Origin of the sequence: Streptomyces sp. NPDC001137 (genome assembly GCF_040298885.1) — a bacterium.
GTDB lineage: Bacteria > Actinomycetota > Actinomycetes > Streptomycetales > Streptomycetaceae > Streptomyces.
In genome coordinates, this window is record NZ_JBEPBA010000007.1 from 1 (window position 1) to 56,777 (window position 56,777).

At 70.2% G+C, this 56,777-nt stretch carries 53 protein-coding genes (1 of these 53 running past the window's edge); 20 read left to right on the top strand and 33 right to left on the bottom strand.

The annotated features are described in order from the left end of the window. The first annotated feature begins 253 nt into the window (after positions 1-253). Positions 254-1,474, top strand: coding sequence for a TerD family protein (locus tag ABT254_RS15480; RefSeq protein ID WP_351470148.1), 1,221 nt, complete (start codon positions 254-256; stop codon positions 1,472-1,474). A 49-nt stretch (positions 1,475-1,523) separates the two neighbouring features. Here the strand turns inward: ABT254_RS15480 and ABT254_RS15485 are convergent, their stop codons facing one another. Continuing rightward, complete coding sequence (locus ABT254_RS15485; protein ID WP_351469173.1) at positions 1,524-2,102, bottom strand: TetR/AcrR family transcriptional regulator; 579 nt, start codon at positions 2,100-2,102, stop codon at positions 1,524-1,526. A 162-nt stretch (positions 2,103-2,264) separates the two neighbouring features. Between ABT254_RS15485 and ABT254_RS15490 the strand changes: the two genes are divergently transcribed. Beyond that, positions 2,265-3,713 carry an MFS transporter gene (locus ABT254_RS15490; RefSeq protein WP_351469176.1) on the top strand — a complete coding sequence of 483 codons (1,449 nt, stop codon included), beginning with the start codon at positions 2,265-2,267 and terminating at the stop codon, positions 3,711-3,713. Here the strand turns inward: ABT254_RS15490 and ABT254_RS15495 are convergent. From ABT254_RS15495 to ABT254_RS15515, 5 genes are all read right to left on the bottom strand, one after another. Next, the gene (locus ABT254_RS15495; protein WP_351469179.1) at positions 3,710-4,726 is read right to left on the bottom strand and encodes a 1-aminocyclopropane-1-carboxylate deaminase; all 1,017 of its coding nucleotides are present in this window, start codon (positions 4,724-4,726) and stop codon (positions 3,710-3,712) included. The two genes, ABT254_RS15490 and ABT254_RS15495, sit on opposite strands and share 4 nt — an antisense overlap. Before the next feature lie 20 nt (positions 4,727-4,746). Beyond that, on the bottom strand, positions 4,747-5,394 hold the full coding sequence (locus ABT254_RS15500) for a GntR family transcriptional regulator (protein ID WP_351469182.1): 648 nt from the start codon (positions 5,392-5,394) through the stop codon (positions 4,747-4,749). Positions 5,395-5,478: 84 nt separating this feature from the next. Beyond that, positions 5,479-7,059 (bottom strand): TROVE domain-containing protein, encoded by a 1,581-nt coding sequence (locus tag ABT254_RS15505; protein WP_351469185.1) that lies wholly within the window; start codon positions 7,057-7,059, stop codon positions 5,479-5,481. Positions 7,060-7,438: 379 nt separating this feature from the next. Beyond that, complete coding sequence (locus tag ABT254_RS15510; RefSeq protein WP_351469187.1) at positions 7,439-8,884, bottom strand: alkaline phosphatase PhoX; 1,446 nt, start codon at positions 8,882-8,884, stop codon at positions 7,439-7,441. A 293-nt stretch (positions 8,885-9,177) separates the two neighbouring features. Continuing rightward, complete coding sequence (locus ABT254_RS15515) at positions 9,178-10,626, bottom strand: hypothetical protein (RefSeq protein ID WP_351469190.1); 1,449 nt, start codon at positions 10,624-10,626, stop codon at positions 9,178-9,180. A gap of 278 nt (positions 10,627-10,904) precedes the next feature. Here ABT254_RS15515 and ABT254_RS15520 point away from each other — a divergent pair, with 278 nt between their 5' ends. Then, the gene (locus tag ABT254_RS15520) at positions 10,905-12,731 is read left to right on the top strand and encodes a DUF8508 domain-containing protein (protein ID WP_351469193.1); all 1,827 of its coding nucleotides are present in this window, start codon (positions 10,905-10,907) and stop codon (positions 12,729-12,731) included. Positions 12,732-12,746: 15 nt separating this feature from the next. Here the strand turns inward: ABT254_RS15520 and ABT254_RS15525 are convergent, their stop codons facing one another. From ABT254_RS15525 to ABT254_RS15550, 6 genes are all read right to left on the bottom strand, one after another. Next, complete coding sequence (locus ABT254_RS15525; protein ID WP_351469196.1) at positions 12,747-13,481, bottom strand: SRPBCC family protein; 735 nt, start codon at positions 13,479-13,481, stop codon at positions 12,747-12,749. Positions 13,482-13,494: 13 nt separating this feature from the next. Then, positions 13,495-14,091: an ArsR/SmtB family transcription factor gene (locus ABT254_RS15530; protein ID WP_351469199.1), complete on the bottom strand. Its 597-nt coding sequence runs from the start codon at positions 14,089-14,091 to the stop codon at positions 13,495-13,497. Between the two features lie 89 nt (positions 14,092-14,180). Then, complete coding sequence (locus tag ABT254_RS15535; RefSeq protein ID WP_351469202.1) at positions 14,181-14,705, bottom strand: DUF3618 domain-containing protein; 525 nt, start codon at positions 14,703-14,705, stop codon at positions 14,181-14,183. Beyond that, positions 14,702-15,121 carry a phage holin family protein gene (locus tag ABT254_RS15540; protein WP_351469205.1) on the bottom strand — a complete coding sequence of 140 codons (420 nt, stop codon included), beginning with the start codon at positions 15,119-15,121 and terminating at the stop codon, positions 14,702-14,704. Before ABT254_RS15540 ends, ABT254_RS15535 begins: the two co-directional genes overlap by 4 nt. Positions 15,122-15,193: 72 nt before the next feature. Then, on the bottom strand, positions 15,194-15,889 hold the full coding sequence (locus ABT254_RS15545) for a hypothetical protein (protein WP_351469208.1): 696 nt from the start codon (positions 15,887-15,889) through the stop codon (positions 15,194-15,196). Next, a complete protein-coding gene (locus ABT254_RS15550; protein ID WP_351469211.1) occupies positions 15,886-16,020 on the bottom strand; it encodes a hypothetical protein in 135 nt (44 codons plus the stop codon). The genes ABT254_RS15545 and ABT254_RS15550 overlap by 4 nt, the downstream gene beginning before the upstream one ends. A gap of 177 nt (positions 16,021-16,197) precedes the next feature. Here ABT254_RS15550 and dapA point away from each other — a divergent pair, with 177 nt between their 5' ends. Continuing rightward, positions 16,198-17,094, top strand: a complete 897-nt coding sequence (dapA, locus tag ABT254_RS15555) for a 4-hydroxy-tetrahydrodipicolinate synthase (protein ID WP_351469214.1) — start codon at positions 16,198-16,200, stop codon at positions 17,092-17,094. Here the strand turns inward: dapA and ABT254_RS15560 are convergent, their stop codons facing one another. Continuing rightward, entirely contained in the window at positions 17,095-18,315 is a 1,221-nt protein-coding gene (locus ABT254_RS15560; protein WP_351469217.1) for an SMP-30/gluconolactonase/LRE family protein, read from the bottom strand. After that, positions 18,312-18,881, bottom strand: a complete 570-nt coding sequence (locus ABT254_RS15565; RefSeq protein WP_351469220.1) for a SigE family RNA polymerase sigma factor — start codon at positions 18,879-18,881, stop codon at positions 18,312-18,314. The genes ABT254_RS15560 and ABT254_RS15565 overlap by 4 nt, the downstream gene beginning before the upstream one ends. A 116-nt stretch (positions 18,882-18,997) precedes the next feature. Here ABT254_RS15565 and ABT254_RS15570 point away from each other — a divergent pair, with 116 nt between their 5' ends. Then, positions 18,998-19,501, top strand: a complete 504-nt coding sequence (locus tag ABT254_RS15570) for an HAD domain-containing protein (protein WP_351469223.1) — start codon at positions 18,998-19,000, stop codon at positions 19,499-19,501. A 51-nt stretch (positions 19,502-19,552) separates the two neighbouring features. Here ABT254_RS15570 and dapD read toward each other — a convergent pair whose 3' ends face one another. The 3 genes from dapD to ABT254_RS15585 all read right to left on the bottom strand — a co-directional run bounded on the left by dapD (position 19,553) and on the right by ABT254_RS15585 (position 21,528). After that, positions 19,553-20,542, bottom strand: coding sequence for a 2,3,4,5-tetrahydropyridine-2,6-dicarboxylate N-succinyltransferase (dapD, locus tag ABT254_RS15575; protein WP_351469226.1), 990 nt, complete (start codon positions 20,540-20,542; stop codon positions 19,553-19,555). Between the two features lie 129 nt (positions 20,543-20,671). Then, on the bottom strand, positions 20,672-21,208 hold the full coding sequence (locus ABT254_RS15580) for a TetR/AcrR family transcriptional regulator (protein WP_351469229.1): 537 nt from the start codon (positions 21,206-21,208) through the stop codon (positions 20,672-20,674). Then, positions 21,208-21,528: a DMT family transporter gene (locus tag ABT254_RS15585; RefSeq protein WP_351469231.1), complete on the bottom strand. Its 321-nt coding sequence runs from the start codon at positions 21,526-21,528 to the stop codon at positions 21,208-21,210. The genes ABT254_RS15580 and ABT254_RS15585 overlap by 1 nt, the downstream gene beginning before the upstream one ends. A gap of 224 nt (positions 21,529-21,752) precedes the next feature. On the opposite strand from ABT254_RS15585, the gene ABT254_RS15590 reads away from it, so the two are divergent. The 3 genes from ABT254_RS15590 to ABT254_RS15600 all read left to right on the top strand — a co-directional run bounded on the left by ABT254_RS15590 (position 21,753) and on the right by ABT254_RS15600 (position 25,766). Then, positions 21,753-22,583, top strand: a complete 831-nt coding sequence (locus ABT254_RS15590) for an AbfB domain-containing protein (protein ID WP_351469234.1) — start codon at positions 21,753-21,755, stop codon at positions 22,581-22,583. 97 nt (positions 22,584-22,680) lie between these two features. Next, complete coding sequence (locus ABT254_RS15595; RefSeq protein ID WP_351469237.1) at positions 22,681-25,476, top strand: tetratricopeptide repeat protein; 2,796 nt, start codon at positions 22,681-22,683, stop codon at positions 25,474-25,476. A gap of 164 nt (positions 25,477-25,640) precedes the next feature. Continuing rightward, a complete protein-coding gene (locus ABT254_RS15600; protein WP_351469240.1) occupies positions 25,641-25,766 on the top strand; it encodes a hypothetical protein in 126 nt (41 codons plus the stop codon). 56 nt (positions 25,767-25,822) lie between these two features. On the opposite strand, the gene ABT254_RS15605 is transcribed toward ABT254_RS15600, so the two are convergent. From ABT254_RS15605 to ABT254_RS15640, 8 genes are read right to left on the bottom strand one after another with little or no spacing between them, the layout of a single operon-like run. Continuing rightward, positions 25,823-26,155 (bottom strand): metal-sulfur cluster assembly factor, encoded by a 333-nt coding sequence (locus ABT254_RS15605; RefSeq protein ID WP_131569140.1) that lies wholly within the window; start codon positions 26,153-26,155, stop codon positions 25,823-25,825. Then, positions 26,152-26,619 (bottom strand): Fe-S cluster assembly sulfur transfer protein SufU, encoded by a 468-nt coding sequence (sufU, locus tag ABT254_RS15610; protein WP_351469244.1) that lies wholly within the window; start codon positions 26,617-26,619, stop codon positions 26,152-26,154. Before sufU ends, ABT254_RS15605 begins: the two co-directional genes overlap by 4 nt. Before the next feature lie 18 nt (positions 26,620-26,637). Next, positions 26,638-27,894, bottom strand: coding sequence for a cysteine desulfurase (locus tag ABT254_RS15615; protein WP_351469247.1), 1,257 nt, complete (start codon positions 27,892-27,894; stop codon positions 26,638-26,640). Then, positions 27,891-28,655 carry a Fe-S cluster assembly ATPase SufC gene (gene sufC / locus ABT254_RS15620; protein WP_351469250.1) on the bottom strand — a complete coding sequence of 255 codons (765 nt, stop codon included), beginning with the start codon at positions 28,653-28,655 and terminating at the stop codon, positions 27,891-27,893. The genes ABT254_RS15615 and sufC overlap by 4 nt, the downstream gene beginning before the upstream one ends. Before the next feature lie 7 nt (positions 28,656-28,662). Next, positions 28,663-28,983: a non-heme iron oxygenase ferredoxin subunit gene (locus tag ABT254_RS15625; protein ID WP_058926031.1), complete on the bottom strand. Its 321-nt coding sequence runs from the start codon at positions 28,981-28,983 to the stop codon at positions 28,663-28,665. Next, entirely contained in the window at positions 28,983-30,164 is a 1,182-nt protein-coding gene (gene sufD / locus ABT254_RS15630) for a Fe-S cluster assembly protein SufD (RefSeq protein WP_351469253.1), read from the bottom strand. Before sufD ends, ABT254_RS15625 begins: the two co-directional genes overlap by 1 nt. Positions 30,165-30,223: 59 nt before the next feature. Beyond that, the gene (gene sufB, locus ABT254_RS15635; protein WP_351469255.1) at positions 30,224-31,645 is read right to left on the bottom strand and encodes a Fe-S cluster assembly protein SufB; all 1,422 of its coding nucleotides are present in this window, start codon (positions 31,643-31,645) and stop codon (positions 30,224-30,226) included. Then, positions 31,642-32,394: a helix-turn-helix transcriptional regulator gene (locus tag ABT254_RS15640; RefSeq protein ID WP_351469257.1), complete on the bottom strand. Its 753-nt coding sequence runs from the start codon at positions 32,392-32,394 to the stop codon at positions 31,642-31,644. The genes sufB and ABT254_RS15640 overlap by 4 nt, the downstream gene beginning before the upstream one ends. 172 nt (positions 32,395-32,566) lie before the next feature. Here ABT254_RS15640 and ABT254_RS15645 point away from each other — a divergent pair, with 172 nt between their 5' ends. The 4 genes from ABT254_RS15645 to ABT254_RS15660 all read left to right on the top strand — a co-directional run bounded on the left by ABT254_RS15645 (position 32,567) and on the right by ABT254_RS15660 (position 36,222). Beyond that, positions 32,567-33,427 carry an AAC(3) family N-acetyltransferase gene (locus ABT254_RS15645; RefSeq protein WP_351469260.1) on the top strand — a complete coding sequence of 287 codons (861 nt, stop codon included), beginning with the start codon at positions 32,567-32,569 and terminating at the stop codon, positions 33,425-33,427. 10 nt (positions 33,428-33,437) lie between these two features. Further along, positions 33,438-34,361 (top strand): ABC transporter ATP-binding protein, encoded by a 924-nt coding sequence (locus tag ABT254_RS15650; RefSeq protein ID WP_351469263.1) that lies wholly within the window; start codon positions 33,438-33,440, stop codon positions 34,359-34,361. After that, the gene (locus tag ABT254_RS15655; RefSeq protein ID WP_351469266.1) at positions 34,358-35,143 is read left to right on the top strand and encodes an ABC transporter permease; all 786 of its coding nucleotides are present in this window, start codon (positions 34,358-34,360) and stop codon (positions 35,141-35,143) included. Before ABT254_RS15650 ends, ABT254_RS15655 begins: the two co-directional genes overlap by 4 nt. A 68-nt stretch (positions 35,144-35,211) precedes the next feature. Then, complete coding sequence (locus tag ABT254_RS15660; protein WP_351469268.1) at positions 35,212-36,222, top strand: COX15/CtaA family protein; 1,011 nt, start codon at positions 35,212-35,214, stop codon at positions 36,220-36,222. Positions 36,223-36,337: 115 nt separating this feature from the next. On the opposite strand, the gene ABT254_RS15665 is transcribed toward ABT254_RS15660, so the two are convergent. From ABT254_RS15665 to ABT254_RS15675, 3 genes are all read right to left on the bottom strand, one after another. Continuing rightward, positions 36,338-37,444, bottom strand: coding sequence for an amidohydrolase family protein (locus ABT254_RS15665; protein ID WP_351469270.1), 1,107 nt, complete (start codon positions 37,442-37,444; stop codon positions 36,338-36,340). A gap of 60 nt (positions 37,445-37,504) precedes the next feature. After that, positions 37,505-37,837, bottom strand: a complete 333-nt coding sequence (locus ABT254_RS15670; RefSeq protein WP_181922503.1) for a hypothetical protein — start codon at positions 37,835-37,837, stop codon at positions 37,505-37,507. A gap of 92 nt (positions 37,838-37,929) precedes the next feature. After that, on the bottom strand, positions 37,930-38,883 hold the full coding sequence (locus tag ABT254_RS15675; protein ID WP_351469272.1) for a heme o synthase: 954 nt from the start codon (positions 38,881-38,883) through the stop codon (positions 37,930-37,932). A gap of 356 nt (positions 38,884-39,239) precedes the next feature. Between ABT254_RS15675 and tkt the strand changes: the two genes are divergently transcribed. The 5 genes from tkt to pgl are packed head-to-tail and all read left to right on the top strand — an operon-like array spanning position 39,240 to position 45,883. After that, positions 39,240-41,327: a transketolase gene (gene tkt, locus ABT254_RS15680; RefSeq protein ID WP_351469273.1), complete on the top strand. Its 2,088-nt coding sequence runs from the start codon at positions 39,240-39,242 to the stop codon at positions 41,325-41,327. Positions 41,328-41,360: 33 nt separating this feature from the next. Further along, entirely contained in the window at positions 41,361-42,479 is a 1,119-nt protein-coding gene (gene tal / locus ABT254_RS15685; RefSeq protein WP_351469276.1) for a transaldolase, read from the top strand. A 4-nt stretch (positions 42,480-42,483) separates the two neighbouring features. Further along, positions 42,484-44,007, top strand: coding sequence for a glucose-6-phosphate dehydrogenase (gene zwf, locus ABT254_RS15690; RefSeq protein WP_351469279.1), 1,524 nt, complete (start codon positions 42,484-42,486; stop codon positions 44,005-44,007). After that, positions 44,004-45,104, top strand: a complete 1,101-nt coding sequence (opcA, locus tag ABT254_RS15695) for a glucose-6-phosphate dehydrogenase assembly protein OpcA (protein WP_351469282.1) — start codon at positions 44,004-44,006, stop codon at positions 45,102-45,104. Before zwf ends, opcA begins: the two co-directional genes overlap by 4 nt. Further along, complete coding sequence (gene pgl / locus ABT254_RS15700) at positions 45,101-45,883, top strand: 6-phosphogluconolactonase (protein WP_351469285.1); 783 nt, start codon at positions 45,101-45,103, stop codon at positions 45,881-45,883. The genes opcA and pgl overlap by 4 nt, the downstream gene beginning before the upstream one ends. 221 nt (positions 45,884-46,104) lie before the next feature. On the opposite strand, the gene ABT254_RS15705 is transcribed toward pgl, so the two are convergent. From ABT254_RS15705 to ABT254_RS15725, 5 genes are all read right to left on the bottom strand, one after another. Beyond that, positions 46,105-46,944 (bottom strand): carbohydrate ABC transporter permease, encoded by an 840-nt coding sequence (locus ABT254_RS15705; RefSeq protein WP_351470151.1) that lies wholly within the window; start codon positions 46,942-46,944, stop codon positions 46,105-46,107. A 5-nt stretch (positions 46,945-46,949) separates the two neighbouring features. Continuing rightward, positions 46,950-48,311, bottom strand: coding sequence for an ABC transporter permease (locus tag ABT254_RS15710; RefSeq protein ID WP_351469288.1), 1,362 nt, complete (start codon positions 48,309-48,311; stop codon positions 46,950-46,952). A 6-nt stretch (positions 48,312-48,317) separates the two neighbouring features. Next, positions 48,318-49,646, bottom strand: a complete 1,329-nt coding sequence (locus tag ABT254_RS15715) for an ABC transporter substrate-binding protein (protein WP_351469291.1) — start codon at positions 49,644-49,646, stop codon at positions 48,318-48,320. A 62-nt stretch (positions 49,647-49,708) separates the two neighbouring features. Next, positions 49,709-51,334, bottom strand: coding sequence for a glycoside hydrolase family 13 protein (locus tag ABT254_RS15720; RefSeq protein WP_351469293.1), 1,626 nt, complete (start codon positions 51,332-51,334; stop codon positions 49,709-49,711). Between the two features lie 135 nt (positions 51,335-51,469). Beyond that, positions 51,470-52,741, bottom strand: coding sequence for an ABC transporter substrate-binding protein (locus ABT254_RS15725; RefSeq protein WP_351469296.1), 1,272 nt, complete (start codon positions 52,739-52,741; stop codon positions 51,470-51,472). A 121-nt stretch (positions 52,742-52,862) separates the two neighbouring features. Between ABT254_RS15725 and ABT254_RS15730 the strand changes: the two genes are divergently transcribed. The 3 genes in view from ABT254_RS15730 to ABT254_RS15740 are tightly spaced (at most 39 nt apart) and all read left to right on the top strand, a layout consistent with a single transcriptional unit that may run on beyond the window. Continuing rightward, positions 52,863-53,378, top strand: coding sequence for a PadR family transcriptional regulator (locus tag ABT254_RS15730; protein ID WP_280852185.1), 516 nt, complete (start codon positions 52,863-52,865; stop codon positions 53,376-53,378). Further along, positions 53,375-54,127, top strand: a complete 753-nt coding sequence (locus ABT254_RS15735) for an ABC transporter ATP-binding protein (protein ID WP_351469298.1) — start codon at positions 53,375-53,377, stop codon at positions 54,125-54,127. Before ABT254_RS15730 ends, ABT254_RS15735 begins: the two co-directional genes overlap by 4 nt. Before the next feature lie 39 nt (positions 54,128-54,166). Continuing rightward, positions 54,167-56,777, top strand: partial view of an ABC transporter permease gene (locus tag ABT254_RS15740; RefSeq protein WP_351469301.1) — the 5' portion only. 401 nt of this gene lie beyond the right edge of the window; the window shows 2,611 of its 3,012 coding nt (coding positions 1-2,611); it begins with the start codon at positions 54,167-54,169; the stop codon falls past the right edge of the window.

Genomic DNA, 56,777 nt, shown 5'->3' on the forward strand with positions numbered 1-56,777 from the left:
CCCCGCTCCTCAAACGCCGGAGGGGCTGGATTTTGCCGGGCGGGCTTGATCTTTCAGCCCGTCCGGCGTTTGAGGACGAGGCCGTTCAGGCCGAAAGCGGGGGTCCGGGGGCGGCTGCCCCCAGGGGACGGTGGGGGTCCCCCCCTCTGGGGGAGGGAAGGGGCGGCGGGGGCGAGATCAAAAAAGGTGGCCGATTGCGCGCAGGGTAAGGGAACGGTAAAGCGCCCCCGCTCGTTCACCCGGCATGACAGCTATGACCCCCGGCTCGAACATCCCTCTCTCCACCGCCCGCGTGACGGTGGACGTCGCCGCCCCGGTGCGGCTCGACGTATCGGGCCTGCTGCTCACCGGCGACGGCAAGGTGCGCTCCGACGACGACTTCATCTTCTACAACCAGCCGGTCGGCCCGGGCGTGACCTACCGGTCGGGCGGGGGCACGGCTCCCGACGCGATCACCGTGGACACCGCCGCCGTCCCGCCGGGCATCGAGAAGATCGTGGTCACCGCGAGCCCGGACGCCCAGGGCCAGACCTTCCAGGGCATCGAACCGACAGCCACGATCCGCAACGCGGACGACAACACCGTCCTGGCCACGTTCACACCCCCGCAGCTCGGCACCGAGACGGCACTGGTGGTCGTGGAGATCTATCTGCGGGGCGGCCAGTGGAAGGCCCGCGCGGTCGGTCAGGGCTACGCCAACGGCCTGGCGGGCATCGCCACCGACTTCGGCGTCACGGTCGAGGAACCGGCCGCGGCCGCCCCGCCCCAGCCGGTCGCCCCGCCGACGCCCACGATGCAGCCCCCGGTGACCCCGCCGGCCCCTCCCCTGTCCACCACCCCGCCGCCTCCCCCGGCCACGCCCGCCCCCGCGGCGGGCCCGCCCGCCCCGGGCACCGGAAAGATCAACCTCGACAAGGGCCGGGTCAGCCTCCAGAAGAACCAGACGGTGTCCCTCGTCAAGGGCGGCCGCCCGCTGCTCTCCCAGGTCAAGATGGGCCTCGGCTGGGAGCCCGCCTACGGCGGCAAGGACATCGACCTGGACGCGTCGGTCATCGCGTACGGCCCGCAGCGCAACCACATCGACAGCTGCTACTTCGGCAAGCTGTCCATCCTGAACGGCGCGATCAAGCACTCCGGCGACAACCTCACGGGTGAGGGCGGAGGCGACGACGAGGTCATCGTGGTCGACCTCGGCCGCATCCCGCAGGAGGCCACCGGCCTGGTCTTCACGGTCAACTCCTTCTCCGGCCAGAAGTTCACCGAGGTCGCCAAGGCCTACTGCCGCCTCCTGGACGCGACCACCGACGAGGAACTCGTCCGCTTCGACCTCACCAACGCCGAACCCCAGACGGGCGTGATGATGGCGAAACTGATCCGCCAGTTCTCCGGCGAGTGGGAGATGACAGCGATGGGCGAGTTCGTGAAGGCCCGCACGGTACGGAACATGGTGAAGCCGGCCGCACAGGCGCTGTAGTTCGCCGTACGACGACCATGGGCGCCCCCGGCCAGGGGGCGCCCGGCCTTCACGCCTCGGTTGCGGGACGCAGACCCTCCGTCAGCAGTGACAGGTAGCGGCGGATGTGTGTGCCCTCGCCGTTCGCCAGCTCGGACGCCGTGGCCACACCGTGCGCCAACCGCAGGATCTCGATCGGCTCGACGTCCTGGCGCAGAGCCCCCTCCCGCTTCGCCGCCCCGACCAGCCGTTCCGCCGCCCCCTTCACCGAGTTGCCGCAGGCCGTGACCACGGCATTGCTGCCGTCCGTGACGGCCGAGCCGAGCAGGGTCTTGAGCCCCCTGACCTGGATCATCCCGGCGCTGAGTTCGTTCAGCCACTCCACCAGCGCCTCACCCGGCGGCAGTTCCCGCGCGAAGTCGTCGGCGCGTGCCGCGATCGCCTCGATGGCATCGACGTACACCGCCTCGAGCAGCGCCTGACGCGTCGGGAAATGCCGGTACAGCGTGCCCGACCCGACCCCCGCCCGCTTGGCGATGTCGTCGAGCGACGCGTTCTCCCCATGCTCGGCGAAGGCTTCCGCCGCGACCTTCAGCAGCCGTTCGTAGTTGCGACGCGCGTCCGCTCGCATGGGCTTGACCTGCGCCATTCAGATACTCCTTGCGAACCGGGGACTCTCTCCGTATTTTAGCGAGAGTTAAACGGAGACAGTCCCCGGTTATCTCTGCGGGCCACCCCTGCCTGCCCACGTTCCGTTGCTCAGTGCTGCCCGCGCACATCCCACCCGGGGGACATCGAACGGGAGAACTCCATGGCCGGCCCGTCCAGCACCACCGAAGCACCGCTCACCGCACCACGGCACCCCGCCAGGCTCCGCACCGTCCTCTTCGTCATCGTCACCGTCTACCTGATGGTCGGCGTCGACTCCACCGTCGTCAACGTCGCCCTGCCCGACATCCAGCAGGACCTCGACTACAGCCGCACCGGCCTGTCCTGGGTCCTCAACGCCTACACGCTCGCCTTCGGCGGCCTGCTGCTGCTCGGCGGCCGCGTCGGGGACATCGTCGGCCGCCGCCGCACGCTCGCCACCGGCGTCCTGCTCTTCGCCGGTTCCTCCCTGCTCGGCGGGCTCGCCACCGACAGCGCCTGGCTGCTCGCGGCCCGCGCACTGCAGGGCGCGGGGGCCGCGCTCATCGCCCCGAGCACCCTCGCCCTGATCACCACCAACTTCCCGGAGGGCCCGCGCCGGCACCACGCCCTCGGCATCTACTCCTCCATGGCGGGCATCGGCGCCTCCATCGGCCTGGTCCTGGGCGGCATGCTCACCTCCTGGGCGTCCTGGCGCTGGGCTCTGCTGATCAACGTCCCGATAGGGCTCTCAGTGGCCCTCGCCCTGCCCCGCTTCGTCAGCGAGACCCCGCGCCACGCAGGCCGGTTCGACGCGGCCGGCGCACTGACCGGCACCGCGGGCATGACCTCACTCGTGTACGCCTTCATCCGGGTCTCCGAGGCGGGCTGGAGCGACACCCAGGCGCTGCTCGGCTTCAGTACGGCGGCCGCCCTGCTCGCCGCCTTCACGATCGTCGAGTCTCGCGCCCTCCAGCCGATCATGCCGCTGCGGCTCTTCTCGGACCGCAACCGCGCGGGCGGCTACGCGGGCGTGCTGTTGCTGCCGGCCGGCATGTTCGGCGCGTTCTACTTCCTCACCCTGATCAGTCAACAGGTCCTGGAATACAGCCCGTTGCGCGCCGGATTCGCCTTCCTGCCGATGACCCTGGCGATGTTCACCACCGTCCGCTTCGTGCCGCGGCTGCTGGCCCGGTTCGGCGTCAAGCCGGTCCTGCTCACCGGCATGGGCCTGCTCGTGGCCGCGGCCGCCTGGCTGTGGCGGCTCGAACCCGGCGAAGGCTACCCGTCCGGTCTGCTCGGCCCGCTGCTGCTGATGGGCGTCGGTGTCGGCCTGAGCTTCATGCCGCTCAACGCGACGATCCTCGCCCGTATCGAACCTCGCGAGGCGGGCGCCGCCTCCGGGCTCCTGCAGACCCTGCAGTGGCTGGGCGGCACCCTCGGACTGTCCGTCCTGGTCACAGTGTTCGGCACGGCGACCCGGCATGCCTCGGGCACCCCGGCCGAGATCCTCACCGAGGGGTCGGCGCGCGCGTTCGGCGTCGGCGCGCTGATCGCGCTCGCCGCCCTGCTGGTGTCGGCGTTCGTGATCAGCGGACAGAAGCGGGGAGCCACCCGGCCTGAAGCCGCCTAGAACAGCGCGCTGTACGCGTTGAGAGCAGGCTGCCCGCCCAGATGGGCATACAGCACCGTCGACTCCCGGCCGATCTCCCCGCGCTCGACCAGGTCCACCATCCCGGCCATCGACTTCCCCTCGTACACGGGGTCGGTGACCATCCCCTCGGTGCGGGCCGCGAGGCGCATCGCGGCCAGGGTGGTCTCGTCGGGGATGCCGTAGATCCCCGCGTGGTAGCGCTCGTCCAGCTCGACGTCCGCCACGGTCAACTCCCGCTTGACGCCGATGAGTTGGCCGGTGTTCCGGGCGATACGGGCGATCTGCTCCCGGGTGGCGGCGGGCTTGGCCGAGGCGTCGATGCCGAGTACGCGTCGGGGCCGTCCGCCCGCCTCCTCCAGCGCCGCGAAGCCGGCGACCATGCCGGCCTGGGTCGACCCGGTGACGGAACACACCACCACCGTGTCGAAGAAGACCCCCAACTCCCGCTCCTGCTCGGCGACTTCGTACGCCCAACCGGCGAAGCCGAGGCCGCCGAGCGGGTGGTCGGAGGCCCCGGCCGGAATGGCGTACGGCTTGCCGCCCGACTCCTCGACCTCCCTGAGTGCCTGCTCCCAGCTGTCCTTGAACCCGATACCGAAGCCGGCCCGCACCAGCCGTACGTCCGCCCCCGCGAGCCGGCTGATCAGGATGTTGCCGACCTTGTCGTAGACGGAGTCCGGCCATTCCACCCAGCTCTCCTGCACCAGCACGCACTTGAGCCCGGCGCGGGCGGCGCAGGCGGCGACCTGGCGGGTGTGGTTGGACTGGACGCCACCGATGGACACGAGTGTGTCGCAGCCCTTGGCGAGCGCGTCGGCGACCAGGTACTCCAGCTTGCGGGTCTTGTTGCCGCCGTAGGCGACACCGGAGTTGCAGTCCTCGCGCTTGGCCCAGAGGGAGGCGCCGCCGAGGTGGGCGGTCAGGCGCTCCAGGGGGTGCACCGGCGAAGGGCCGAAGAGCAGCGGGTAACGCTCGTACGAGGAAAGGGACATGGGTCCTCCCGGGGTGGGGATCAGTCGCCGTCGGCGAGGTCGTCGGCGAGGGTGCGCCAGATCTCCGCGGTGACGCGGACCGCCTCGTCCACACCGCCCTCCGCGCAGGCGTCGATCAGCTGCTCGTGCAGGCCGGCCGAACGGCAGGTGCTCTCGCCGAAGCGGCGGTGCTCCAGCCGGCGGATGAGGGGGGTGTAGCGGGCGATGGTGGCGGCGGCCGCCTGGTTGCCGGCGACGCGGACCAGCACGTCGTGGAGCTCGTCGTCGGCGCGCAGGGCACCGTCGACGTCCCCCGAGCCGACGGCCGCGGCGAACCGCTCGTTGGCCGCGCGCATCGCCTGGACGTCCGCGGCGAACAGCCGGGGCACGGCCATCCGCGTGGCCAGCTCGTGCATGGCGCCGACCACGGCGGCGGCGTCCCGCACCTCGGCCGTGACGACCGGGGTGACCCGCGTGTAGCTCTGCGGCTTGCTCTCCAGCAGCCCCTCGTCCACCAGCCGGGAGAAGGCCTGCCGTACCGGCGCCCGGGACAGCCCGAGCCGCTCGGCGAGCTCGGCGTCCCGCACCACGGCACCGGGTTCGAGCTCCCCGGCCACGATGGCGTCGCGGATGGATGCGTAGGCGCGGTCCCTGAGGAGGGTGCGCTCGACGGGTCGTATGGCCTCCACGAACTGAAATGTTAGATGTCAGTCTTGGGTGCGGACAAGGGTGTGGCCCGCACCCCGTAGAGGTGCGGGCCACGACCGTGCGGCTCAGGCCGCCCAGGGCCAGTCGGCGTCCCGAGCGGACTCGAGCAGAGGCACCATCCGGAAAGCCGCGTCCGACAGGCCCCCGAAGGTGTGCCTGTTGCCCTTCCCCGACGGGCCGTGGCCCACCCGGTACCCGGCGAGGTTCCAGGTGTAGACCGGTACGTTCGCCGGGACCTGCTCGGTCGGGTCGCCGTGGCGGCTGTACGTGTACTGCTCGTCGGTGACGATCAGCACCCGGTCCTGGCCCCGGTAGTGCGCGCGGATCGCCGAGGTGGTGTCGGTGCCGCCCAGGTCGCCGAAGCGGCCGAGGATCTTCAGCACCGACTCGCCCTCGTCGAACGACAGCCGCCGGCTGGTGGTGCCGAACTCGACGAGGTCGGCGTCCTGCGCCCGCAGCGCGAGCGCCGTGCCGAAGATCGCCGCCGCGTCGGCCCGGTTGAGCTCCGAGCGGTCCGACAGCGGCGCCCACATCGAGCCGGAGCGGTCGACGAGCACCAGCGTCCGGCCCGGCAGTGCGGGCACATTGGCCAGCGAGTGGCCGAGCGCCTGCTCCAGCGGGTACGACCAGCGCAGCGAGGGCGCGTGCTGGTACGCGGCGAGGTACCGGAAGGGGAACTGCCGCGAGCGCGCGACCTCCGCCGGGTCGCTGATGCGCGCCGCCACCTGGGCCGCGACCTTGTCGGACACGCCGGCCTGGTCGAAGTTCCGCAGGTTCCTCACGAGCGCCATGACGCCCATGGACGGGATCACGGCCTCCCAGGCCGCCTTGTCCATCGGACCCTGCAGCCACCCGGCCAGCGCCTCCCAGGTCATCCCGGCCGCCGCGAGCCGCTCCGCTCCGCGGCGCGAGGTCACCACCGCGCGCCGCTCGGCCACCGGCACCGCCATCAGGTCGCGGTGCGCGGTCAGCACGCGGTTCGACGTCGGCGGCACCGCGGTGTCGGGGTTGTGCCGGCGGTCGAGGGCGTACTGGAACAGCTCCCCCTGCCACGGCTTGTCCGGGTCGGGTGCGGCGTGCACCAGGTTGAGGATGTCGCCGAAGCGGTAGCCCTTGGAGGCGGTGTCGTACTTCAGCAGCGACTTGCCGCTGTAGAGGCGGCGCACGGCGTCGGCGATCCCGCGCTTGACGGGCTTGGGGACGCTGCGGCCGTACGTCGCGGTCCAGTACGCGAGCAGTTCGCCGGGCTCGTCGGGGCGCTGCAGTACGGAGGCGATGACCTGGCGGTTCGAGGGGCCGTCGGTGGCGCCCGCGTCGAGGCGTGCCTTCACGTACTCGGCGGCTCCGACGAGCGCGGCGCTACGGATGTTGCCCTCGCCGCGCAGCCAGCCGAGCAGACCGGCGGTCCAGGTCGGGTCCTCCACGGCGAGGCGCCGGACGAGGCGCGCGAAGCGGTCGTCGCGGTCGGCACCGGACTCGTAGAAGGTCCGCTGCGACACGAAGTTGGCGATCGCGAGCAGAAAAAGCTCGGAGCGCGCGTCCCGCTCACGGCCGCGGCCGCCCTCGTACGAACGGAGCACGCGGCCCGTCGAAGTGACGCGCGAAGTGGGCTGCGCCCGCGCCGCCTTGGTGTTGAATCGTGCCATGGTGAATTCCCCCGAATTCGTTTCCGTTTCGGAGGGAGGCGCAGCAAAAGGAATGCGCACGGAATTGAGATGACCTCTGCCCCCGGACACACACCATGAACTGCGCCTCCCGAGATCAAGTCGGCGGCGGCCTTGTATTCGACCCAAACGAAGTAGCCGCAGCCTGCGCACCGGGAGGTGCAATGAAGTTGTGGTGTCCAGAGTTCAAGGTCGGCGGAACCGACGTAGGTGCTCTAACCCCTGAGCTACACCGGCGCGTTGTACCGGTGGCGGGACTCGAACCCGCGGCCGCCCCATTATCAGTGGAAGTAGGTCCTGCCTTCGCACCTGGACGTTCATCACTGTAAGAGGCGTGCCGCGGGAGGAGCGAGCGAATTAATCAGCCGCGCTTCTGGCGCTTCCAGGGGCCGGTGATCGCCAGCATGATCCCCGGCTCCTGAATGTTGGCGAAGAGCGTGCTGCCGTCGGGTGAGAAGGTGACGCCGGTGAACTCGCTGTACTCGGGCTCCTCTTCGGTGCCGATGTTGAGTTCGTTGCGGGCGATCGGATACGTGCGACCGCTGTCGGTCGCGCCGAACAGGTGCTGCAGGCCCTCGCCGTCCTCGGCGATGACGAGTCCGCCGTACGGGGAGACGGTGATGTTGTCCGGGCCGTCGAAGTTGCCCTCGGCGGACGGGTCGGGGTTGACGCCGAGCAGCACCTTGAGGGTCAGGGTGCGGCGCTTGGGGTCGTAGAACCAGACGGCGCCGTCGTGCTGCACGGGGCTCTCGGCACGGGCGTAGGAGGAGACGATGTAGGTGCCGCCGTCGCCCCACCACATGCCCTCCAGCTTGCGGGCGCGGGTGACCTGGCCGGCGGTGAACTGCTTGCGGACGGAGGTCGTCCGCGCGTCGCGGTCGGGGACGTCCACCCAGTCGACGCCGTACACGGTGCCGATCTTCGTGGCGCGGGAGAGGTCGTCGACGAACTTGCCGCCGGAGTCGAAGCACTTGAAGGCCTGGAGGACACCGGCGTCGTCGGCGAGGGTGCCCAGCTTGCCGCGGCCGTGGCAGAAGCCCTCCGGCGGGGTCCAGCGGTAGAGGAGGCCGTTGGGGTTCGCCGCGTCCTCGGTGAGGTAGAGGTGGCCGCGCTTCGGGTCGACGACGACCGCTTCGTGGGCGTAGCGCCCCAGCGCCTTGATGGGCTTCGGGTCGCGGTTGGCGCGGCGGTCGGAGGGGTCGACCTCGAAGACGTAGCCGTGGTCCTTGGTCATGCCGTTCTGGCCGGCCTTGTCCTCGGTCTCCTCGCAGGTGAGCCAGGTGCCCCAAGGGGTGTTGCCGCCCGCGCAGTTGGTGGAGGTGCCGGCGATGCCGACCCACTCGGCGACGTGGTCGCGGCGCACCTCGACGACCGTGCAGCCGCCGGATGCGGCGGGGTCGTAGACGAGGCCCTCGGTGAGCGGGACGGGGTGCGGCCAGTTGGCGCGCGGGCCCTTCAGCTCGTGGTTGTTGACGAGGAGGGTGGCGCCGCGGGGGCCGGCGAAGGTGGAGGTGCCGTCGTGGTTGGAGGGGGTGAACTCACCGGACTCCAGCTTGGTCCGGCCGCTGTAGGTGATGATGCGGTACTTGAAGCCGGCGGGGAGGGCGAGGATGCCGTCCGGGTCGGGGACCAGCGGTCCGTAGCCGACGCCGCGGTGGGCGTCGGCCGACTCCTCGCCCGCCTCGTCGGTGTCCGTGGACGCCAGGGCGTTCGGGGCGGTGGCCAGGGCGCCGACGCTGCCCGCCAGCGCGACACCGGCACCGGTGATCGCGGATTTTCTGGCGAAGTCCCTACGGGTGAGCGACATGGTGTCTCCTGTGACGGTGGGCGTGCCGTGGAGGGTGGCGGACCTCGGGTCGGCGCCACCGTTTCGCCCGTGCCTGAACGGGAGTTGAACGCCGGACGACACCCACGGGCCCACTTCCATGAATCCGTCCAGTGCGGACCACGGAACTCAAAAAGACCTTGTGCCCGGGTAATGGGTCGGATGAATGACCACAGGGAGGACAGAACGACCCTTTTCCTCTCCTCGGACCGGTCGGCGGCCGACCGCGTCCCGCGGCGGAGCCGCACAGCGACACGGTCCGTGGAGGGCCTGGCTCAACCCCCGTGCTGCGACCGCGCCTTGAAGGCCGCCTTCCGTGCTTCCTTGGCGATCCGCTTGTCCGGGTGCAGGCGCCCCATGGCCTCCAGTACGTCCGCCGTGGCGGGGTGGTCGACCCGCCAGGCCGCCGCGAAGAAGCCGCCGTGCTGGGCGGCCAGGCCCTGTACCAGTGCCCGTAGTTCCTCGGAGTTGCCCTCGGCGGCCAGCTGGGCGGCGACGGTGTCGATGGTGAGCCAGAAGATCATCGCCTCGGACGGGGCCGGCACGTCCGAGGCGCCGTGCTCGGTCAGCCAGACCCGGGCGAGTCCGCCCAGCTCCGGGTCGTCGAGGACTTCGCGCAGTGCGGGTTCGGCCTCGGCGCCGACGAGGGACAGCGCCTGCTGGCAGCGCAGCCGGCGCAGGGGCGCGCCCGCGTCCGCGCCGCGGGCAGCCGCCAGCAACTCCCGTGCGGCGGGGAGGGGTTCGCGGCGGGCCAGCCACTGTTCGGTCTCGGCCTGCGCGGCGGCCTGGGGGAAGGTGGCCGTGCCGTCGAGCAGCGCGTCGGCGCCCTTGTCCACGAGGTCGCCGACCGCGGGCGCGGTGAGCCCGGCCTCCAGCAGCCGTGCCCGCAGCCCGTACAGGCCGAGCGGGGTCAGCCGCACCATGCCGTAGCGCGAGACGTCGGTGTCGTCGCCCCGGGCGGCGGGGTCCGCGGCAGCGTCGTCGGGCTCCGCCATCAGCGCCTCGTCCACCGGCTGGTACTCGACGAGTCCCACCGGCTCCAGCATCCGGAACTGGTCGTCGAGCCGCATCATCGCGTCGGAGACCTGCTCCAGGACGTCGTTGGTGGGCTCCCCCATGTCGCTGGGGACGATCATCGACGCGGCGAGGGCCGGGAGCGGGACGGGTCCGTCGCCGGGGCCGTCCTCGCTGACGGTGAGCAGGTACAGGTTGCCGAGGACGCCGTCGAGGAACTCGGCCTCCGCCTCCGGGTCCCACTCCAGCCGGGAGAAGTCGATCTCGCCGGACTCGTCGAGGGCGCCTTCCAGGTCGTCCAGGTCGGGGACGCCGGCATCGGCGAGCACCGTCTCCAGTGCCTCCTGCCACACGGTCAGCACCTCGTGCGGTGAGCCCTGGGTCAGCAGCGCCAGGTCCTGCCCGGCGGTGACGGTGCCCTCGCCCTCGGGGTCCTCGGGGTCGACGATCTCGACGAGCCCGGTGTCCACGGCGACCCGCCAGGCCTCGCTCGCGAAGGCCGCCGCGTCGTCCCCGCTCAGCCCGAGCAGCTCGGCGGCGGCCGGCAGCTGCTCCTCGACGAGCCCGCCCCCGGCGTCGATCCGGGTGTCCGGACCGGCCCAGCGGGCCAGGCGCGCGGCCCGGGAGAGCAGCGGTGTGGCCAACGCGGCCCGCGCCAGCTCCGCTTCGGGGTGCAGCCGCACCGGCGGCAGGGGGGAGCTGTCTGACATCGGCTGGATCTCCTCGGGCGTGTCGTACCACTCAAACGCTCAGCCTAGACGGATTTCCACCCATGCCGCCCGGTTCATCTCCCGGACCCCGCCCGTACATGGCCGAAACCTTGACAACTGGCGTGAGTACACAGGAGATTGACGCGCGTAGAAATGAAGCGGACATATGTTCACTGTATTTTCTACGCGCGTCGCCACCGCCCCACCGGTCGCGGCCTTGGACCGTCCCACGCACCACCCTCGTCCCGGCGCCCACGCACGTCCCCGGAGGGATCCCGTTGCCGAGCAAGTCTTCCGCGCGTCTCGCCGCGCTCACCGTCGCCGCCGTCTGTTCCGCGGCGTCCGCCGTAGCCCTGACTTCTCCCGCGCATGCCGACACCGTGCGCATCCATGACATCCAGGGCACTACGCGCATTTCTCCGTACGCCGGCCAGAAGGTCACCGACGTGGCCGGAATTGTCACCGGCGTGCGCACCTACGGCTCCTCCAGAGGCTTCTGGATCCAGGATCCGAACCCGGACGACAACCCGGCCACCAGTGAGGGCATATTCGTCTTCACCAGCTCCACCCCGAAGGCCGCCGTCGGTGACTCCGTCACGGTCACCGGCACGGTCTCCGAGTACGTCCCGGGCGGCGCCTCGTCCGGCAACCAGTCGGTCACCGAGATCACCAAGCCGACGATCACCACCGTCTCCACCGGCAACACGGTGCCGGCCCCGACGGTGATCGACGCGAAGTCGGTGCCCGCGCTCTACACCCCGGCGGGCGACACCGCCGCGAACGGCTCGATCAACGGCCTGCCTCTGCAGCCGTCGACGTACGCCCTGGACTACTACGAGTCCCTGGAGGGCATGAACGTCCAGGTCGCCGACGCGCGCGTGGTCACGGCCACCGACCCGTACTCCGAGCTGTGGGTCACGGTGAAGCCGCACGAGCACCGGACCCCCAGCGGCGGCACGCTGTACGGCTCCTACGAGTCGCAGAACACCGGACGCCTGCAGATCCAGTCGCTGGGCGCGACGGCCGACTTCCCGAAGGCGAACGTCGGCGACACGCTGACCGGCACCACGACAGGACCGCTGGACTTCAACCAGTTCGGCGGCTACACCCTGGTCGCGAGCCAGTTGGGCACGCTGAAGAGCGGCGGTCTGCAGCGCGAGACGACGCAGAAGCAGTCGCGCGGCGAGCTGGCGGTCGCGACGTACAACGTCGAGAACCTCGACCCGTCCGACAAGACCTTCGACGCGCACGCCGCCGCGATCGTGAACAACCTGCAGTCGCCCGACATCGTGTCCCTGGAGGAGATCCAGGACAACAACGGTGCGACGGACGACGGCACGGTCGCCGCCGACGTGACGGTGAACAAGCTGATCGACGCGATCGTCGCGGCCGGCGGCCCCCAGTACGACTGGCGCTCGATCAACCCGGTCAACGACCAGGACGGCGGCGAGCCCGGCGGCAACATCCGCCAGGTGTTCCTGTTCAACCCGGACCGGGTGTCCTTCGTCGACCGTGCGGGCGGCGACTCCACCACCGCGGTGGGCGTCACCAAGGTGCACGGCAAGGCGCAGCTGACGGCCTCCCCCGGCCGTATCGACCCGGCGAACGACGCCTGGAAGTCCAGCCGCAAGCCGCTGGCCGGCGAGTTCGTCTTCCGCGGCCGCACGGTCTTCGTGATCGCCAACCATCTGAACTCCAAGGGCGGCGACCAGGGGCTGACCTCGCAGTACCAGCCCCCGACGCGCAGCTCGGAGACCCAGCGCCACGCGCAGGCGACGCTGGTCAACGCGTTCGTCAAGAGCATCCTGGACGTCCAGAAGAACGCGGACGTCATCGCGCTCGGCGACATGAACGACTTCGAGTTCTCCGACACCGCCAAGATCCTGGAGGGTGACGGCGAACTCTGGTCGGCGATCAAGTCGCTGCCGAAGAGCGAGCGTTACACCTACGACTACCAGGGCAACCAGCAGGTCCTCGACCAGATCCTGATCAGCCCGTCGATCCGGAAGTCCTGCGGCTTCGAGTACGACAGCGTGCACGTCAACTCGGAGTTCAACGACCAGATCAGCGACCACGACCCGCAGGTGCTGCGCTTCCGCCCGTAACGGGACCGGCGCCGCTCAGGACTGGCTGAACACGCCGTTCAGCCAGTCCTGCCAGGCGGCCTCGGACTCCTTGATGTCGGCCCCCGGGGTGAAGTCGTGCAGGGAGATGCCGACCCGGTGACCCCAGTGGTTGCGCCCGAAGAAGCGGGTGAGACCGCGGTCCGTGCGCAATCCGATGAAGTACGGGTTGCGGAAGTCGACCACGGCGTCGAACTCCTCGGGCCCGCGGACCGTCACCCGGGTGCCGGCGGCCACGTCCTCGCCGACACCGAGCGCCCGCCCCACGACGGCGAGGGCGTCGGCGGCCTTCGAGGCCTCGGGCCCGTCGAAGGTGGCAAAGGCGGCCGGCCGGGGCGCGAAGTGGACCAGGTACTCGCGCAGGGTGTGCAGATAGAAGTCGGTGTGCTTGGCGGCGCCGTCGTACTGGTTGTCCCAGTCGTCGACGAAGATGCCACTGTGCACATACCGCACCCAGGCCCGGCGCCCCTCGTCGCGGGGCTCGATCGTGTAGTCGAGCTGGTTGAGGGTCTGCTCGGCGATGCCCTCGACGTCCCCGACGCGGTTGGTGTAGCGGTGCGGTGGGTCCCAGGCAGTGACCTCGGACCCGAAGGGCCCCTTGCCGCCGACGCGCGGCTCGGGCGGCTCCATCGGCCACAGGTATCCCCCGGTGCCGGTGGTGATCGCCTCCCACACCTCCTCCGGAGTGGCGTCGACCTCGAACTCGCGCGCGATCTCGAATTCCTTTGACATGGTGGGCTCCTGCCTAGTCCTGCTCGGTTGCCTTGAGGCTGGGATGGACGGCCACGACGATCCGGTGGTCGCGCCCGTCCTCGGCGTCGGGCGCGTCGTACTTGCGGATCAACGCGGTGACGCCCGCCGTCAACTCCTGGACGAACGCGGCCCGTTCGGCGGCCGAGGCGAAGCGCACCTCACCGTCGAGCGCATACGTGGCCAGCCGTTTGCGGGCCTTCGCGGCACCGGTGATGAGCGAGCCGACGTCCCGCACGAGCCGGGCACCGAGCGCCAGCAGCCACCGCGCGGACAGCTGGTCCCGGAAACGGTCCGGGTCCGGCTGTACGGCGGCGAGCGCGAGCGGCGAGATGACGTACGAGGCCGCGGTGGCCTGCATCAGCCGCTCGGTGACATTGCCCTTGCGGCGCTCCCCGGCCAGCTCGACCAGGCCGTGCCGCTCCAGCGCCTTGAGGTGATAGTTCACCTTCTGCCGCGGCAGGCCGACCCGGCCGGCCAGCATCGCAGCCGACGCGGGTCCGGCCGCGAGCTCGGCGAGCAGCCTGGCCCTGACGGGGTCCAGGGAGACGGCGGCGGCCTCGGGGTCCTCGATGACGGTCACATCCAGCATGCGTCCACCGTCCCACCGAAAACTTTTTTTGTCCAGAAGACTGAGGTTTTCGGTGGGACGGTGTCAGGACTAGTGGCAGGACCGTTCTGTCACCGCTTGGGGTACCTCCAGCCCACCACCACGACGAAGGCCAGCGCCGCACCGATGACCAGCGCGGGCCGCGGATGCCGTACCGCCGCCCTGACGACGGGGCCGGCGGGCCAGGGGACGTCGTGTTCCGCCCTGTGCTGGATCGTGTGTCCCGTCCGGGTGGCCCTGTCCTGGGCGGCGTGGCCCGCCGTCAGGGCTCGGTCGTGCACCTGGTGACCGGCCCTCGTCGCCCTGTCCTGCACCTGGTGGCCGGCGTGCGTGGCCCTGTCGTGCACCTTGTGGCCGGTCTGCGCAGCCCGGTCCTGGACCGCATGGCCGGCGTGCGCGGCCGTGCTGCGCAGTTGCACGGTCATGGCGCTCGCCTTGTCCTTCAGGTCGGCCGCCCGGGCCCGGGCGCGTCCCTTCACATCCATCTTCTCCGCCAACTCCTCCACTGTTTCGCCGAGTTGGCTGCGCGTCTGCTCGATCTGCCGCCTCAGCTCATCGGGCCCCTTGGCGCCGGAAGGCCCTGTCCTGTCCGTCATCGGTGCGCCCTTTCCCTGATCTCTTCGACATCGGCCCGGACGCTGACGAGGGTCTCCTCGGGCGTCGGCGGTGCGGCGCGGCGCAGCTGGGCGCGGCCGGTCACGGCCAGCACGGCCGCGATCACGAACAGCACGGCGGTCACGATGAGCGCCGCGGCCCAGACCGACAGCACCAGCGAGAGGGCGGCGACGCCCGTGCCGGCCAGGGCGAGCAGGCCGGCGTAGGCGAACGCGCCCGCGGCGCCGAGCAGTCCGCCGCCGCGCCCGGCGCGCCGGCCCTTGGCGGACAATTCCTCCTTGGCGAGGGCCACTTCCTGTCGTACGAGCCGGGATAGCTGTTCGGTGGCCTGCCCGACGAGCTCGCCCACCGAGCGGTGCCCGTCGCGCACCGGCTGGGGGTGCATGGTCCCGGTCACGGGGTCGCCTCCTCTCGCGTGCCTCTCGGCTTCCTCCGTTCGGAAAACTCCGGGTACCCCCGCCGACCTCCGCTATCCCTGCCGGCCACCGCCCGGCCCGCGCTCGCCGAGCCGGCCGAGCTGGGTCTGGAACCAGTCGAGGCGGGCCTGCAACAGGGCTGCCTCGGCGACGAGTTCGGGCACCCCGAGCCCCTCGGGCACCGCGAGGTCGGCCGCCGCCGGCAGTGCGGCGCCGCTGCCCGCCACCACCCGCAGCCCCTCCCCGGCCAGCCGCGCGAAGGAGGCGAGCGAGACGGAGGCACGGCCGCGGACGCAGCCCGCGCAGGAGGGGGCCAGCGCGCGCCAGCCGGGCCGGCCCCAGCCCGCGTCGGCCAGGGCGGTGGCGACCGCGCCGCACACACAGGGGCCGACCGTGGCGGTCCGCACCCGCTGGCGGGCGTAGCGGAAGCCGCGCTCGAAGCGGAGGTAGCGGCCGAGGACCAGGACCTCCAGCAGGACGGCCGCCCGGTGCTCGGCCGTGCACAGCAGCGCCTCGGCCGCCGTGCGGTCGTGCACGCAGTGGAAGCCGCAGTCGCAGCGGCGGTGCGGTGCCCGGTGACGCAGTCCGTAGACACAGGACGCGTCGGCCAGGACCCCGTACGGCAGCGCGCCGCCCAGCGACACACCGGTGAACCCGGCCCGGGTGCCGTCCTGGGACAGCACCGGGTGGGCGATCTTGTATCCGGTCGGCGGCTCCGTCGGGCGTTCCTCCGGAAGCCGCAGTCTCATCGGGCCGCCGGAACCTCTTCGCGCGCGGACGCCTCGACGTCCTGGGTCTCCTCGGGCAGTTCGAGCTCTTCCTCGTGGGTCTGCGGCTGTTCCTCCGCGACTCCGGTGGCCAGTGCCTTGCCGAGCTTCATGACGCCTCCATGGGCCGATGCCGATGACCGTCACGACCATGCTGACCCATGGCGGGCGAAATGGACATAGGGCCTGGACGGGCATGGCGCCTCACCGGCCGCACCACAGCGATACTTATCAATATCTGGTAGAAGAATTAAGTGGAGCTTCACTGTCGTCCCGCCGAGACTGAGAACATGACAACTGACGCCCCCGCACCCTTCGGCCGTGCCCTCTGCGCGATGATCACCCCCTTCACCGAGGAGGGCGCGCTCGATCTCGACGGGGCGCAGCGGCTCGCCGACCACCTGGTCTCCCGGGGGTGCGAGGGTCTGGTGCTCTCCGGTACGACGGGCGAGTCGCCGACCACCACGGACGCCGAGAAGGCGGCACTGGTCGAGGCGGTGCGCGAGGCGGTGGGCGGCCGGGCGTCGGTCGTGGCGGGCGTCGGCACCTTCGACACCCGGCACACCGTGGAGCTCGCCCGGGAGGCCGAAAAGGCGGGCGCGGACGGCGTGCTGGTGGTCAGTCCCTACTACAGCAGGCCCCCGCAGGACGCGCTGGAGGAGCACTTCCGGACGGTCGCGGACGCGTCCGGGCTGCCGGTCGTGCTGTACGACATCCCGGGCCGCACCGGCACCCGTATCGAGTCCGACACGATGATCCGGCTCGCCGAGCACCCCCGGATCGTGGCGGTCAAGGACTGCTCCTACGACTTCCTCGCCGCCCAGAAGGTGCTGGCCCGTACGGAGTTGGCGTACTACGCGGGCTGCGACGAGCACAACCTCGCGCTGTACGCGGTGGGCGGCGCGGGCTACATCAGCACGGTCGCGAACGTGGTTCCTGAGCAACTCCGCGCGGTCATCGACGCGTTCGAGGCGGGCGACACCCCCGTGTCCGCCCGCCTCCAGCAACGTGCCACACCGCTCATCGAGTTGATGATGTCGGCCGGTCTGCCCGGCACCGTCACCACGAAGGCGCTCCTCAACGAGCTCGGCCTGCCGGCGGGAACCGTCCGTGCCCCGCTGCGGCCCGCCGGCCGCGAGACGGTCGACGGGCTGCTGGCGGCCTACGAGGAGCTCACGGCCGGCTGATCAGGGCTGGGCGAAGAGCGGCTCCCAGCGTCCGGCGGCACCGTCGTTGCCCTGGCGGAAACCGCTGAGCGGCACCTCCTTGTCGCTGCCGATGGTGACCAGCACCAGCCGGTTGTGGAACTCGTTCTTGACGTCCTTGTCGATGTCCCAGGCGATGAGCCGGTTGTTGCCGACCCAGGCGAGCAGCTGCTGCCCGCGCACCTTGGTCTTCTTGCCGGTGTAGGCGTCGACGATCCAGGACGCGGTCTTCCACCCCTCGCCGGCGAAGTCCCCGGCGACCAGCTTGCCGTTCGGCGACATCCCGGCGTCGACGTACCACTCCAGGTACTTGTAGCCCGGCGGCACGGAGACCTTCGTGCCCGTGAGGTCCCAGAACTCCTTGCCGATCTCACCGCTGGGGTTGCCGGCCCAGACGTACCGGCCGTCGTCGGTGAGGGCGAAGTCCTGGCGGGAGTTGACCATGTCGGGAAATCCGCTGTCGCCGCCCGCGTCGACCCGGCTCCAGCGCGTCTTGCCGGACGCCACGTCGATGACGTAGAAGCCGGTGCGGTGCGAATCCGTCTCCACGCTCACTTCGCCGCCCCCCTTCAGCTTCTTGGGGATGGGCTTGAGGTCGGGGTTCTCGCTGTAGGTCGTCGCGACGAGCCGCCGGCCGTCGCGGGAGAAGGCGAGCCCGCCGGCCCCGTGGTCGATCTGGATCCACCGCTTCACCTCGCCGGAGGCCAGGTCGAGCAGGCCGATGCGCGAGGCGGGCAGGTCCTGCTCCAGGACGGCGACGGTCTTCAGGCCCGGCGCGACGGCGACCCAGGACCACTCGGGGGACTTCTCGTACCTGCCGGTCTTCGGGTTCAGCAGGTAGTAGGTCCGCCGGTTGACGGCGGTGTCCTTGGTCTGCTTGACGCTCTGCGAGATGTAGTACGCGGCCAGGGTCGTCCCCCCGGCCGAGATCAGATCGCGCGGGGGCGACTGGTCGGGATGGGCCCTGGTCTTGTTCTGTTCCACGACGTCCGAGGGCCGTACGTCCTTCTTGCCGGAGTCCAGCAGCGGAACCGCCACTCCGACGGCTACCACGGCCGCGGTGGCCAGGGCGGCGGCCGTGATCCTGCGGGTACGGCGGCGCCTGCGGACGGCCAGGACACGGTCGGCGAACCCCGCTGCTGCCGGGTGCTGTCCGGCGGCCTGCTCACGCAGGGCGTCGCGCACGAGTTCGTCGACGTTCACGGACGCACCTCCACGGGCGAGTAGTCACGGGACGGCAGCTGTTCGGCGTCCGCCGGGCCGAGGGCGGCGAGCTCCGGCGACAGGGCGCGCAGCCGGGCGAGGGAGCGGTGGGTGGTGGACCGTACGGTGCCGACGGAGCAGCCCAGCAGGCGGGCCACATCGGCCTCCGGCAGGTCCTCGAAGTAGCGCAGCACCAGCACGGTGCGCTGACGGGCGGTGAGCCGGGCGAGCGCCTCCCGCATCACGACGCGCAGTTCGGCCGCGGCGGCCGTGTCACCCGAGTGCGTCGACTGGCCGTCCCCTTCGGGCGGTTCGGCGACGCTGACCTCCCGTCTGCGCCACTTCAGCCGCCAGCGGCTGACCTGCTGGCGGTACAGGATCCGGCGTACGTACGCTTCGGGCTCGTCGATCCGCTGCCATTTCCCCGCCGCCTTGACGAGCGCGTTCTGCAGCAGGTCCTCGCCGGCGTGCTGATCTCCCCCGCAGAGCAGCACGGCCGTCTTCAGCAGAGCCGACGACCTGCTGTCCACGAACTCGCGGAAGCTGTCCAGCCCTTCGGCATTCATCGTCACCTTCTCTTCCCCGGCGGCTGCGTCTGTGCGCGCCCCTGTGTCCCTTGTGACGCGTCCCGCCGTCCGCCGCTATGCCTGCCGGACGAAGAAATTTTCCGTACGTTGTTGCTGTGAGCCGCCCCCTGCTGTTCCTCGACGTCGACGGCCCGCTCAACCCGTGGGCCGCAAAGCCGGAACGACGCCCCGAGGGGTGTACGACGATCCGGGTGGCCCTGCATCCTGGCCGGCCCCTGCGGGTCTGGCTGAACCCGTCCCACGGCCCGGCGCTCCTCGCCCTGGACTACGACCTCTGCTGGGCCACGACCTGGATGGACGCCGCCAACCGCTGGATCGCCCCGGTCATCGGCCTGCCCGAATTGCCGTACGTCGACTTCGGCGCGGGCCTGTTCGCGCTGCGGCCCGACGGGGTGCACTGGAAGACGGAGGCGATCGTGGCGTATGCCGAGGGCCGCCCCTTCGCCTGGGTGGACGACGAGCAGAGCCAGGCGGACGAGGAGTACGTGCGCGCCCACCATCCGGGCCCCGCGCTCCTGCACCACGTCAGCCCGCGGCTCGGCCTGCGGGAGGACGACTTCACGGCACTCGCGGAGTTCGCGGCGGATCTGCGGGCATGACGAAGCGCCCTCCCGCCCGCCGGCGGAAGGGCGCCCGGGCTGTCGTACCGCTCAGTTGTGGCTGTGCAGGATCTCGTTCAGACCGCCCCAGACCGCGTTGTTCGGGCGGGCCTCGACGGTGCCGGTGACCGAGTTGCGGCGGAAGAGGATGTTGGAGGCGCCGGACAGTTCGCGGGCCTTGACGATCTGCCCGTCGGGCATGGTCACACGGGTGCCCGCGGTGACGTAAAGACCGGCCTCGACGACACACTCGTCGCCGAGCGCGATGCCGACGCCCGCCTCGGCGCCGATCAGGCAGCGCTCGCCGATGGTGATGCGGACGTTGCCGCCGCCGGAGAGCGTGCCCATGGTGGAGGCGCCGCCGCCGATGTCGGAGCCGTCGCCGATCACGACACCCGCGGAGATGCGGCCCTCGACCATCGACGTGCCCAGCGTGCCGGCGTTGAAGTTGACGAAGCCCTCGTGCATCACGGTGGTGCCCGCGGCGAGGTGCGCACCGAGCCGCACCCGGTCGGCGTCGGCGATGCGGACGCCCTTGGGGGCGACGTAGTCCGTCATGCGCGGGAACTTGTCGACGGAGGTCACCTGGAGGTGCAGGCCCTCGGCGCGCGCGTTGAGCCGTACCTTCTCGATCTCGTCGACGGCGACCGGGCCGAGCGAGGTCCAGGCGACGTTCGGGAGGAGGCCGAAGATGCCGTCGAGGCTCTGGCCGTGCGGCTGGACCAGGCGGTGCGAGAGCAGGTGCAGACGCAGATAGGCGTCGTGCGTGTCGATCGGCTTCTCGTCGAGCGAGGAGATGACCGTGCGCACCGCGACCACCTCGACGCCCCGGCGCGCGTCCGGACCGATCGCCTTCGCCGCGCCCTCGCCGAGCAGCTCCACGGCCTTCTCCGCGGACAGCCGCTCGGTGCCGGCCGGACCGGGCTCTTCGGCGAGCGCGGGCGCGGGGAACCAGGTGTCCAGAACAGTGCCGTCGGCGGCGATCGTGGCAAGCCCGGCGGCCACGGCGCCGGTGGTGCGAGGAGCAGTCGTGTCGGTCATGAGGGCAACCTAACCGGCCGGGGCCTGCGCAGGCCAACCCGTGGCGGGTGCGTCTCAGGTACCGGGCGGCACGTTCCGTGGGCACCGCGCGGGAGTCCCGCGCTCCCCCGTGCGCATTCGAGCGGGGGGTCAGGGAATGACCCGCGCCAGCACCTCACGCGCGTACTCCTCGTCGTACGGCATCCCGGTGAGCAGCACCTGCAGGCAGATCCCGTCGAGCAACGCGACCAGCGCCCGCGCCGTGAGCGGGTCGGTGCGGCGGGCGAGGCGGTCGGCGAGGTCCGCGGCCCACTCGGCGGCTATCGGGCGCAGGGCGGGCCGGCGCAGGGCGGCCAGATAGAGCTCGCACTCCAGCTCGACGCCGGTACGGTCGCCGGCGAGCCATTCGCCCATCAGGCCCGCGAGTTCGGTGGCCAGGTCGGCGCCGGCGTCCTCCAGGCCGCCGCGCGAGACGACCACCTTGAAGAAGCCCTCGTTCGCCTGCCGCAGCGCGGCGACCATCAGCTCGTCGAGGGTCTTGAAGTGGTACGTCGTCGAACCGAGCGGGACGTCCGCCTCGGCGGCCACCGAGCGGTGGCTCAGCCCGGCCAGGCCCTTCTCGCCCACCACGCGGATCGCCGCGTCGATGATCCGCTGGCGTCGGTCGGGGTCGTAGCGCCGGGGCATCAGTGCGCGCCTCCGAGGTTGAGCACCACGACCCCCACGATGATCAGCGCGATCCCGACGGCCTTGGGGACGGTCATCCCCTCGCCGAGGAAGAGCATCCCGATCGCCACGATCGCAGCGGTGCCGAGGCCGGACCAGATCGCGTAGGCCGTGCCGACCGACATGGTCTTGAGGGTCTGGGCGAGCAGCCAGAAGGAGACGCCGTATCCGGCGAGCGTCAGCACGGACGGCCACAGCCGGCTGAAGCCGTGGCTGAACTTCATGGCGGTGGTACCGCCCACCTCGGCGGCGATGGCCGCGAGGAGCATCAGGAATGCCATGTGTACGAGCGTACACAATGATGCGTACGCCCGTACACAACGGCACATCGGCGCGGAGCGATGCGTAGCCCTGCATTCCGGATGAGGAGGTTCAACTTTCATGGAAATCGCTCGCTTAAACGACTCCCGGCGATCTCTCCGCTCCACTAAGGTTTCACCGCTCACTCACCTAACCCTCACCTCATCCCCGGCCGCCGCCTCGGGCGCCGCTGGAGGAACTGCGCATGCCAGAAACCACCCCCGAGCCACCCCGGAACCAGCCCTGGGAGAACGGCTGGGCCCCTGACACCTCCCGAGCCCCGGGAACCCGAAGACTCTGGCTGGCCGGCGCACTGGCACTGTCGACGATCGTCGCGTGCGCCACGGCGATAGCCGTGATGGACAGGGACTCCGACCGCCCGTCACAGGCGTCCGGGATCCCCTCGTCGACCGTCGCCGAGACGCCACCCGGCCTGATCTCCTTCGCCAGCCCGTCCACGACCGGCACCTCGGCACCGTCCGGCAAGCGCGGCCTGTCGTCCGCACAGCCCACCAAGTCGTCCGCACCCGGGCCCCAGGGCTCCGAGTCGGCCCCCGCGAAGACGTCGAAGTCGCCGAGCCCCCACCCGAATTCGTCGAGCCACCCGAAGCCGACGAGCACCTGGCGCTCCGTCCGCTCGGTCAACTACCCGGACCGCTACTGGCATGTGAGCGGCGGCTATGTGAAGCTCGACCCGGTCCGCGGCTCGGAGTCAGGCGAGGACTCCACCTTCAAGGTGGTCAAGGGCCTGACGGACGGCTCCTGTTACTCCTTCGCCACCCACGACGGCCAGTACCTGCGCCACCGCAACTTCATCCTCCTCGCCGACCGCAACGACGGCTCGTCCCTCTTCAAGCAGGACGCGACGTTCTGCCCCCGGACGTCGGCGTACTCGGGCGCGGTGATGCTGGAGTCGGTGAACTATCCGGGGCGGTTCCTGCGACACCAGAACTTCCAGCTGAAGCTGGATTCCTTCCAGAACAGCTCGCTGTATTTGGCAGACTCGGCGTTCCGGTTGGTGGAAGGTCTGAGCTGAGGTCGTCGGGGGGCGCGTGTCAAGGGAAGTCAGGTACCCGGAGTTCGGTGATGCGGTGCGGAGCCTCATCACCGACTCCCGTCTCACGCTGGAGCGCTTGGACGACGCGTCCCGCAGGTCTCGCCGGATACGGCTTACCAGGACGACCCTGAGCAGTTGGCAGACCGGTCAGAGCCGTCCTCAGAACTGGGCCGCACTGGAGACGTTGTTGAGTGTCGTCGGCGAGTTGTCCGATCTTTCGGCAGCACGTCTCGATCGTCGTCGATGGCGGGCCGTCTACGACAACGCAGCGGGGCAGTCGGCGCCGTCCTCGTCGTCGGCCACGCCCGGCCCAGCAAGCGGCACCCGTGTGCGAAACGCCGACCCGATCCTGCTGGGCATGCGCCAGGCCCGTAAGTCAGCCGAGCACGGTCCGCTGCCCCCGTATGTCGAGCGGGACGCCGACCGGGAGATCGATACTGCCCTCGAGGCGGCGGCGCTCACCGGTGGGTTGGTCCTGATCAGAGGAGATTCGACCGCCGGCAAAACCCGTGCCGCTTTCGAAGCCATGTCTCGCGTGCTGCCCGACCTGGAGCTGCTGGCCCCACGCCAGGAGGGCGCCCTGGACCGGTACGTCGAACAAGCCCGAGCCCGGGCACACCGGGGCCGGCAGTGCCTCGTGTGGCTGGACGACCTCGAGCGCTACCTTGGCCCGGCCCGGCTCGACCAGGCCGTGCTTCGTGAGCTGGTCGGGTGTCGTACCGTCCTCCTCGCCACCATGCGTCTGTCCGAGTACAACCATCGCGCACCGCGGCAGACCGGCGCGGCCTCGGGGGACGACGCCTACACACGGATCGATCTCAGCGACCCGGTCCTCAAAGCTGCCACCGTCGTCGATCTGCCACGGAAGTGGAGCGAACCGGAGCTCGCTCGCACCGAGGTACAGACCGATCCGCGGCTGCTGGAAGCTCTGCGCCATCACGAACGCTACGGCATCGCCGAGTACCTCTCCGCAGGCCCGACCCTGTGGGATCGCTGGCGCGGCGCCCGCTACGCGGGCGGAAATCCGCGAGGGCACGCCTTGGTGGCGGCGGCCGTGGACCTGGCCCGTGCGGGACTCGCTGCCGTGCCCATCGAACTCATCGCCGCTCTGCACTCCGGCTATCTCGCCGACGAGGAGAGCGTGATGCTCATGCCGGAATCGCTCGACGAGGCCAAGGCCTGGGCATGCCGAGATCCCCTGGGCGTCACTCGGCTGCTGATTCCCGCCGGACGGGACCTGTGGCGCCCATTCGAGTACCTGGTCGACACGCTGGCCCAACAGCCCGACGCCCCACCCGTGCCCGATGCCGTCCGGGAAGCCGCGGTGGAACACGCCGCGGCGGTCCACGAGCGCTACACCGTGGGCGTCTCGTCCTACCGGGCGGATCGCCACGACCTCGCTCTGCGCGCACTGATGCCGGCTGCAGAGGCAGGCCATACGGGCTCCATGCACTACGTCGGTTCGATTCTCCTGGACCAGAAGAAAGAGGCGCGCGCCGCCATCTGGTGGCATCGTCTGGCGAAGGCAGGCGATGCCCATGGCATGGTGAACCTCGGAGTCCGCCACTCCCGCAAAGGGCGCGACAAGAAAGCGGAGAAGTGGTGGCGCCGGGCGCTGGACGCGGGGATGACGGACGCAGCAGCCAAACTCGCCCACCTGCACGATGTCCGCGGCGAACGTGAAGAGGCGGAGAAGCTCTGGGACATCGCGCTTGTCGCAGAGGTTCCAGACGCCTTCTTCCGCTTCGGGATGGAAGCCTACGAGCGCGAGGAGTACGAGGAAGCGGAGCGGCTCTACCGGGAGGGAGCAGACCGGGGGCATCAGGAGTCCCTCACCAATCTCGCGCAGATCCACCTGGCGCGGGGCAGCTACGACGAGGCGGAAAAGCTCTATCTCATCGCGGCGGAGGCCGGAGACTACGTGGCCATGCGCACGTTGGGGAGCCTCCATACATGGCGTGGACGGATCCGCTCCGCGCAAGAGCCGCGCGAAAAGCGTATGCGGCAGATCGCAGAATCCATCGCCGCGCGGCACCCGGCCGAGTGGGACACGGCGGCCGAGAGCGCCAAGGAGTGGTATCAGCGCGCCGTCGAGCAGGGCGATGTGCTCTCGATGCGATTGCTGGGAAACCTCTACCATCAGCGCGGCAAGTACAGAAAGGCTCACAAGTGCTACCGACGTGCCGCGAGACTCGGTGACCCCGCGTCCGCCGCCTACTTCAACCAGCCGGTGCTGGCCTGGGCCGAACCGCGGGACACCCACTTCTCCGACGACGAACCCGGCGAATACGAGGAGGAGCAAGGGCCATGGGCGCCAACTCCGCGTACCCTGCGGGTTCTTGCGGCGGCTCTGGAAATTGAGAGCGACATGGCCGCCGAGGCGCTGGAAGAGCTCCAGGACGAGCCGATCACCGCGGATTCCTGCACGGCAGGCTGCTTCGATCTGCTGCCGGCCCAGACCTGGAACCAGGACCTCGCCTGGCGTCGGCAGATGATCCGGGCCTTCGACGACCTCGCCGACGACATCAGGCAGGGGCGGCTTCCTCAACCGCGCAGCACAGGTGAGGAGATGGCGCTGCATCTCGCGCTGGAGCACGCAGCAGCCCTGACGACCGACGACCCCGGGCTCGTCGCCGAGTTCACCGAGGGCCTCGCTGAACACCCCGAGGACTACGACTGGTTTGCCTGCAAGGACCTGCTCTTCGAGGACCACGACGTGCTTTGGCTCTACGAGCCGTGGATGGACGGCATCGAGGATCCGGACGACGACGTGCACCAGTACGTGCGTGCGGCAAATCTACGGCCCGACGACTGGTTCAGACCCTTTCGGGATGACCGTGACCGTGATCCCGACCGGGGCTTCCGGCACTGATCCGGACCGGCCCGGAATTCCCGTCCGCCTGTCGTGACCTGCAGAGACCGTCGTGCGGACGGTTCTTGCCAGGGCCGGACGGCATGCCCCAGAGGTTCGATCACCCGGTACGCAGATCCGAATTCGTCGAAAGGCGCGCTGTGTCCCTGCCCGAGGTGCTCCTCATGCTGCTCGTCCCGCTTGCCTGTGTGCTGTCCCTGCTCGTGGCCTTCCTCGCCGCGCTCCGCGGGCTGCACGGGAATCAACGGCTCAGCGCCTTTCGTATCTTCGCCCGGGCGTTGCGCCGCTGAACGGATCGAGGCCCCCGGAATGTCTCCGGGGGCCTCGACAGGGTCAGCCGGGTCGCTCAGACGTTGAACCCCAGCGCCCGAAGCTGCTCCCGCCCATCGTCCGTGATCTTGTCGGGACCCCACGGCGGCATCCACACCCAGTTGATGCGCAGCTCGCTGACGAGGCCGTCCGTGGCGGACTTGGCCTGGTCCTCGATGACATCCGTCAGCGGGCAGGCCGCCGAGGTCAGGGTCATGTCGACGGTCGCGATGTTCGCGTCGTCGACGTGGATGCCGTAGATCAGGCCGAGGTTGACGACGTCGATGCCCAGCTCGGGGTCGACGACGTCCATCAGGGCCTCGCGGAGCTCCTCCTCCGAGGCGGGCTTCATCTCCACGGTGTCACTCATGCCGTCTTCCTTTCGGCGTCGGCTCCGCCCAGGGCCTGGGCCGTCGCGTCCTTCCACGCCATCCAGCTGAGGAGGGCGCACTTGACCCGGGCCGGGTACTTGGAGACACCGGAGAACGCGACCGCGTCCTCCAGCACCTCCTCCATCGCGTCGTCCGGTTCGATCCGGCCCTTGGACTGCATCAGCTCCAGGAAGGTCTCCTGGATCTTCTGGGCGTCCGTCAGGTCCTTGCCGACCAGCAGTTCGTTCAGGACGGAGGCCGAGGCCTGGCTGATCGAGCAGCCCTGGCCCTCGTAGGAGACGTCCTCGATCTTCGTGCCGTCGTACTTCACGCGCAGGGTGATCTCGTCGCCGCACGTCGGGTTCACGTGGTGCACCTCGGCGTCGCCATCCCGAAGACCACGCCCGTGCGGGTTCTTGTAGTGGTCCAGGATGACTTCCTGGTACATCGAGTCCAGCTTCACGGTCTCAGCTCACGCCCTTCAGCCGAAGAAGTTCCGTACGTGCTCCAGCCCCTCGACCAGTGCGTCGATCTCGGCCGGCGTGGAGTACAGATAGAACGACGCTCGCGTGGTCGCAGGAATTCCGTAGCGGAGGCAGACGGGCCGCGCGCAGTGGTGGCCGACGCGGACCGCGATGCCCTGCTCGTCGAGGACCTGGCCCACGTCGTGCGGGTGGATGTCGCCGAGCGTGAAGGAGATCGCCGCGCCGCGGTCCTCGGCCGTGGTCGGGCCGATGATCCGCAGGTCCGGGACCTCGCTCAGCCGCTTCACCGCGTACTCGGTGAGGGCGTGCTCATGGGCCAGGATCTTGTCCATGCCGATCGACTGGAGGTAGTCGATCGCCGCTCCGAGACCGACCGCCTGGGCGATCGGGGGCGTGCCCGCCTCGAACTTGTGGGGCGCCGGGGCGTAGGTCGACGAGTGCATCGACACGGTCTCGATCATCTCGCCGCCACCGAGGAACGGGGGCAGGTCCTCCAGCAGTTCCTGCCGGCCCCACAGGACGCCGATGCCGGTCGGGCCGCACATCTTGTGGCCGGTGAAGGCCACGAAGTCGGCCTGCAGCGACTGCACGTCCAGCGGCATGTGCGGGGCGGCCTGCGAGGCGTCGATGCAGACCAGCGCACCGACCTCCTGGGCGCGGCGGACTATCGCCTCGACCGGGTTGACCGTGCCGAGGATGTTCGACACCAGCACGAAGGAGACGATCTTCGTCTTCTCGGTGATGATCTCGTCGATGTTGGAGAGGTCGAGACGGCCGTCGTCGGTCAGGCCGAACCACTTCAGCTTCGCGCCCGTGCGCTGCGACAGCAGCTGCCACGGCACGATGTTGGAGTGGTGCTCCATCTCCGTGATGACGATCTCGGTCTCGTGGTCCACGCGGTAGGGCTCGTCGGCCCAGCCCAGCATGTTCGCGACGAGGTTGAGCGACTCGGAGGCGTTCTTGGTGAAGATCACCTCGTCGCGGCTTGGCGCGTTGATGAACGACGCGACCTTGTCCCGCGCGCCCTCGTACAGCGCCGTGGCCTCCTCGGCGAGCACATGCACACCGCGGTGGACGTTGGCGTTGTAGCGCTCGTAGTACTCGTTCAGGGCGTCCAGCACCTGGCGCGGCTTCTGCGAGGTCGCAGCGTTGTCCAGGTACACGAGCTTCTGCCCGTCGTGGACCTGGCGGTCCAGGATGGGGAAGTCCTTGCGGATCGCCTCGGTGTCGAGGAGGCCCGGCAGCTGTGTCACGCGGATGCGCCGCCCTTCGTGTATGCCTCGTAGCCCTCGTCCTCCAGCTTGTCCGCGAGCTCGGCGCCGCCGGACTCGACGATGCGCCCGCCGGAGAAGACGTGGACGTGGTCGGGCTTGATGTAGCGCAGGATGCGCGTGTAGTGCGTGATCAGCAGGGTGCCGACCTCGCCGGTCTCGCGGACGCGGTTGACGCCCTCGGAGACGACCCGGAGCGCGTCGACGTCGAGGCCGGAGTCGGTCTCGTCGAGGATCGCGATCTTCGGCTTGAGCAGTTCGAGCTGAAGGATCTCGTGGCGCTTCTTCTCACCGCCGGAGAAGCCCTCGTTGACGTTGCGCTCGGCGAAGGACGGGTCCATGGAGAGGCGCTCCATGGTCTCCTTGACCTCCTTCACCCAGGTGCGCAGCTTGGGGGCCTCGCCGCGGATCGCGGTGGCGGAGGTGCGCAGGAAGTTCGAGACGGAGACACCCGGGACCTCGACCGGGTACTGCATCGCCAGGAACAGGCCCGCGCGGGCGCGCTCGTCGACGGACATCTCCAGGACGTCCTCGCCGTCGAGGGTGACGGTGCCGCCGGTGATCGTGTACTTCGGGTGGCCCGCGAGGGAGTAGGCGAGGGTCGACTTGCCGGAGCCGTTGGGGCCCATGATGGCGTGCGTCTCGCCCTGCTTCACGGTCAGGTCGACGCCCTTGAGGATCTCCTTCGTGGCGTTGTCGGCCTCGACGGTGACGCGCAGGTCTCGGATTTCAAGCGTTGCCATGGGTGCCTCAGGACTCCTGGTTGAGGGAGACGAGAACGTCGTCCCCTTCGATCTTTACGGGGTATACGGGGACGGGGCGCGTCGCGGGGAGGCCGGACGGCTTGCCGGTGCGCAGGTCGAAGCTGGAGCCGTGCAGCCAGCACTCGATCTGGCAGTCCTCCACCTCGCCCTCGGAGAGGGAGACGTTCGCGTGCGAGCAGATGTCGTGGATCGCGAACACCTCGCCCTCGGTCTTGACGACCGAGACCGGCGTGCCGTCGAGTTCCACCCGCTTCGGGGTGTCCTCCTCCAGCTCGCTCAGCCCACAGGCGCGTACGAACGCTGACATCAGACCGACGCCTCCAGCTCCTCGTCGATCTTCTCCAGCAGGCGCGCCTCGATGTCGTCGACGCCGATCTGCTGGACCAGCTCGGCGAAGAAGCCGCGGACCACCAGGCGACGGGCCTCGTCGGCCGGGATGCCGCGGGCCATCAGGTAGAAGAGCTGCTCGTCGTCGAAGCGGCCGGTGGCGGAGGCGTGGCCGGCGCCGACGATCTCGCCGGTCTCGATCTCGAGGTTCGGCACGGAGTCGACCCGGGCGCCGTCCGTGAGGACGAGGTTCCGGTTCATCTCGTACGTGTCCGTGCCCTCGGCCTTGGCCTCGATGAGCACGTCGCCGATCCACACCGCGTGGGCGGACTCGCCCTGGAGCGCGCCCTTGTAGACGACGTTGGACTTGCAGTGCGGGACGTTGTGGTCCACCAGCAGGCGGTGCTCCTGGTGCTGGCCTGCGTCCGTGAAGTACAGCCCGAACAGCTCGGCCTCGCCGCCGGTGCCGGCGTAGGAGACACGCGGGTGCAGCCGTACGACGTCGCCGCCGAAGGTGACCACGACCGACTTGAAGGAGGCGTCCCGGCCGACGAGCGCGTTGTGCTGGGCCACGTGCACGGCCTTGTCGTCCCAGTCCTGGACGGAGACGACGGTCAGCTTGGCGCCGTCGCCCAGGATGTAGTCGACGTTGGCGGCGAGCACCGCGTCACCGGTGTGGTCGATGACGACGACGGCTTCGGCGAAGGCCTTCAGCTCGACGACCTGGTGGCCGTAGGCGACCCCGCCCTCGCCGTGCACGGCGATGCGGATCGGCTCGGTGAGCACCGTCTCCTTGGGGACGGTGACCACGCCGGCCTTCTCGAACGCCGAGTACGCCTGGGCGGCGATGCGGTCCACCGGGGTGCCGGCCTTGCCGAGGCGCGGGTCGCCACGGTCCACGAGCTCGACGGTGACGCCCTCGGGGGCCTCGACGGCGACCTTCACGCCCTCGCCGGTCGCGACGGCGGTGCCGTCGTGCAGCCCGCGCAGGCGCTCCAGCGGGGTGAACCGCCACTCCTCCTCGCGGCCGTGCGGGACGGGGAAGTCCGCCACGTCGAAGGAGGGGGGCGCGCTCATGCGCGTGGCGACGGTCGACTCGGCGGCCACCGCGATCTGGCCGGCGGTGGTGGACCCCACCGGGATGTTCTGAGCCTCAGCCATGGCTGTCGGTCTGCTCTCTTCCTACGTCAGAAATTGCTGGCTGCTGTCGGCTGCGGGTCTTAACCGACCGCGCCTTCCATCTGCAGCTCGATCAGCCGGTTGAGCTCGAGGGCGTACTCCATGGGCAGCTCCTTCGCGATGGGCTCGACGAAGCCGCGCACGATCATCGCCATCGCCTCGAACTCGCTGAGGCCGCGGCTCATCAGGTAGAAGAGCTGGTCCTCGGAGACCTTGGAGACGGTGGCCTCGTGGCCCATGGACACGTCGTCCTCGCGGACGTCCACGTAGGGGTACGTGTCGGAGCGGGAGATGGTGTCGACGAGCAGCGCGTCGCACAGCACGTTCGACTTGGAGCCGGCGGCGCCCTCGCCGATCTCGACCAGACCGCGGTACGAGGTACGGCCACCACCGCGCGCCACCGACTTGGAGACGATGTTGGAGGAGGTGTTCGGCGCCATGTGGACCATCTTGGAGCCGGCGTCCTGGTGCTGGCCCTCGCCCGCGAAGGCGATGGACAGGGTCTCGCCCTTGGCGTGCTCGCCCATCAGGTAGACGGCCGGGTACTTCATGGTGACCTTGGAGCCGATGTTGCCGTCGATCCACTCCATGGTCGCGCCCTCGTACGCCACGGCGCGCTTGGTGACCAGGTTGTAGACGTTGTTCGACCAGTTCTGGATGGTCGTGTAGCGACAGCGGGCGTTCTTCTTGACGATGATCTCGACGACCGCGGAGTGCAGCGAGTCCGACTTGTAGATCGGGGCCGTACAACCCTCGACGTAGTGCACGTAGGCACCCTCGTCGACGATGATCAGGGTCCGCTCGAACTGGCCCATGTTCTCCGTGTTGATACGGAAGTAGGCCTGGAGCGGGATCTCGACGTGCACGCCCTTCGGCACGTAGATGAAGGAGCCGCCGGACCACACCGCGGTGTTCAGCGACGCGAACTTGTTGTCGCCGACCGGGATGACGGTGCCGAAGTACTCCTTGAAGAGCTCGGGGTGCTCCTTCAGGGCGGTGTCGGTGTCCAGGAAGATGACGCCCTGCTCCTCCAGGTCCTCACGGATCTGGTGGTAGACGACCTCGGACTCGTACTGGGCCGCGACACCGGCGACGAGGCGCTGCTTCTCCGCCTCGGGGATGCCGAGCTTGTCGTACGTGTTCTTGATGTCCTCGGGCAGGTCCTCCCAGGACTCCGCCTGCTTCTCCGTGGAGCGCACGAAGTACTTGATGTTGTCGAAGTCGATGCCCGAGAGGTCGGAGCCCCAGTTCGGCATGGGCTTCTTCTCGAACAGGCGCAGGCCCTTGAGACGGAGCTTGGTCATCCACTCCGGCTCGTTCTTCTTGGCGGAGATGTCCCGGACGACGTCCTCGCTGAGACCGCGCTTGGCAGAGGCACCGGCCTCGTCGGAGTCGGCCCAGCCGTATTCGTACTTGCCCAGGCCCTCGAGCTCAGGGTGGGCAGTCTCCGTGGGGAGAGTCATGCGGGGTTCCTCCCGGCCGTGCTTGCAGTTGCGTTGTCAGTGGTCTTGGAAATCTTGGGGATGAACGTCGTGCAGACGCCGTCGCCGTGCGCGATGGTCGCCAGCCGCTGGACATGCGTGCCGAGCAACTGGGAGAAGAACTCGGTCTCCGCCTCGCACAGCTGCGGGAACTTCTCCGCGACATGGGCCACCGGGCAGTGGTGCTGGCAGAGCTGCTCACCTTTTTGCGGGAGGGGGGCGCTGCGCGCCGTAGCAGCGTACCCGTCCGCGCTCAGGGCCTTGGCCAGGGCTTCGGTGCGCTGCTCGGGGGCGGCGGCCTCGATCGCCGCGCGGTAGGCGGCGGCCTGCTCCGCGATCCTCGCGCGGGCGAAGGCGACTACCGCTTCGTCCCCGCCGAAGCGCTCCGCGATCCAGCGCAGGGCGTCCGCGGCCAGCTTGTCGTAGGACTGGTCGAAGGCGTCACGGCCGCAGTCGGTCAGCGCGAACACCTTGGCGGGACGGCCGCGCGTGCGCGCGCCGTACACCCGCTGCTCCCGTGCCTCGACGACGTCGTCCGCGACGAGCGCGTCCAGATGCCGTCGTACGGCCGCGGGGGTGAGCCCCAGGCGCCCGGCCAGCTCGGTGACGGTCGACGGCCCGTGGTCCAGGATCGACCGCGCGACCCGGTTGCGCGTGGAGCGCTCACCGGTCGCGTGCTCTTCCTGGTGCGCCCCCGTGGGGGTCTCCAGAGCCTCGCCGACGTTTTTCACAACGCCATTGTTGCGTAATTCCTCAGGGGCGGGCAACCCACGTCCCGGCTGCTGGACGGTGCCCTGCGTCACTTAGGCACACCTAACCTGACCTGCGGAAACGATCTTTGATCGATCGGAGCAGGGTCAATTCGGTGGCGGCCAGGAGCACCTTCGGGAACACTCCCCAACCATGCCGACACCCCCTCCGACCGGCCCTCTTGTCACCCGCGACACCATCGCCGCACAGCTGCGCCTACTGGGCGTCGAGACCGGCGAGACCCTCCTGGTGCACTCCTCCCTCAGCAGCCTCGGCTGGGTCTGCGGAGGCGCCGTCGCGGTCGTGCAAGGTCTTCTCGACGCGCTCGGCCATGAGGGCACGATCGTCGTCCCGACCCAGACCGGCGACCTCTCGGACCCGGCGCTGTGGAGCAATCCGCCGGTGCCCGAGGAGTGGTGGGAGCGGATCCGGGCCACCATGCCCGCCTACGACCCGCTGGTCACACCCTCGCGCGGGGTCGGGGTGGTCCCGGAGACCGTGCGCACCTGGCCGGGCGCCCGGCGCAGCGCGCACCCGCAGACGTCCTTCGCCGCCCTCGGCCCCCGCGCGGCGGAGATCGTCGACGACCACGCGACCGACTGCCGGCTGGGCGAGCGCAGCCCGCTGGCGCGGCTGGAGCGGCTGGGCGCCCGGGTGCTGCTGCTCGGCGCGGGGTACGGCTCGTGCACGAGCTTCCACCTCGCCGAGTACCGGATACCGTCGCCCCTCGTGGCGGTGGGGCGCCCGGCGCCCGGGGGCGGCTGGGAGACGGTGACGGAGGTCTCGATCACCTCCGAGCGGTTCGACGAGCTGGGATACGACTTCGAGCGGGACCGTGCCGTCGTGCGCGGGAAGGTGGGCGCCGCAGAGGTCCGGCTGTTCCCCGTGGCGGACGCGGTGGCGTATGCGGAGCGGTGGCTGGCCTTGCACCGGTCGCGTGAGGACGAGATCCCCGCGCCCCCTGGGAGTGGAGATCCTGCACCCGCCCGTCCGGGCCGTGGAACCCGTACCTAGACTCTGGCCCATGCGAAGTGAGCCCGTGGTCCAGGTTCAGGCCCTGGTGAAGCGGTACGGCACCAAAACCGCTGTGGACGGCCTCGACCTGGTGGCCCAGGCGGGTGTGACCGCCGTACTCGGCCCGAACGGCGCGGGCAAGACCACGACCGTCGAGACCTGCGAGGGATACCGCAGACCGGACTCGGGCACCGTGCGCGTCCTGGGGCTCGACCCGGTACGACAGGCGCGTGAGCTGCATCCGCGCATCGGCGTGATGCTGCAGTCCGGCGGCGTCTACTCGGGCGCGCGGGCGGACGAGATGCTGCGGCACGTGGCGAAACTGCACGCCGACCCGCTGGACGTGGACGCCCTCATAGAGCGGCTCGGCCTCGAATCCTGCGGCCGTACGACATATCGCCGCCTCTCCGGCGGCCAGCAGCAGCGCCTCGCGCTCGCGATGGCCGTCGTGGGCCGCCCGGAACTGGTGTTCCTGGACGAGCCGACCGCCGGCCTCGACCCGCAGGCCCGCCACGCCACCTGGGACCTGGTCCGCGATCTGCGTGCCGACGGCGTCTCGGTCATCCTCACCACGCACTACATGGACGAGGCCGAACAGCTCGCCGACGACGTCGCGATCATCGACGCCGGCCGGGTCATCGCCCAGGGCTCCCCGGAGGAGCTGTGCCGCGGCGGCGCCGAGAACACCCTCCGCTTCACCGGCCGCCCGGGCCTGGACGTGGGCTCCCTGCTCAAGGCACTCCCCGCGGACTGCTCGGCGGCGGAGCTGACCCCGGGCTCGTACCGGGTCGTGGGCAAGGTCGACCCGCAGCTGCTGGCGACGGTGGCGTCCTGGTGCGCGCAGCACGGGGTGATGCCGGACAAGATCTCGGTCGAACGGCACACCCTCGAAGACGTCTTTCTGGAGCTCACCGGCAAGGAGCTGCGCTCGTGACGACCACCGGCATCTACACCCCCAAGCCGGGCGCGGCCCCTCTCCCCCGCATGATCGCGGCGCAGGCCGCGCTCGAGACGAAGATGCTGCTGCGCAACGGCGAACAGCTCCTCCTGACGGTCGTGATCCCGACCCTCCTGCTGGTCCTGTTCAGCTCGGTGGACATCGTCGACACCGGCACCGGCAAGGCCGTCGACTTCCTCGCCCCCGGCATCCTGGCGCTCGCCGTGATGTCGACGGCGTTCACCGGCCAGGCGATCGCCACGGGCTTCGAGCGCCGCTACGGCGTCCTGAAGCGCCTGGCCTCCTCGCCGCTCCCCCGCTGGGGCCTGATGACCGCGAAGACGGCGTCGGTGCTGGTCACCGAGGTCCTTCAGGTGATCCTCCTGACGGTGATCGCCTTCGCGCTGGGCTGGTCCCCGAAGGGCGCTGGAACATTGACAAGCGTGGCGGCCGTCCTGCTGCTGCTCATCCTCGGTACGGCGGCCTTCTCCGGCCTCGGGCTCCTCATGGCGGGCACCCTGAAGGCGGAGGCGACCCTGGCCGCCGCCAACCTGGTCTTCCTGCTGCTGCTCGTGGGCGGCGGCGTGATCGTGCCGATGGACAAGTTCCCGCAGGGGGCGCAGGACGTGCTGGGCCTGCTGCCCATCTCGGCACTGTCGGACGGGTTGCGGGAAGTACTGCAGCACGGAGCCGGAATGCCCTGGGGGGACCTGGGGATCCTGGGCGTGTGGGCGGTCGTCGGGCTGGCGGTGGCCGGGAAGTTCTTCCGCTGGGAGTAGCCGGCAGCCGGTCGGCGGACGGGCGTGTCATGGACCCTCGTGAAAGCGTGCACAAGCAGCCCCCTACGATGGAACGCGTGCCAAACGTGACCCGCGCCGACGCCGTGGCGGCCCTGCGCAACCCGCTCTCCTTCATCGCCGGACGCTGGACCCCCGAGCCCCGGACGGTCCAGCGGTCGGCTCTCTCCGCGCTCGTCATGTCGGTGGTCATCGTGGTCACCGGCGGTGCGGTGCGGCTGACCGGCTCCGGGCTCGGCTGCCCGACCTGGCCCAAGTGCACCGCCAACTCGCTCGCACCGACGGGCGAGATGAACTTCCACAGCGCCATCGAGTTCGGCAACCGCATGCTGACGTATGTGCTGTGCGCCGCCATCGGCTGGGCGATCGTCGCCGCGCGCTCCGAGAAGCCGTACCGGCGCAGCCTGACCCGTCTGGGCTGGGCGCAGTTCTGGCTGGTCATGGGCAACGCGGTGCTCGGCGGCATCGTGGTCCTGGTCGGCCTCAACCCGTACACGGTCGCGGCGCACTTCCTGCTCGCCTCCGCGCTGATCGCGGTCGCCGTGGTGATGTGGCAGCGCACCCGCGAGGGCGACGGGGCACCGCGCCCGCTGGTCGGCAAGCCGGTGCAGCAGATGGTGTGGTTCCTGGTCCTCGCCACCGTGCTGCTGATCGCCGTGGGCACGGTCGTCACCGGAGCGGGACCGCACGCGGGCGACTCCACGGAGGTCGAGCGGATCCCGATCGACTGGGAGACGGTCGCCAAGCTGCACGCGGTGCTCGCATGGATCGTGGTGACGCTGACCTTCGCCCTGTGGTTCGTCCTGAAGGCGGTCGACGCCCCCAAGGACCCCCTGGCCCGCACCCGCGAGCTGTTCCTGGTGCTGCTCGCGCAGGGCGTCATCGGCTACGTCCAGTACTTCACGCACCTGCCCGAGGTGCTCGTCGGGCTGCACATGTTCGGCTCCTGCCTGATCTGGATCTGGGCGCTGCGGGTGCTGCTGGCCCTGCGGGAGCGACCGGTGGCGGTTGCCGACCTGCCCGGCCCCTCGGCCGAGGTGACGGTGGGCACGCGCGCCTAGACGCTTCGCCGGAGAAGTACGGGGATACGCCGTCGGTCGTCTGCGGCTCCGTCGTGGCTGGTCGCGCCCGCGCGGCGGAGCCGCCGATGTCACGGCCTCGCGCCCCTTCGGGGCGCTACCCCAGGCCGTACACCCTGCGCGCATTCCCCGCCGCCACCATGCCCGCCACGCGCTGCGCGTCCGCCAGCGACCACGCCCCCTCGGCGACCCAACCGCCCAGCACGCGCCCCAGGGCCTCCCGGAACAGTCGCGCCCCCACGACGTGCAGTTCGGGCAGGCCATGGGCGCCGCTGGAGAAGAGGATCTTGCCGAAGGGGGCCAGTTCCAGGATCTCGGCGAGGACGGTCGCGGCGCGGGCGCCGGTGCGGACCAGGGCGGCGCCCGAGTCGGCGTAGACATGCGGGAAGACGCCGGCCAGGTGGGCGGCGTGGCGGTGGTAGGGGTAGCCGTGCAGCAGGACCAGATCGGTGCCCAGTCCCGCCGTCGCGCGGACGAAGTCCGTGAGCAGCACCGGGTCGGTGCGGTCGATGCGCTGGCCCGGCTCGCCGAGGCCCGCGTGGAGCTGGAGCGGAAGGCCCGAGGCGACGGCGATCCACAGCAGATGCCGCAGGAGTACGGCGTCGGTCAGCTCGCCACCCACCCGGCGTCCGGCCAGCCACCGGCCGGCGGCGCCCCGCACCTCCCCCGGCCCCGGCGGCTCGGGCGCGAGCGCCAGACCGTGCCGTAGGCCCGCGACCGAAGTGAAGGCCACGGCGTTCGCGGCCGCGGCATGCACCGACTCGGCGAGGTTGGCCAGGAAGGACTCCACGGTGCCGGAGGTGTCGGCGACCTGTTCGGCCAGTAACTCCAGGCGGACGATCTCGCGGGCCTCGGCGGCCCCGGCGGACGCCAGCTCCGAGGGCCCGGTCAGATCACCGGGCAGCCCCGTGTCGACCAGATAGGTCGTGATGCCGCTGCCGCGCAGCAGCCTGCGGCCCGATTCCAGTACGCCCAGTTCACGACGGCGGGCGAGATAGCGGGCGGGCGGACAGTGCGGTTCCAGGCCGAGCAGCGGAGGGCACCAGCGTCGTACGGCGAAACCGGTCTGGGTGTCGAAGAGGGTGGTGCCCGCGGCGGGCGGGCCCTCGGTGCGCGACAGCTGGGCCTCGAAGGTGCCGAGGCCCAGCTCCGTCCTCAGTACGCCGTGGCAGTACTGGTCCACGAGGGACGGCGTTTCGATCATCCGGACTCCCCGTGTGCTGGACCCTGCATGCGTCACAGGGCCTAACGGGTGAACCCGGCACTAGGTGTTGCTCGGACCGCCCACCTGGATCCCGGCCATGCGCGTCCACTCGTAGCGGCCGGTCTTCACCTTGGCCGCGAACTCGCCGTCGAAGTCCTCGTGGACGGTGATGCCGGCCTTCTCCACCGCCTTCTCGGCCAGCTCGTACGAGGGCGCCACCAGGTCGCCCCAGCCGCCGTCCTCGCCGACGAGGACGATGCGCGCGCCGCGCTCGCCGATGTAGGCCACCTGGCCCTCGGCCCCGCCGTGCGCCTTGGAGAAGGCGCTGATCTGCTTGGCGAGCCGCGCCACCTTGCGCTCGGCCTTCGGGTCAACCTGCTGAGTCTCTGCCATGGCCAGGATGCTACCGACGGGTAGATCCAACGGCGACGGGCGGGGTGCGTGGCCTTGACCACGCACCCCGCCCGTCGGACGTCACAAAGGGTTCAGCGCAGGAACGGGTCCACCGCGACCGCCACGAACAGGATCGACACATAGGTGATCGACCAGTGGAACAGGCGCATCTCCTTCAGCTTCGCGCCCGTCACCTCCGCCTTCGCCCGGTTCTGCAGGCCGTGCGCCTCCCACAGCCAGAAGCCGCCCGCCAGCAGCGCCACGAGCGTGTAGAACCAGCCCGTGTAGCCGAGCGGGGTCAGCAGCAGCGAGACCGCGACCATCACCCAGCTGTAGATCACGATCTGCTTGGCGACCACCTTGTTGGAGGCGACGACCGGCAGCATCGGCACGCCCACGCGCGCGTAGTCGTCCTTGACCTTCATGGACAGCGGCCAGTAGTGCGGCGGCGTCCAGAAGAACATGACGAGGAAGAGGATGACGGGCGCCCACGACATGGAGTTCGTGACGGACGACCAGCCGATGAGCACCGGGAGGCAGCCGGCGATGCCGCCCCACACGATGTTCTGCGAGGTACGGCGCTTGAGGATCATCGTGTAGACGACGACGTAGAAAAGAAGTGCGCCGAGGGAGAGCCAGGCGCTCAGCCAGTTGACGGTGAAGCCGAACAGCAGCGTCGACACGACCGCGAGGGTGATACCGAAGGCGAGGCACTCGCGCGGGCTGACCATGCCCGTGACCAGCGGGCGCTGCGAGGTGCGGTCCATGAGGGCGTCGATGTCGCGGTCGATGTACATGTTCAGCGCGTTGGCGCCGCCCGCGGAGAGGTAGCCGCCGACGCAGGTGAGCAGCACCAGCGTCAGGTCCGGCACGCCCTGCTGCGCCAGGAACATCACCGGAACGGTGGTGATGAGCAGCAGCTCGATGATCCGCGGCTTGGTGAGCGCCACGAACGCCTTGACACGGGCCCCGAACGGCCGGTGACTCGAGCTCCTGCTCTCCCCCAGCACCCCGGCTGGACGGGATTCGACGGCCGTCACGCACACCCCTACAGAGACATCCCAGCAAGCCTCACCCGTGTGAAGTCCCGGTAAAGGCTCGCGCGTACCACGCCACTGTAGACGTTGCCCATACCCCGACCTTCGCGGGGGTGGGGTCGTGTTGGGAGGGGCCGTACAGAAGCTCGATCGACAGCTCGATTGAGCACTCGGATGAGCCGCTCCGTATTCAGTTGCCGAATGCGATCTGCCCAGTCGGGAGGCGGATCCCCCGTAGGCCCGGCAGTCTGGAATGACTCGAAAAATTGCACGTACTTACAGGGGTAGGCTCGACAGCGGCCGGTGGGCGTCCAGTGCGCCGGCATTCGACATGCGTGACATGTGGAGAGGAGCCCTGACTCAGGGTGAGCACCAAGCCGACCACCACAGACCTCGAGTGGACCGAGTTGGACCAGCGGGCCGTGGACACCGCCCGCGTCCTGGCCGCCGACGCCGTACAGAAGGTCGGCAACGGCCATCCGGGTACGGCGATGAGCCTGGCGCCCGCCGCCTACACCCTCTTCCAGAAGGTGATGCGGCACGACCCGGCCGACCCGGACTGGGTTGCCCGCGACCGCTTCGTGCTGTCCGCCGGCCACTCGTCCCTGACCCTCTACACACAGCTCTACCTGGCCGGTTTCGGCCTGGAGCTGGACGACCTCAAGGCCTTCCGGACGTGGGGCTCGAAGACCCCCGGGCACCCGGAGTACGGCCACACCAAGGGCGTCGAGACGACGACCGGCCCGCTCGGCCAGGGTGTCGCCAACGCCGTGGGCATGGCGATGGCCGCCCGCTACGAGCGCGGTCTGTTCGACCCGGACGCCCCGCAGGGCGAGTCCCCCTTCGACCACTTCGTCTTCGCGATCGCCGGTGACGGCTGCCTCCAGGAGGGCATCTCCGCCGAGGCGTCCTCGCTGGCCGGCCACCAGAAGCTGGGCAATCTGATCCTGCTGTGGGACGACAACCACATCTCGATCGAGGGCGACACCGAGACGGCCGTCTCCGAGGACACCGTCAAGCGGTACGAGGCCTACGGCTGGCACGTCCAGCGCATCGCCCCGAAGCCTGACGGCGACCTGGACCCGCACGCCATCTACAACGCGATCGAGGCCGCGAAGCAGGTGACGGACAAGCCGTCCTTCATCGCCATGCGCTCGATCATCGCCTGGCCCGCCCCGAACGCCCAGAACACCGAGGCCGCCCACGGCTCGGCGCTCGGCGACGACGAGGTGGCCGCCACCAAGCGCGTCCTGGGCTTCGATCCGGAGCAGTCCTTCGAGGTCTCCGACGACGTCATCAAGCACACCCGCCAGGCGCTGGAGCGGGGCCGCGAGGCGAAGGCCGAGTGGGAGAAGTCCTTCCAGCTGTGGCGGCAGAACAACCCCGAGCGCGCCGCCGAGTTCGACCGCATCAACGCCGGTGAGCTGCCGGCCGGCTGGGAGGACAAGCTCCCCGTCTTCGAGCCCGGCAAGGCTGTCGCCACGCGTGCCGCCTCCGGCAAGGTGCTGCAGGCACTGGGCGCGATCATCCCCGAGCTGTGGGGCGGCTCCGCCGACCTCGCCGGCTCGAACAACACGACGATCGACAAGAACAGTTCGTTCCTGCCGGCGGACAACCCGCTGCCGGAGGCGAACCCGTACGGCCGCACGATCCACTACGGCATCCGCGAGCACTCCATGGCCGCGGAGATGAACGGCATCGCGCTGCACGGCCACACCCGTATCTACGGCGGTACGTTCCTGGTCTTCTCCGACTACATGCGCAACGCGGTGCGTCTGTCGGCGCTGATGCACCTGCCGGTGACGTACGTGTGGACGCACGACTCCATCGGCCTGGGCGAGGACGGTCCGACCCACCAGCCGGTCGAGCACCTCGCGTCCCTGCGCGCCATCCCCGGTCTCAACGTCGTGCGTCCCGCCGACGCCAACGAGACCGCGATCGCCTGGCGCGAGATCCTGGGGCGCTACACCAAGGAGTTCGGCAAGGGCGCCCCGCACGGCCTCGCGCTGACCCGCCAGGGCGTTCCGACGTACGCGCCCAACGAGGACGCGGCCAAGGGCGGTTACGTCCTGTTCGAGGCGGAAGGCGGCGAGGCGCAGGTCATTCTGATCGCCACCGGTTCCGAGGTGCACGTCGCCGTCGAGGCGCGCGAGCAGCTCCAGGCGGACGGGGTGCCGACGCGGGTCGTGTCCATGCCCTCCGTGGAGTGGTTCGAGGAGCAGGACCAGGGGTACCGGGACAGCGTCCTGCCGCCGCAGGTGAAGGCGCGGGTCGCGGTCGAGGCGGGCATCGGACTCACCTGGCACAAGTACGTCGGGGACGCGGGCCGCATCGTTTCCCTGGAGCACTTCGGTGCGTCCGCCGACGGCAAGGTCCTCTTCCGCGAGTTCGGTTTCACTGCGGAGAACGTGGCCGCGAAGGCCCGGGAATCCATCGCCGCCGCCCAGCGCTGACGCCCATATACGACACGTAGGAGATGTAATTCCATGACAGACGCACTCAAGCGCCTCTCCGAAGAAGGCGTCGCGATCTGGCTGGACGACCTGTCGCGCAAGCGGATCACGTCCGGCAACCTCGCCGAGCTGATCGACCAGCAGCACGTCGTGGGCGTCACCACCAACCCGACGATCTTCCAGAAGGCGATCTCGTCGGGCGACGGTTACGAGCAGCAGCTCGAGGACCTCGCCGCCCGCAAGGTCACCGTCGAAGAGGCCGTCCGCATGATCACCACGGCGGACGTCCGGGACGCCGCCGACATCCTGCGCCCGGTCTTCGACGCCACCGACGGCCAGGACGGCCGCGTGTCGATCGAGGTCGACCCGCGTCTGGCGCACAACACCAAGGCGACGGTCGCCGAGGCCAAGCAGCTGGCCTGGCTGGTCGACCGCCCCAACACACTCATCAAGATCCCGGCCACCAAGGCGGGTCTGCCGGCGATCACCGAGGTCATCGGCCTCGGCATCAGCGTCAACGTGACGCTGATCTTCTCGCTGGAGCGCTACCGCGAGGTCATGGACGCCTACCTCTTGGGCCTGGAGAAGGCCAAGGAGCGCGGCCTGGACGTCTCGCTCATCCGTTCCGTGGCGTCCTTCTTCGTGTCCCGTGTGGACACCGAGATCGACAAGCGGCTCGACGAGCTGGGCACCGACGAGGCCAAGGCGCTGCGCGGCAAGGCCGCCGTCGCCAACGCGCGGCTCGCCTACCAGGCGTACGAGGAGGTCTTCTCCTCCGACCGCTGGAGCAAGCTGGAGAACGCGGGCGCCCGCAAGCAGCGTCCGCTGTGGGCCTCCACCGGTGTGAAGGACCCGGCGTACAAGCCGACCCTCTACGTCGACGACCTGGTGGCGCCGAACACGGTGAACACCATGCCGGAGGCCACCCTGCACGCCACCGAGGAGAGCGGCTCGATCACCGGCAACACCGTCGCCGGTACGTACGAGCAGGCCCGCGCCGACATCGACGCCGTCGAGAAGCTCGGGATCTCGTACGACGACGTGGTGCAGCTCCTCGAGGACGAGGGCGTCGAGAAGTTCGAGGCGTCCTGGAACGACCTGCTCAAGTCGACCGAGGCGGAGCTGGAGCGCCTCGCCCCCTCGGAGGGCTGAACCCTTGTCGAGCAGCAACCCGCTGCGTGACCCCGCCGACCGACGGCTCCCGCGTATCGCGGGGCCGTCGGGCCTGGTCATCTTCGGCGTCACGGGCGATCTGTCACGGAAGAAGCTCATGCCCGCCGTGTACGACCTCGCCAACAGGGGTCTGCTGCCGCCGGGCTTCTCCCTCGTCGGCTTCGCACGCCGCGAGTGGCAGCACGAGGACTTCGCGGCCGAGGTCCACGACGCCGTCAAGGAGCACGCCCGTACGCCGTTCCGCGAGGAGGTCTGGCAGCAGCTCATCCAGGGGATGCGCTTCGTCCAGGGCACCTTCGACGACGACGACGCGTTCGAGCGGCTGCGCGGCACCATCGAGGAGCTCGACAAGGCACAGGGCACGGGCGGCAACTTCGCCTTCTATCTGTCGGTGCCGCCGCGCTCCTTCCCGGTGGTCATCCAGCAGCTGAAGAAGCACGGCCTTGCCGACCAGACCGGCGGCTCCTGGCGCCGCGCGGTCATCGAGAAGCCCTTCGGCCACGACCTGAAGTCGGCCGAGGAGCTCAACAAGGTCGTCCACGAGGTCTTCGCCCCGGACCAGGTCTTCCGCATCGACCACTACCTGGGCAAGGAGACCGTCCAGAACATCCTGGCGCTGCGCTTCGCCAACACGATGTTCGAGCCGATCTGGAACCGGTCCTTCGTGGACCATGTGCAGATCACCATGGCCGAGGACATCGGCATCGGCGGCCGGGCCGGCTACTACGACGGCATCGGCGCCGCCCGTGACGTCATCCAGAACCACCTCCTCCAGCTGATGGCCCTGACGGCCATGGAGGAGCCCGCCTCCTTCGACGCGGACGCGCTGGCCGCCGAGAAGACCAAGGTGCTCGGGGCCGTACGGCTGCCGAAGGACCTGGGCCGGGACACCGTGCGCGGTCAGTACGCGGCGGGCTGGCAGGGCGGCGAGAAGGCGGTCGGGTACCTCCAGGAGGAGGGCATCGACCCCAAGTCGAAGACGGACACCTACGCCGCCATCAAGCTGGAGGTGGACAACCGCCGCTGGGCGGGCGTGCCCTTCTATCTGCGCACCGGCAAGCGTCTGGGCCGCCGCGTCACCGAGATCGCGGTCGTCTTCCAGCGGGCCCCGCACTCCCCCTTCGACCACACGGCGACGGAGGAGCTCGGCAAGAACGCGATCGTCATCCGCGTCCAGCCGGACGAGGGCGTGACGGTCCGCTTCGGGTCGAAGGTGCCGGGCACCTCGATGGAGATCCGGGACGTCTCGATGGACTTCGCCTACGGCGAGTCCTTCACCGAGTCCTCTCCGGAGGCGTACGAGCGTCTGATCCTGGACGTCCTGCTCGGCGACTCGAACCTCTTCCCGCGCACCGAGGAGGTCGAGCTGTCCTGGAAGATCCTCGACCCGATCGAGGAGTACTGGGACAAGAACGGCAGGCCCGCCCAGTACCCGTCCGGCACCTGGGGGCCCGTCGAGGCGGACGAAATGCTCGAGCGAGACGGACGGAGCTGGCGCCGGCCATGAAGATAGACCTCACGGACACCACGGCCAGCAAGATCAACAAGGCGCTGGTGCAGGGCCGCCGTGCCATCGGCACGCCGGCCGTCGGCATGGTGCTCACGCTGGTCATCGTGACGGACGAGGAGAACGCGTACGACGCCCTGAAGGCCGCGAACGACGCCTCGCACGAGCACCCCTCGCGCACCCTCGTGGTCATCAAGCGCGTCTCGCGCTCGCCCCGCGACCGCACGCAGTCCCGGCTGGATGCCGAGGTGCGGGTGGGCGCGGACGCGGGGACGGGTGAGACGGTCGTGCTCCGCCTCTACGGCGAGGTCGCGGACCACGCCCAGTCCGTCGTCCTGCCCCTGCTGCTGCCGGACGCCCCGGTGGTGGTCTGGTGGCCGGTGAACGCGCCCCTCGACCCGGCGAACGACCCCCTGGGCGCACTGGCCCAGCGCCGGGTGACGGACACGTACGCCGCGGAGCAGCCGGTACGGGAGCTGACGGCCCGCGCCGACACGTACACCCCCGGCGACACCGACCTGTCCTGGACCCGCATCACGCCGTGGCGTTCGATGCTGGCCGCCGCGCTCGACCAGGTCACCTGTGAGGTGGAGGCCGTCGAGGTGGAGGGCGAGGAGTTCAACCCGAGCTGCGAACTGCTGGCGATGTGGCTCGCGGACCGGCTGGACGTGCCGGTGAAGCGGTCGCTGTCGAACGGGCCGGGCCTGACGGCGGTCCGCATGGCGACGAACACCGGCCAGATAGTCCTGGACCGTGCGGACGGCTCGCTGGCCACGCTGTCGATCCAGGGCCAGCCGGACCGTGCGGTCGCGCTGAAGCGGCGTGAGACGGCCGAGCTGATCGCGGAGGAACTGCGGCGGCTCGATCCCGACGACACGTACGCCTCGGCGCTGCGGTTCGGGGTGGAGCGGCTGAACCCTTCACTGCCCGCGGTTTCGTTCGACGAGCCGACGGCCGCCGTCGAGGAGCCGCCGTCCAAAAGCGGTGAGTCCGCTCCCAAAGGAGAACCGGTCGAGGCCTCTGCTGAAGCTCCCGCACCGGAAACGGCGTCGGAGGCACCGGTGAACGACGCGGAGCAGAAGGCGGCGGCGAAGTGAGCACTCCGCAGCTGGTCGTGCACCGCGACAAGGAACTGATGGCGCAGGCCGCCGCGGCCCGCCTCATCACGAAGATCGTGGACGCGCAGGCCTCCCGGGGCTACGCTTCCGTGGTCCTCACGGGCGGCCGCAACGGCAACGGCCTGCTGGCGGCGCTCGCCGCCGCTCCGGCCCGGGACGCGATCGACTGGGGCCGGCTTGACCTGTGGTGGGGCGACGAGCGCTTCCTGCCGGAGGGCGACCCGGACCGGAATGTCACGCAGGCGCGTGAGGCCCTGCTGGACTCCGTCCCCCTGGATCCGAAGCGGGTGCACGCCATGCCGGCGTCGGACGGTCCTTACGGTGCGGATGTCGAGGCTGCGGCGGAGGGCTATGCGCAGGAGCTGGCCCGGGCGGCCGGCCCCGAGAACCACGGTGCCGTGCCGACGTTCGACGTCCTGATGCTGGGGGTGGGTCCGGACACGCATGTGGCGTCGCTGTTCCCGGAGCTGCCCGCGGTGCGCGAGACGGAGCGGACGGTGGTGGGCGTCCATGGTGCGCCGAAGCCGCCGCCGACCCGGGTGACTCTCACCCTGCCGGCGATCCGCGCGGCGCGTGAGGTCTGGCTGCTGGCGGCCGGCGAGGACAAGGCGCAGGCGGCGGCTATCGCCCTCTCGGGCGCGGGCGAGGTGCAGGCCCCGGCGGCGGGGGCGCGCGGGCGTTCCCGCACCCTGTGGCTCCTGGACGCGACGGCGGCCTCGCAGCTGCCCCGCTCGCTGTATCCCCCGGCTTCGCCCTGAGGGGTTTTCGCCCCCGCCGCCCCTTCCCGTCCCGACCCGGGGGCCAGCCCCCGGACCCCCGCTCCTCAAACGCCGGAGGGGCTGATTTTTCGCCGGCCGGGGTTTGATCATTTCAGCCCGTCCGGCGTTTGAGGACGAGGCCGTTCAGGCCGAAGCGGGGGTCTGGGGGCGGCAGCCCCCAGGGGACGGGAATGGGAAGGGGCGGCGGGGGCGAAGGAAGCTCACTTCACCGACCCCGCCATAACCCCCTGCACAAAGTGCTTCTGGAACGCGAAGAACACCACCACCGGCACCACCAGCGACACAAACGCCCCGGGCGCCAGCACATCGATGTTGCTCCCGAACTGCCGTATCTGTGACTGAAGTTGCACCGTCAACGGCTGCGAGGAACTGTCCGCGAACAGCAGCGCCACCAGCATGTCGTTCCACACCCACAGAAACTGGAAGATCGCCAGCGAGGCGATCGCCGGCCGCCCCACCGGCAGCACCAGCCGCGTGAAGATCCGCCACTCGCTCCCGCCGTCCATACGAGCGGCCTCCAGCATCTCCTTCGGCATCTCGGCGAAGTAGTTCCGCAGAAGGAACACCGCGAACGGCAGACCGTACGCCACGTGGAAGAGCACCACCCCCGGGATCGTCCCGAACAGCCCCAGCTGACCGAAGAGTTTGGCCACCGGCAGCAGACCGATCTGCACCGGCACCACCAACAGGGCCACCACGACCAGGAAGACGGCCTCCCGGCCGGGGAAGTCCAGCCAGGCGAAGGCGTATCCGGCGAGCGCCGCCAGCACCACGACCAGCACGGTCGCCGGCACGGAGATCAGCACCGTGTTCCAGAAGGCCTGCGTCATCCCGGAGTTCTTCAGCAGCGCCGAGTAGTTGTCGAAGGACAGCTGCCCCGGGCTGCTGAACACCGTCCACCAGCCGCTGCTCGCCGAGTCCTGCGAGGTGCGCAACGACGACAGGAACAGCCCCGCGAGCGGTGTCAGCCACACCAGACCGATCACCACCAGGAACGCCTGCACAAGCCCGTTGCCCAGACCTCGCCGGACCACGTTCATCGCGTTCATCGCTGACTCCTCCGGAAACGACGGACGTTGAAGACCATGGCGGGGACCACGAGCAGCAGGAGCAGCACGCCCAGCGCGCTGCCGAGGCCCTGGTTGTTGCCGCCGCCGAAGGACACCAGCCACATCTGGGTGGCGAGCACGGTCGCGTCCTCCTGCACCGGCCCGGGCGCGATGATGTAGACGAGGTCGAAGACCTTCATCACGTTGATCACGAGGGTCACGAAGACGACCGTGAGCACCGGCGCCAGCAGCGGCACCGTGATCCGCCGGAAGATCTGCCACTCGTTCGCGCCGTCCATCCGCGCCGCCTCCAGCGCATCACGCGGCAGCGTCGCGAGACCGGCCCCGATCAGCACCATCGCGAACCCGGTCCAGATCCACAGATACGCCCCGATGATGGCCGGCGTGACGAGCATCGGCCCGAGCCACGAGACGCCCTGGTACGGCTGCGCGAAGTTCGACGCCGGCAACTTCACCGCGTACGAGCCGGACTTCAGCCCCGCGAAGCGGAAGGAGCCGTCAGCCGCCGTCACCGTACTCCCGGCCGTCGTGCCGTCGTCCGCCACCGCCTCGACCTTCATCTGCGGCAGTCCGCTCTCCCGCCGGTCGACCCGGCCCTGCTTCCCGCCCCCGCCGGGGGTGAAGTCCAGGTAGACGACCCCGCGCACCTCGTCGGCCGCGGCTTTGCGGTGCGCGGCGCCGTACGCGGGCTCGGCACCGCCCGGCAGGTCCTTCGGCGCGACGCCGACGAACCCGAGCGCCACCGACTGCCCGGGCGACACGCTCCCGCTCGTCCGGTACGAGCCGTCCGGCCCCGCCTTCAGCCCCTGACCCACGCGGGCCCGTGCGGTCGGATACTCCGAGGTGCCCTTGAAGGCGTCGTGCACCGAGACCACGGCCGCGTTCAGCACGCCCTTGTCCGGGTCCTCGTCGTAGGCGAGCCGGAAGATGATGCCGGCCGCCAGGAAGGACACCGCCATCGGCATGAACAGCAGGAGCTTGAAGGCCGTCGCCCAGCGGACCTTCTCCACCAGCACGGCGAGGATCAGGCCGAGCCCGGTCAGCAGCGCGGGCGCCACGACGACCCAGATGGCCGTGTTCCGTACGGCTTTGAGGGTCGCCGGGTCGCGGAACATCTCGGTGTAGTTCTCACCGCCCACGAAGCGCGTCCCGGACGCGTCGAAGAAGCTGCGGCCGACCGAGAACAGTACGGGGTACACGACGAGCGCACCCAGCAGGAGCAGCGCCGGGAAGACGAAGAGCAGGGCGATGAGCCGGGCCCGGCGGCGGGAGCGCCGGGCCCGCTCGGCGCCCGCGACCGGGGGCGGACTTGTCTCTTTCACCAGAGTCGCGGTCATGGCGCGTCAGCCCTTGTACGCCTTGGCCGCCGCGGCCTCCAGCTGCGCCGCGGTGCCCTTCGGGTTCGACGGGTCGCTCAGGAAGTCCTGGAGCAGCTTCCACTCGCCCGCGCCCTTGGTGCCGCCGAACGCCGCCGGTGCCTGGTCGGACATGTCGAAGCGGACCGAATCACCGGCCGAGACGAGGGACTTGGCGGTGGCGCGGGTGACGTCGTCGCCGTAGGAGTCGAGAGACAGCTTCTTGTTCGGGGACAGGAAGCCGCCGGCCTTCGCCCATACGGCGGCGGCCTGAGGGGTCGCCAGGTACTCCAGGAGCTTCATGCCGGCCTTGGCGTTCTTGCCGTCCTTGAGGACGACGGCCGCGTCGCCGCCGCTGACCACCGGGGCCTTGCCGCCGTCGACCGCGGGGAAGGGGAAGAAGTTCGCGTCCGTGCCGATGGTCTTGCCGAACTGGTCGTGGGCGACCCCGGCGACGAAGTCGCCCTCGTAGACCATCCCGGCCTCCGGCTTGGGCCCGAACACCTTCTCCACCGAGCCCGGGAAGTCGGTGTTGAGGGCCTCCTTCTGGCCGCCGGCTATCAGCTGCTTGTCCTTGAACAGCTTGCCGAGGGTGCCGAGGGCCTTGACCACCGAGGCGTCGGTCCACTTCAGCTTGTGGGCGGCCAGGGCGTCGTACTTCTCGGGGCCGGCCTGCGAGAGGTAGATGTTCTCGAACCAGTCGGTGAGGGTCCAGCCGTCCTGCCCGGCGACCGAGAAGGCGGCAAGGCCCGAGTCGGAGACGGTGTGTCCGGCCTTCAGCATCTCGTCGTACGTCTTCGGCGGCTTGACGCCCGCCTGGGTGAGGGCCTCGGGGCTGTACCAGACCGTCGACTTGTGGGCCGCCTTGAAGTAGAGGCCGTAGAGGCGGCCGTCGACGCTGCCGTACTTCTTCCACACGGGGGCGTAGCCCGCGTCCACGGTCTTCTCGGTGGTGGCGGACAGCGGCGTGAGCCAGCCCTTCTTGGCGAACTGCTGCAACACTCCGACCTGCGGGACCATCACCACGTCGGGCGCGTTGCCGCCTTCGATCTTGCTGCCGACGACGGTGGAGACGTTGTCCCCGGTGGAGATGAACTGCGTCTTGGCGCCGGTCTTCGCGCTGAAGGCGTCCAGTACCTTCTGGAAGTTCTTCTGCTCGCTGCCGGTCCAGACGCCGGCCACGGTGACCGTCTGCCCGCTGAGCGCCTTGTCGCCGCCGCCCGCGGAGACCGGTCCGCCGCCTCCGCAGGCGGTCGCGCCGAGGGAGAGGGCGAGGGCGGTGCAGCTCGCGAGCAGGGTCGTGTGTCGTCGCATCATCGTTGATGTCCCTTCAAGGGGTGGGAAACTGACGAACAATCAGGGGTGGCGGGCCGGGGTGGTCAGAGGTCGTTGATCCACCAGGCCGCCGTCGAACCGGGCAGCACCCCGGCCGTGCAGGGGCCGCTGGAGAGCAGCGGGGTGCCGGAGACCGGCGCGGGCATGGGCGCCGTACCGAAGTTGACGGCGCAGACGAGGCCGTCGCCGCGGGTGAAGGCGAGGACGCCGGGCGGGGTCTCCAGCCAGTCGAGCGTCCCCTCCCCCAACTGGGGCAGTGCGGCGCGTAGTTGGAGGCCGTCGCGGTACAGGTGCCAGAAGGAGCGGGTGTCGGCGAGGGCGCGGTCGGTGGCGTACTCGGCGAAGTAGGAAGGCTGCGGAAGCCATGGCCGCGCGCTTTCGGCACCGGAGGTGAAACCGAAGGGTGAGGCCTGTCCGGACCACGGCAGCGGCACCCGGCAGCCGTCGCGGATGCGGGCGCGGCTTCCGGTACGGCGGAAGATCGGGTCGGTGAGCACGTCGTCGGGCAGGTCGACGACCTCGGGCAGGCCCAGTTCCTCGCCCTGGTAGATGTACGCGGCTCCGGGCAGGGCCAGCATCAGCAGCGCGGCGGCGCGGGCGCGGGCGGTGCCCAGGCCGCTGCCCTCCGGGGCGGGTTCGCCGTAGCGGGTGACGGTGCGGACCTGGTCGTGGTTGTTGAGCACCCAGGTGACGGTCGAGCCCGTGCCGGCGATGTCCTGCATGGCCTCGGTGATGACCTTGCGGAAGGCGTCGGCGTTCCAGGGGGCGCTGAGCAGGTCGAAGAAGAAGGCCTGGTGGAGTTCGTCGGGGCGGACGTACTGGGCGTGTTCGCGTGCGGTCGGCACCGACACCTCGCCGACCAGGAGCCGCTCGCGGCCGTCGCGTGCCGTGTACTCCTCGCACACCGCCCGCCAGTGCCGCCACACGTCGTGCACCTCGGGCTGGTTCCAGGCGAGCGGGTTGACGGAGTCGCGGGTGCGGGCGTCAGCCTCGGGGTCGTCGGAGTCGGGCAGTTCGGGGTGCTTGTAGAGGCCGGCGGCGACGTCGATGCGGAAGCCGTCGATGCCCCGGTCGAGCCAGAAGCGCAGGATGCGGTCGAACTCGGCGCCGGTCTCGGGGTTGCGCCAGTTCCAGTCGGGCTGCTCGGGCGCGAACATGTGCAGGTACCACTGGCCGGGGCGGCCGTCCGGCTCGGTCACCCGGGTCCAGGCCGGGCCGCCGAACATGGAGTGCCAGTTGTTGGGCGGCTGCGAGCCGTCGGCGCCGCGGCCGTCGGCGAAGTGGAAGCGGGCGCGGGCCGCGCTGCCGGGTGCTGAGGCGAGCGCCTCCTGGAACCACGGGTGCTCGCTGGAGCAGTGGTTGGGCACGACGTCCAGCAGCACCTTGACGCCCAGCTTCCGGGCGGCCGCCATCAGCAGGTCGAACTCGGCGAGGTCGCCGAAGAGCGGGTCGACGTCGCAGTAGTCGGCCACGTCGTAGCCGTGGTCGTGCTGCGGTGACGGATAGAAGGGGCTCAGCCAGATCCCGTCGACGCCCAGCTTCTTCAGGTACGGCAGTCCGGCGCGGACCCCGGCCAGATCGCCGATGCCGTCACCGGTGCTGTCCAGGAAGCTGCGGACGTACACCTGGTAGATCACCGCGTCACGCCACCAGCGGTACTTACTCAACATGCATGCATGTTAGGTAGGCATGTCGTGAGGGTGTCAATGAAAGAAACAGAAGCTACTGGTGAGTTGGCATGGCAAAAGCGGACCTAAAGGGGCATCCTGATCCCAGATGAGACTTCCGCGTTACCTAACAAGTAACTAGCGGCTGGAGACGGCCGCCAGCTCCCGCGCCAGCCTCTGCACCGCCGCGGCGGGCGTCTCGTGCCCGGTCATCGCGTCGTGCACGACCGCCTGCACCACCAGGCTGACCTGGTCGTAGCGCGGGCTCTTGGGGCGCGGCGCGGCATGCAGGACGCTCGTGCGCAGGGTCGGCAGATAGGGGAACCGCCGTATCAGCCCGGGGTCCTCGTACAGCGCGGCCCGTACGGGCGGCAGCGCGCCGCGGGTGAGGACCTGGCGCTGGACGGGCTCGCTGGTGAGATACGCGAGCAGGCGCGCGGCGGAGTCGGGGTGCTGTGTATGCGTGTTGACGGCCAGGTTGGAACCGCCGAGGACACTTCTGCCGGGCCCGTCCGGGCCGGGCAGCGGTACGGCTCCGATTCTGCCGGCGACCGGGGAGCCCTTGGCCGAGGCGCCGACGTAGGCGTAGGGCCAGTTGCGCAGGAAGAGCAGACGGCCGTCCTGGAAGGCCTGTTTGGACTCCTCCTCCTTGTACGTCAGTGCCTTCTTCGGGATCCAGCCCTCGCGCACGCCCCGGGCGAGGAAGCCGATGCCCTCGCGGGCTGCGGCCGAGTCCACGGTGACGCGTGCGCCCTCGTCGCCGAGAATGCTGCCGCCCGCGGAGTAGACGGCCTCGGCGGCGTTGACGGTGAGGCCCTCGTAGGGCAGGAACTGCCCCGCGTAGCCGTCGAGTCCGTACTTCGGCGCGATGGTCTTCGCGTCGTACTCCAGCTCGGCCCAGGTGCGCGGCGGCGGAACGCCCTCCTTGGCGAGGATGTCCTTGCGGTAGAGGAGCAGGCCGGCGTTGGTGACGTACGGGACGGCGTACAGATGGTTGTCGTAGGTCGCCGTGTCGACGACCGGCTTCAGGAAGCCCTTCATCGGGAAGCGGTCGGGGGGCAGCGGCCGTATCCAGCCCGCAGCCGCGAACTCCGAGGTCCAGCTGACGTCGATGTTGAGCACGTCGAACCGGCTGCGGTCCCCGCCGCGCAGGTCGGTGACCATCTGCGCATGGGTCTCGTCGGCGGAGTCAGGAAGCTCGACGAGGTCGACCTTCTCGCCGGGGTGGGTGCGGTTCCAGCCCTGGAGGAGGGGGTCGAGGTAGTTGGTGAGATCTCCGGCGGTGGCGAGCGTCAACGGCCCGCGTCCGTCGGCCGTACCCTCCTCGGCGCGCGCACCCGAGGCCGCGTAGCCGGTCATGACCACGACCAGAACAAGGAGGCCCCTACCGGCGGCATGGATCCACCGCATAGGTTCCTCCCTGTACACCGGCGACGGGCATCTTCGCCCGGAGTCAGAGGCCATGTATACCTGTTAGGTATGCGCGATACTAGGGCCTGGAGCACATTCCGAGGACAGGAGGACAGCACGAGTGCGCCTGCCCCTCCTGGCACTCCTGGCACGCGGTCCGGCCCACGGCTACGAGCTCAAGCAGGACCTTGAGCAACTGCTGGGCTCCGCGTACCCTCAGCCGAACGTCGGCCAGATCTACGTAACCCTCGGCCGCCTCGAGAAGCAAGGTCTGATCGCGGGCGAGGACGTCGAGCAGTCGAGCCGGCCCAACAAAAAGGTCTACCACCTCACGGACACCGGGCGGGAGGCGCTGCGCGCCTGGTTCGAGGAGCCCGAGGACGAGCCGCGGGTGCGGGACGAGTTCTTCATGAAGCTGGCGCTCGCCCCGCAGACGGGTCTCGCCGAGCAGATCGCCCTGATCAACAAGCAGCGGCGCCAGTACCTCAACACCATGCGCGACCTGTCGAAACTGGCCGCCGCCGAAGACCGCGACAACCGCATCGCCCATCTGCTGATCGAGGGCGCGATGCTGCACCTGCAGGCCGACCTCGACTGGCTGGAACGGTGCCAGGAAGAGCTGGAGGAGCTGGAGTGAGCGACAGTCCCGCTCCTGTGCTGCACGCAGAAGGCCTGGTCAAGACGCACTACGGCGAGGGCGCACCGGCGCATGCCGTGCGCGGGGTCGACCTGTGCGTCCGGCAGGGCGAGTTCGTGGCCGTCACCGGTCCCTCCGGGGCGGGCAAGTCGACACTGCTGCATCTGCTGGGCGGACTTCAGCGGCCGGACGGCGGCAGCATCCGGCTGGACGGTGAGCGCACGGACGCGTGGAGCGAGGCGCGCTGGGCGGTGGAGCGCAGAAAGCGGATCGGGATCGTCTTCCAGTTCTTCAACCTCGTCTCCAATCTGTCGGTCGCCGACAACGTGGAGCTGCCCGCACTGCTCGCGGGTGTCACGCCGAAGCGGGCGCGGGCCGAGCGGGAGCAGCTGCTCGGCGAACTGGGTCTGGGCGGCAAGGAGCGGAGCATGCCGGGCGAGCTGTCCGGCGGCGAACAGCAGCGGGTCGCCCTGGCCCGCGCCCTGGTCAACCACCCGCCGCTGCTGCTGGCCGACGAGCCCGCCGGCAGCCTGGACAGCAAGGGCACCCGTGAGGTGATGCGGCTGCTGTCCCGCTTCCACCAGCGCGGACAGACGATCGTGCTGGTCACCCATGACGCCCGGCTGGCGAGCGCCGCGGACCGTGTGATCAGCTTCTTCGACGGCCGGATCGCCGACGACGCGGAGCTGGACGGCACCGGGGCGTCCCGCCGGGGCGGTATATCCGGAGTGCTGGAGCTCAGGGACTGACATGCGGGTGTACGACGACCCCCGGAAGGCCTGAGCCATATGCGAGCGACTCTGCGCTGGGCGCACTCCGATCTGCGCACGCACCGCGGCGAGGCACTGTTCCTGGTGCTCGCCACGGCCGGGATCGTCGTGTCCCTGCTGCTGGCCACGGCCCTGTTCGGGTATGCCACCAACCCCTGGCAGCGGATCTTCACCCAGGAGCGGGGCGCGCACGTCTGGATTCACACGGACAGGTCCGCCCAGGTGGGGAAGCTGGCCGGACTGGACGGCGTGGAGTCCGTCGCCGGCCCCTACCCCACCGCCGTCGCCACCCTCGCCTCACGCGGCACCCGCGCCTCGGTCGAACTGCGCGCGACGCCGCCCGAGCGCCCCAGTGTCGGCCGCCCGCTGCTGACGGCCGGCCACTGGCTGAAGGCCGGCTCCCCCGACGGCGTGGTCCTGGAGAGCCGCCTCGCCCGCGCCCTGCTCGCCGAACCGGGCGACACACTCACCCTGCCGGGCACGGCACGGACGGTGACCGTCGTGGGCGTGGCCGACAGCGCGGAGCCCCGCTACCGCGCCAACGAACAGCCGGGCCTGGTCTGGGCCCTCCCCTCCGCCGTGCCCCACCCCACCGGCCAGGTCATCGGACTGCGCCTGACCGATCCCGAGGACACGGACTACGCCGTCCAGCGCGCCGTCACCGTCCTCGGCGCGGGCGCCATCGGCGAGGTCTCCACCTGGCAGCAGGCCCGCGCCGAGGCACAGGGCGACAACCGGCTGCTCGGGCAGGTCCTGGGCCTGTTCGGCCTGGGCGCGCTGGTCGCCGCGGGCCTCGCCGTCCACGGCGCGATCGCCACCCGCATCCGCGGCCACCTCCGCGACATCTCGGTCCTGAAGGCGATCGGCTTCACCCCGGCCCAGGTCGTCCGCGTCTTCCTCTTCCAGCACATCGCCTACGCCGTCCTCGGCGCCGCAGCCGCGGCGACGCTCACCGAGGCCCTGGGCAGCCACTTCCCCAGCCGCCTCGGAGACGCCCTCGGCGTATGGCAGGGCCTGCCCGGCCACACCCCGACCCTGTTCGCCGTCCCGGCGGGCGCCGTCCTCTTCATCGGCGCCACAACGGCCCTCGCAGCCTGGCGAGCGGGCCGCGTACCACCGGTCCCGGTGGCCCGGCCCGCGGGGGCGGGGGGTGGAGGACTGGGTCTGGCTCGCCGGGCACTCGGACTGGAAGCCGCCCCCCAGCTGCCGGACCGAGCTCTACGGACGCCCGGCCCCCCGCCCGACGAACGCTCCACGGCCCCGGCATCCACCACCCCCCGACCCGCGGCTGCGGGAGGCAGCGGGCTGCTGGATCCGACCCGACGGACGCCGAGGCCGGGTGCACGCCTGCCCGATCCGACGGACCACCCACGATCGGATCCGACGCGAGGGGCGCCGACCCCCCGGCCTCTGGCTGCGGCAGCCAAAGAGCTACTGGAGGCGGCGAAACAGAGGCTGAGCCTGAGGGCACGGCCGAGCGCCCAGGCACAGCCCCCGCTGCCGGACCCGGCGGAGGGGACGTCCAGCACTCGGCCCGCGGCTCCGGCTACCGGGCAACCCGACGACGCCATCATCCACACCACGGGCCCGCACCCCACCACCCCCCTGCCTGCGACTGCGGGAAGCAGGGGGCTACTGGAGGCGGCGAAACAGCTGCTGAGGCTGACGGCCCGGCCCACGACTCCGGCGACCGGGCAATCCGACGCACCCGCGGTGGCGAAACAGAGGCTGACGGCACGGCCCAGTGCCACGGCAGAACACCCATCGCCGGGCCGGAGGGAGGGCACGTCCAGGACTCGGCCCGCGGTTTCGACGGGCGGGCTCGCCTACGACTCCGCCCACTACAGCACGGGCCTGGCCCCCACCGCCCCCTCCGGCGGGCACCTCTCCGGTATGGCTCGGCGGGCGCTCGGGCTCGGGGTGCCGCCCGCGCTGGTGCTGGGCTGGCACACGGCCTCCTTCCGTCGGATGCGGTCCCTGGCCACCGTGGCCCGGCTGGCCCTGCCGCTGCTGCTGATCGTCGTGGCGATGAGTGCCTGGACCACCATCGACCGTTTCCACAGCAGGCCCGAGCAGATCGGGCTGCCGGCCGCACTCACCGTCCACGCCGACGCGGGTCTGGGCGACCGGGCCGCCCGCGCCCTGCTGCGGCGCGATCCGCAGGTCGCCGACGTCTACCCGGGGGTCGAGGTGGCCGCCCTGGTGCCGGGCCAGACGGCCACCATCGCGCTGCGCGGCCTGGGCACCAGCCAGAACCCCTACCCGTACACCCTGGCCGAGGGCCGCGCCGCCCGCGGCAGCGACGAGGCGGTGGCCGGGCAGGGCCTCCTGGACCTGCTGAACGTCCGTGTCGGCGACTGGGTGCGGATGACGGTCGGTGACCAGCCGCAGATCCTGCACATCGTGGGCCGCAGCATCGAACCGGAGAACGCCGGCCGGGTCATCTCCACCTCCCTCGACACCCTCCACGAGAACGACCCACGCCTCACGCCCACCCTCTACCAGCTGCGCCTGCGCCCCGGCGCCGACCCGCACACGGTCGCCGGCCGGCTGGCCGCCGCCGGGCACGGCCGGCTCGACCTGCACGCCGTGACCAACCCGGCCGACGGCCTCTCACCCCTGCGCTCCG

Coding starts and splice junctions, on each gene's coding strand:
- ABT254_RS15530 (WP_351469199.1), bottom strand. CDS start 14,091: ATGCTGGATGTGACCGTCATCGAGGACCCCGAGGCCGCCGCCGTCTCC.
- ABT254_RS15625 (WP_058926031.1), bottom strand. CDS start 28,983: ATGTCAGCGTTCGTACGCGCCTGTGGGCTGAGCGAGCTGGAGGAGGAC.
- ABT254_RS15495 (WP_351469179.1), bottom strand. CDS start 4,726: ATGTCCCTTTCCTCGTACGAGCGTTACCCGCTGCTCTTCGGCCCTTCG.
- ABT254_RS15605 (WP_131569140.1), bottom strand. CDS start 26,155: ATGAGTGACACCGTGGAGATGAAGCCCGCCTCGGAGGAGGAGCTCCGC.
- ABT254_RS15550 (WP_351469211.1), bottom strand. CDS start 16,020: ATGAAGCTCGGCAAGGCACTGGCCACCGGAGTCGCGGAGGAACAGCCG.
- dapA (WP_351469214.1), top strand. CDS start 16,198: ATGACAACTGACGCCCCCGCACCCTTCGGCCGTGCCCTCTGCGCGATG.
- ABT254_RS15490 (WP_351469176.1), top strand. CDS start 2,265: ATGGCCGGCCCGTCCAGCACCACCGAAGCACCGCTCACCGCACCACGG.
- ABT254_RS15505 (WP_351469185.1), bottom strand. CDS start 7,059: ATGGCACGATTCAACACCAAGGCGGCGCGGGCGCAGCCCACTTCGCGC.
- ABT254_RS15485 (WP_351469173.1), bottom strand. CDS start 2,102: ATGGCGCAGGTCAAGCCCATGCGAGCGGACGCGCGTCGCAACTACGAA.
- ABT254_RS15600 (WP_351469240.1), top strand. CDS start 25,641: ATGCTGCTCGTCCCGCTTGCCTGTGTGCTGTCCCTGCTCGTGGCCTTC.
- ABT254_RS15710 (WP_351469288.1), bottom strand. CDS start 48,311: ATGACCGCGACTCTGGTGAAAGAGACAAGTCCGCCCCCGGTCGCGGGC.
- sufC (WP_351469250.1), bottom strand. CDS start 28,655: ATGGCAACGCTTGAAATCCGAGACCTGCGCGTCACCGTCGAGGCCGAC.
- ABT254_RS15590 (WP_351469234.1), top strand. CDS start 21,753: ATGCCAGAAACCACCCCCGAGCCACCCCGGAACCAGCCCTGGGAGAAC.
- ABT254_RS15535 (WP_351469202.1), bottom strand. CDS start 14,705: ATGACGGACAGGACAGGGCCTTCCGGCGCCAAGGGGCCCGATGAGCTG.
- dapD (WP_351469226.1), bottom strand. CDS start 20,542: ATGACCGACACGACTGCTCCTCGCACCACCGGCGCCGTGGCCGCCGGG.
- ABT254_RS15665 (WP_351469270.1), bottom strand. CDS start 37,444: ATGATCGAAACGCCGTCCCTCGTGGACCAGTACTGCCACGGCGTACTG.
- ABT254_RS15545 (WP_351469208.1), bottom strand. CDS start 15,889: ATGAGACTGCGGCTTCCGGAGGAACGCCCGACGGAGCCGCCGACCGGA.
- ABT254_RS15515 (WP_351469190.1), bottom strand. CDS start 10,626: ATGTCAGACAGCTCCCCCCTGCCGCCGGTGCGGCTGCACCCCGAAGCG.
- ABT254_RS15650 (WP_351469263.1), top strand. CDS start 33,438: ATGCGAAGTGAGCCCGTGGTCCAGGTTCAGGCCCTGGTGAAGCGGTAC.
- ABT254_RS15585 (WP_351469231.1), bottom strand. CDS start 21,528: ATGGCATTCCTGATGCTCCTCGCGGCCATCGCCGCCGAGGTGGGCGGT.
- ABT254_RS15725 (WP_351469296.1), bottom strand. CDS start 52,741: ATGCGGTGGATCCATGCCGCCGGTAGGGGCCTCCTTGTTCTGGTCGTG.
- ABT254_RS15720 (WP_351469293.1), bottom strand. CDS start 51,334: ATGTTGAGTAAGTACCGCTGGTGGCGTGACGCGGTGATCTACCAGGTG.
- ABT254_RS15480 (WP_351470148.1), top strand. CDS start 254: ATGACCCCCGGCTCGAACATCCCTCTCTCCACCGCCCGCGTGACGGTG.
- ABT254_RS15580 (WP_351469229.1), bottom strand. CDS start 21,208: ATGCCCCGGCGCTACGACCCCGACCGACGCCAGCGGATCATCGACGCG.
- ABT254_RS15565 (WP_351469220.1), bottom strand. CDS start 18,881: ATGAATGCCGAAGGGCTGGACAGCTTCCGCGAGTTCGTGGACAGCAGG.
- opcA (WP_351469282.1), top strand. CDS start 44,004: ATGAAGATAGACCTCACGGACACCACGGCCAGCAAGATCAACAAGGCG.
- ABT254_RS15670 (WP_181922503.1), bottom strand. CDS start 37,837: ATGGCAGAGACTCAGCAGGTTGACCCGAAGGCCGAGCGCAAGGTGGCG.
- ABT254_RS15645 (WP_351469260.1), top strand. CDS start 32,567: ATGCCGACACCCCCTCCGACCGGCCCTCTTGTCACCCGCGACACCATC.
- ABT254_RS15510 (WP_351469187.1), bottom strand. CDS start 8,884: ATGTCGCTCACCCGTAGGGACTTCGCCAGAAAATCCGCGATCACCGGT.
- sufD (WP_351469253.1), bottom strand. CDS start 30,164: ATGGCTGAGGCTCAGAACATCCCGGTGGGGTCCACCACCGCCGGCCAG.
- ABT254_RS15715 (WP_351469291.1), bottom strand. CDS start 49,646: ATGATGCGACGACACACGACCCTGCTCGCGAGCTGCACCGCCCTCGCC.
- sufB (WP_351469255.1), bottom strand. CDS start 31,645: ATGACTCTCCCCACGGAGACTGCCCACCCTGAGCTCGAGGGCCTGGGC.
- ABT254_RS15525 (WP_351469196.1), bottom strand. CDS start 13,481: ATGTCAAAGGAATTCGAGATCGCGCGCGAGTTCGAGGTCGACGCCACT.
- tal (WP_351469276.1), top strand. CDS start 41,361: ATGACAGACGCACTCAAGCGCCTCTCCGAAGAAGGCGTCGCGATCTGG.
- ABT254_RS15705 (WP_351470151.1), bottom strand. CDS start 46,944: ATGAACGTGGTCCGGCGAGGTCTGGGCAACGGGCTTGTGCAGGCGTTC.
- ABT254_RS15660 (WP_351469268.1), top strand. CDS start 35,212: ATGGAACGCGTGCCAAACGTGACCCGCGCCGACGCCGTGGCGGCCCTG.